The organism is Streptomyces sp. NPDC048612, assembly GCF_043199295.1.
Taxonomy (GTDB): Bacteria; Actinomycetota; Actinomycetes; order Streptomycetales; family Streptomycetaceae; genus Streptomyces.
On sequence record NZ_JBICVV010000023.1, the window covers coordinates 8570 to 65586 of the forward strand.

Below are 57017 nucleotides of genomic sequence, written 5' to 3' on the forward strand. Positions count from 1 at the left end.
ACACCCCGCCCGCGGTGGGGGGGGGGGGGGGGGCCCCGGCGCGCGGGGGGGGGGGGGGGCCGCCCGCCGGGGGGGGGGGGGGCGCGGCGGGGGCGCCCCCCCCCCCCCCGCCCCGGGCCCTTGTGCTGCGTCTGCGACACGGCGGAGATGCGCCGCGGGGAGGCTTGCGTCAGTTGACCTCGGTGACCGCCGGCGGGGACCAGGTGCCGTCGAGGACGCTGGACTTGGGCAGGTACATGCGCAGGATCATGGAGAACCGGCCGCTCGGTGCGGGCAGCCAGTTGGACTTCTTTCCTGCCGGGGCGTCGTGCTGGATGTAGAGGTCCGTGGAACCGTCGGGGTTGCGGGTCGGCTTGACGCCGTGGCCGATCTCGTAGCGGTTGATCGGGTTGCGCACCAGGAAGCCGTCCGGGTCGTACATCGTGAGGGACCAGAAGGCCTTAACCGGCGGGGTCTGCCCCGGGGGGAAGTGGAGGACGTAGCGCTTGGCTCCGGTCAGCGACTTGCCCCGGCTGTCCTTGCGGACGATCGGGTAGATGGCGTCCTGGGGGCGGTTGGCGCCGAGCCCCTGCCAGGCGGTGGTCGCGCGCAGCAGGTAATTGGTGCCGTAGTCGCCCAGGTTGCGCGAGACTCGCCAGCCGTTCACGTTCTTTCCGGAGGTGGCGAGCGCGGCCTTGATCTGCTTCTGGGCCGCGGGGACGGCCTCGCGCAGGGCCTTTGCCGTGGCAGGGCCCTTGGCGTTGATGTCGAACGGCCGCCCGGGGACGATGCCCAGGCGGGCCAGGGTGGCCACCATGCGGGCGTCCTTCTTCGCGGGCGGGTTGGTGGCCATGGACGAGGCGAGCTGGGAGAAGAAGGTCTGCGCGTCCATGCCGGCGACGCGGGCGGCCGGCGAGGTGGCGGGCACGTTCGGGTCGACGTGGCCCGGCGGCGGGGTGTGGTGGTGGCCGTAGTCGCGGAGCGGCTTGAGGGTGTAGTGCCGGGCCAGCTTCTTGACCGCGGGCAGGTCGGAGGGGCCGTCGAACTGGGTCCGGCCGAGAATCCACGCGGTCCGGGTGGGCGACTTGATCTGCTTGACTCCGGCGGGCAGCCGGCCGTGCCAGCCGGGGCCGGTGATGGCGAAATCGCCGGCCTTGCTGCCGGTGGTACGGGTGCCCGGAGTGGCGAAGACGTCGGTATAGGCGTTCAGCATGGGCATCATGAAGTACCGGCCCTTGGTGTCCGGCACATGGAGCACGATCGGCCCCTTCTTCAGGTCCAGCCACGCCGAGGTGTACAGGGTGTCGACGTTGGGGGCCACCACGTTGTGGAACTCCGGGCCGGGGGTCCGGTCCGCCTTGGCGAACTGGTTCACCGGTGCCCGCAGGGTCGCCGGGTCGGGCTTGCGGACGTTGGTGGACGCCTGCTCGGTGGCCCGTGCCAGGACCAGTGGGTAGCCGTAGACGTAGGCCTTGACCGCGTCGGCGGTGGTGGCCTCGGGAGCGGGTGCGGGCGCGGGGTGTGCCGTGTTCGCCGGGGCTGCTGTCGCCGGCACGGCGGACAGGGCGAGCATGGCCACCCCCACACCGGCGGCACCCCAGCGGCGGAGTTGTCGGGTCGAGTTCATGAAGGTCTTTCCTCACAGGACTGTTGTCGGAGTTGACGGCCGGATGCGGGTGAGGCCGGTCCGGCCCCGGGTGAGGCCGGCCGACACCGCGCAGCACGAAGGTCAGGTCGCTGTCGCCTCACTCTCGTCCCACCGATGGCCTGGGACAATCGGTTCTGAGGACACGTCAGGCGGCCTATCGTTGTGAGGTGTCACAACGCAGCGCGTCGCCCTCTGAGGCCCCGGAACCCGGCGAGGACATCCGTGAGCAGGTGGTCGGGATGGCCGCCCGTCTCGAACCCCGGATCAACCAGCTGGCCAGGCTGGTCGTCGAACGCCAGCGGGCCGAGGTGCCCGGCTTCGACCGCCTGCCCGGCGACATGCAGGATCTGGAGATCGCCTCGGCCGCCCGCCACACGTTCCGCGGCTTCCTCCGCGGCGTACAGGGCCGCGCGGACACCGACGCCGAGGTGCTCAGGGAACGCGCCATCCAGCGTGCCTCGGAAGGTGTCCACCTGACCGGGCTGCTCAGGGCGTACCACGTCGGCGCCGAGGTGGTGGCGGACGCGCTCGGCGCCGCCGCCCGCCCCGGGGAGGAGGCCGCCCTGCTGTGGCTCACCCGCCGGCTGTTCACGACGGTCAACTCCCTCGTCGAGCAGGCCACCGAGGCGTACCTGCTGGGGCTGGCCGACCAGCAGGAGGCGAAGCGGGAACTGGCCGCGGCGCTGCTCCGCGGTGACGCGCCGCAGGAGGTGGCGGCCCGGTGCGGACTGCCGCTCGAAGCCGGCTACCTCGTGCTCAGCGTCCGCGCCCCCGTGCCCCAGGAACCGGTGGCCGCGCGACGGCTGCTCCACCAGGTCCTGGTCCGGCTCGCGCCCGCCGCGGACGGCCGGGTGCTCAGCCTGCCGAACGAACAGGGCGGCCACATCCTGCTCCCCCTCGGCACACCCCACGCCGACCTCGTCCGGGATCTGTCCACCGGGGCTTCCCGCCCGGTGATCGCGGGGGCCGCCCTCGCGGCCACGCCGGGAGACGTTCCCGCTGCCGCCGGGCAGGCGCACCGGATCGCCGCCATCGCCCGCACCCCCGGCGTGCACCGGCTCCAGGACGTGCTGCTGGACTACCACCTGGCCGGGTCCGAGGACAGCGCCGCCGAACTGGCCGCGCTTCTCGGCCCGTTGGACGGCCACGCCGGTCTGGTCGAGGCCGTCGCCGCCTTCCTCGACTGCGACCTCGACCGGCGCCGCACCGCCCAGGCGCTCAGCGTCCACCCCAACACCGTCGACAACCGCCTCACCCGAGCCGCCCAGCTCACCGGCCTGGACCCGCACACCACACGCGGCGTACAGCTCTTCGGCGCCGCCCTCACCCTCCGCCGGCTCGCCGAGGACTCGGCCACCGGCCTCCTCCCCGGCTGAGGGCGGGTCAGGCCCCGTCCAGGTGGGCCGTGTCCCCGAGCCGCGCCAGCTGGCGGTTGTGGAAGAAGTCGTCCTCGCGGAGGTGGGTGATGCTGCCCGACGGCGCACGGAGGTTGACGTAGCCGAGCGAGTCGGGCGGCATCCGAATCCAGGCCGCCACGACGAAGGTCAGGGCGAAGCCGTGGGTGACGATGATCTGGTGCTCGCAGGGGCGCTTGAGGATGTCGTCCATGGCCGCGTAGACGCGCCGGGCGAAGACCTCCTTCGTCTCGGCCCCCGGGACGCCCTCGTCATGCCCCATCCGGTCGCCGTCGGCGGGCGGTGGGACGAAGCGCTTGTCGAGCCATTCCTGGGGGCGGCCCTCGGCCTCGCCGTAGGACTTCTCGCGCAGCCGCGGGTCGAGCACCGGCTCCACCCCGAAGAGGCCGCCGATCTCCTCGGCGGTGCGGCGGGTGCGTTGCAGGTCCGAGGAGATCACCTCGACTCCGGCGGTCCCGGGGATCTCGGCCCGCAGCGCGCGGGCGATCGCGGTGGCGTCACGCAGGCCGGCAGGGGTCAGCCGCGAGTCGTGCCAGCCACCGACGAGACCGTCGGTGTGATGGAGCGCCTCCGGGTGGGTGACGACGTGGATGCTGCGCACCGGTACGTGCCTTTCTGGTCAGGGCCCGTCGAGGGACGTGACGGACTTCGTGCCCCCGTCGGGTAGCTCCCCTCAGGGGAGGGACAGTTCCAGAATCATCAGACCCCACAGCAGCCGGGCGTGGTCCCGTTCGCCGTCCGCGTGTTCCCTGAGGACTGTTCGGACGGCGGCTCCGTCGAGGAAGCCGGAGGTGCAGAGCCGGGGTACGGACAGTACCTCGGTGACGAAGTCCCAGAGCTTGGTTCCCGGGGTCAGGAAGGCGCTGACCGGGAACGTGAACGGCTGCTTCCGGCGCTCCCGGACCGCCCGCGGGATCAGTTCCCTGCCCGCCTCCCACAGGATCTGCTTGCGCGTCTGTCCGGCGACCTTCAGTGCGTCGGGGGTGCGGCGCGCGAAGTCGGTGACGGAGGGCTGGCAGTAGGGCACGCGGCCCTCGACCGCGTGGGCCATGGAGAGATGGTCGAGCTTGCGCAGGTTGAGGCTCGGCAGCTTGTGGAGACGGTCGAAGTCCAGCAGCTGCTCCAGGCGCGAGGGGGCGGGCCGGTTCAGCAGCTCCAGGGCGCGCCGGCGGCTGCTTCCGCGGGCGTCGAGCTCGGCGCGGTAGTCCGCGGTGTAGAGCCGGCGGTACTGGGCGTACGGGAGCAGGGAGAGGCGATCGAGGTAGCGGCTCTGCCAGGTGTCGGCGCCGCTCGTGGCGGGGGTGGCGCCCAGGGCGGTGCTGTAGCGGCGGTAGCCGCCGAACTGCTCGTCCGCTCCGTCGCCGACGAAGCAGACCCGGAAGGAGCCGCGCGAGATCTCCCGGAAGAGGACGTATGCGCTCAGGGCGTGCGGCGTGGCGTTCGGCGTGCCGAGCGCCGCCACCATGGCCGGGATCAGCTCGGGCAGTTCCGCCTCCCGGATCTCCACCACGTCGAGCGGGATGCCCGCGTACGCCGCCGCCTCGCGCGCATACGTCTCCTCGTCCGAGTCGTGGCTGCCCTCATGGGTGACGTGGAAGCCGGTGACGTCGGAGCGGCGCCGGGCGAGCAGTGTGGCGAGGACGGCGGAGTCGAGTCCGCCCGAGACCTGGACGGCCACGGGCGCCTCCTGGAGGGACATCCGCGCCACTTCGCCGGCCAGCAGGGCGCCGAGCGCCGGCGCGGTGCACGGCTCGTCCGACGGCTGCGCACCGGCGTCCGTCGGCAGCGGCGCGGTGAGGCGCACGGTCCCGCGCTCGTAATCCAGCCGCTCACCCGGCTGCAGGGCCGCCACCCCGGCGTACCACGACGAACCGTTCGGCAGGCACTGCCAGTTCATGTAGTGGTCAACGGCGAGCGGGTCCACGTCGAACGGCTTCGCGGCCAGGGCCGTGAGCCCGCTCAGCTCGGACGAGAACGCGATGCCGTCGTCCGTGGCGGTGTAGTACAGGCTCTTGACGGCGAGCGGGTCGCACCACAGTTTCAGCCGGCGCCGCCCGGCGCGCAGATCCACCAGAGCGAGGGCGTACATGCCCTCGATCCGCTCCACGAAGCGGTCGCCGTGGAGTTCGTAGTACGGCAGCAGGACCGAGCCGTCGGAGTCGCCGTCGACCTGCACGCCGTGCGCGGCGAGTTCCGCCCTGAGGGCACGGAAGTTGTAGATCTCGCCGTTGAACACCGCGTACAGCGATCCCTCGGGGTTCGTGAACGGCTGGCAGCCGTGGGGTGGGTCCTGGATCGCGAGGCGGTTGCAGCCCAGGCCCCAGAACTCACCCCGGGCGAACCGCTGCCGGTCGGGGCCGCCCGGCAACTGGGCGTCCCGGGCGGCCTCCAGGGCGGTCACGTCGAGATCCGGTCCGAAGTAGCCGTAGATACGGCACAAGAGCATCTCCCCCTGGAAGACGAGAGCGCGGTGCAGGGCGGGTGGCGCGGCGGGCCCTTCAGGCGGACTTGTTGTCCTCGCCGGCGGGTGCCGCCCGCTCCGCGGCCCACTCACGGAGCGGCAGCCGGTGCTCGGCCGCGCTGCGCGCCGTCATGGCGGTCAGCAGCTCGCGCAGCGAGGGAAGGCCGGATTCGGCCTCGCGGGCGCGGAAGCTGTACTCGTTCGAGATCTCGGCGTTCCAGCTCATCGTCCGGTGGAGTTCACCCCTCAGCACACCGAGGAACTCCTGCCGGCCGACGAAGGCCTCGGCCTCGTCGCGCACCCGGCGGATCTCGGCGAAGGCCTCGTCGATGAGGTCCAGCCACTCCAGGACGGCATCGGCGGCGCCGGCCGGGTCCCCGGGGCCGTAGGCGTTGAGGTGGCGGAAGCGCCCGCTCAGGCCGGAGAGCCGGGCGGGGAGCCGGGTGAGGAAGCGGGCCAGGTACTTCGGGTTGCGGTTGGTGTTGCCGTAGGCGTGCGTCAGGCCCCGGAAGGTGTCGGTGCCGAGCTTGCGGGCGGCGATCAGCGCGGACTCGTGGTCGTGCTGGGCCCACATTCCGGCCAGGTCGCGAAAGTCCGGGTAGCTGCCGACGGCGGTGCGGAAGGCCGTGTACGCCACCTCGCCCGGCCGCACCTCGCTCGCGAGCTTCTCGAAGGCGGGGGCGTTCGTCAGCGGGACTCCGTAGGTGAGGCGGGAGAGGACCCGGAAGTCCACGGCTGAGGCGGCGAAGGCGGAGGACTTGCGGGCGCGGCTCCGCAGTTCCGTGTACAGGCGCGCGTGCGCGGCGAGCATGTCGGAGATCTCCTGGACCGTCCGGTACTCGACGTCCACCCCCAGCAGGCTGTCCGGAAGGTAGTCGAAGCTGGCCTTCACGCGGTCGCCGCTCGTGTAGTAGCGCATGTGGCTCGCGCGGGGGAAGGTGTCGCGGTGGAAACGCCCGTCCTTCTCCTGCGCGATGACGCAGAAGTCGAAGTCCGACGACGGGGTGCCCGATCCGTCCACGAGCGAACCGGACAGCATCAGGATGTCGCTGTCGACGAGATGGATCTTCGCGAGCACGGCGTCCTCGTCGAAGGGGTCCATGCCGGGGACCGCGGACAGGTGGGCACGGAAGGAGAGCACGGCGGGTCTTCCCCTCTCTGCCGGGCGGTGTCCGGTTCCGGACCGCCGGCGATGGTGTGCGGATAACGTGACCTGGTGACTTCGCTGAACCTCCGGCACTCCGTCCGTGCGCTCCTCCTGGACGGGGAAGACCGCATCCTGCTCTGCCGGTTCACCCTGCCGGAGCCGGACGGCGACGGGGCCTCCGCCTTCGTGGTGTGGGCCGCTCCGGGCGGAGGTGTCGCCCCGGGCGAGTCCCCGCTCGGCGCCCTGCGGCGCGAACTGCGCGAAGAGGTGGGGCTCGACCTCGCCGGGCGCGCGGAGCCGCCCCACGTGTGGCACCAGGAGGTCGCCGACCCCGGTATGAGCAAGGGGTACGACGGCGTCGTCAACGACTACTACCTCGTGCGCACCGCCTCCTTCGTCCCGCGCGGCGCCCTGAGCGATGAGCAGCTCGCCGCGGAGAACATCAGCGGGATGCGCTGGTGGCGGCCGCGGGACATCGTGGACCACCGCGGCCCCGACCTGTTCTCGCCGCGCGATCTGGCCACGCCGCTGACCGCGCTGCTCACGGGCGGGGTTCCGGACCGGCCGGTGCTGCTCGGCCGGTGACGTCCCCGAGCCGCTCGGCGAGCCCGTCCGCGAGCCGGCCGACCTGGCGGCGCACGTCACGGAACTCGTAGCGGAAGCGGAACGTCGGCAGCGCCGCCAGGGCCTCGCGGGTGCGCAGCAGGCTCCCGGGGCGGGGCTCGTGGCCGAAGATGTTGAGGTGTTTGTTCGGCAGGGCGAGGACGTGCTTGTCGAGCGGCCCGGTGCGCTCGGGCGGGAGTACGAGGGACAGTCCGGCCTCCGACGGGTGGTCGGCGAGGCTCAGATGGACGAGCGCGTCGACCCCGGCCGACCGCCCGATCTTCGTGTGCAGCAGATCCGCGTACTCCCAGGGGTAGATGAGGGCCGTCCCGTGCTTCTCGACCCCGGATTCCCGCAGGCCCGGCAGCGTCTCGTTGGCGGGGTGGGTCAGTGCGGCGAGGATGTCGGCCGCCCGGTCCGGTCCGAACAGCAGGTCCAGGGTGTCGAGTCGGACCGAGACGGACCGCGGCCACCCGTCGCCCACGACGGCGGTGCCGGCCCCACCCTGCTCGGGGCCACGGTCCGGAGCAGGGTGCTCCGTCGTCAGGCTCACGTCGTCGTTGCCCACCATGACGCCCGAACCGTCCAGCACGGCGGCCATGATGAACGAGGTCTTTCCCGCCCGGCTGCCGCCGACCAGGGCGACGCCGATGCCGTTCAGCTCGACGAGCCCGGCGTGCAGGAAGAGCACGCCCTGACGGCTCGCGGCCGAGCGGTGCACCGCCCTGGTGGCCCGCAGCAGGGACTGGACGACCCAGGCCTCGCCCTCCGGGGCGACGTGGTGGAGGGTTCTGCGGGTGTGGTCGACGGCGTACTCCAGGGGGAGTTCGCCGAGCGCGGTGACCGACTCCGGTACGGCGCCCTCCGGAGGCGGCCCGGATTCCGCGATCACCTGCCACGCACCCGGTGGGGACGGGCTCCGTTCGAGGGTCAGATAGGGACGCGCGAGCCGGTCGATCCGCTCCGCGACGGACGGCGTGCAGGTCAGTCCGGTACGCGCGAAGCGTGAGCCGACGGTGTACCGGTGCGTCGGGCTGCTCGGTGCCATGGGCCGATCGTGACAAGGTTTCCGTGGCCTGTCCGTGGTGATTCCGCTGGGCGGAACGGAGGCGGGTCAGTGGCTGCCGGTGTCCCCTCGGCCGGTCTCCGCGCCGGTGTCCCGCCCCTCCCCCACCAGGGGGCCCCGGGTGTCCCACCCCAGCTCGGCGAAGCCCCGGAAGAACCGGCCGTTGGACCGTGCGGCGGGGAGTCCCAGCAGCCGTACGAGGTCGTCGGCCGCGGGCCCCGGAGCGAGCGGGGCGTCGTCCGTGCCCATGTCGGTCCGAATCCAGCCCGGACAGTACGAGAAAGCGGCCAGGTCCCCGCCGCCGGCGGTGAACTGCCGGGCCACCGTGAGGACCAGGGAGTTCACCGCCAGCTTCGACGAGCGGTAGGCGAAGGAGGCCCCGTCGGCGTCCTGGAGCCTGCCCATCCCCGACGAGACGCAGACGATGCGGCCGGATGCGCGCGCGAGCATCCGCGGCGCGTACCTCAGGACCAGCTGCGCGGTGCCGAAGAGGTTGACCTCGAAGGTCTCGCGCAGGTCGGCCATGGAGAGTGCGAAGAGATCGCCGTACCCGCCGCGCGGATCGTCCACGTACACCCCGGCGTTGTTGACGAGCACGTCGATGTCCTCGGCGGCGTACAGGCCGTCCGCGAGCGGCTCGCGCAGATCGGCCACCCGGTAGGCGTCGACGGCGGCGCCGCGCGGCGAGGTGGCGAGGCCCAGGCCCAGTACGCGGTAGCCGGACGTCTTGAGCGCACGGCAGAGGTGCGCTCCCAGGCCGCGGGAGACACCCGTCACCAGTGCCGTCGGCATGCCGCGAGACTAGCCGCCGGGCCGTAGCCTGTCCTCGACCGTTCTGCCCAGCGAAACTCCGGCATGAGGCCGTTGCGACGGAGGCAGGACGCAGCAGGCCGGGGCAGGACCGGTCAGAGGGACACCGAACGAGGGGGAGACTGCTGATGCGCGGGTACCGGCTGCTCGTCACGGGGGCGAGCGGAACAGGCAGTACGACTCTGGGCCGTTCGCTCGCGACCCTGTGGGCCGTGCCGCACGCCGACGTGGACGACTACCTCTGGCTGCCGAGCTCCCCGCCCTACCTCCACAAGCGCCCCGTCGAGGAGCGCGTCGCCCTGATGAACGCGCTGTTCGTGCCGCGCGACGCCTGGGTGCTCTCCGGATCGCTGCGGGGCTGGGGCGACGGCGTCGTCGCCCAGGCGGACGCGGTCGTCTTCCTGACCGTCGACGCGGACACCCGCGTGGAGCGGCTGCTGCACCGTGAGGTGATCCGGTACGGCGACACGATCGGCAGCGGCGGGACCCACGAGACCGCCCACCGGGACTTCATCGAGTGGGCGCGCGGCTACGAGGACACCGACGTTCCGGGACGCCGGTCCAAGGACGAGCGCTGGCTGGCCGGGCTCGACCTCCCGGTCCTGCGGCTGGACAGCGACCAGCCGGTGGAGCGCCTGGTCACCGCGGTGACCGACTGGCTCGGCGGCGAAGTGGCCCCGCGCGGGCGCCGGCGGTGACCTCCGGCGGGTCCGCCCGGCTCACGGTCCCGCACGCCGTGGGGCTCGTCACCTCCGGTGCGGCGCGGGCCCTGGAAGGCCGCGGTCTCAACACGTCGTACCAGGTGGCGCACGGCGCCCGGACCTTCTCCGTGAAGGTGCACTGCGCGGAACGCTCCTCGGAAGCCGAGTACCGGCGCATCCTGCGCGTGGACGAGGTGCTGCGGGGCGCGGACTGGTACCCGCCGCTGCTCGGCATCGGGCACGACGGGACCGGCCCGCGCCGGCTGGTGGTGATACGGCCCTGGGCACCGGGAGTGCCCTCGGACGACGCGCGGGAGCGGATCGGCGAGGTCATGGGCGTACTCGCCGAGCTGGCGGCGCGCGGGGCCGGGACCGGGACGGAGACGGTGGCCGGGGAGGAGCTCGTCGGGGACTACGCCTCGCCGTGGGTCGCGGGGGCCGGGGAGGAGCGCGCGCTCGTGGGGCCGCTGCTGACCGGCGCATGGCAGGGCCTCGCCCGCGCGATGGACGAGCATCTCGGTGAACTGCGGGACGCCGCACGGCGGTTGACCCGGACCGATGCCCTGCTGGTCCACCACGGCGATCTGCACGGCAGGAACCTGATCTCCGGCGGCGGGCGCGGCGGCGGGCGGCCGCTCACCGTGATCGACTGGGACGAGGCGGGCTTCTCGCGCCGGCCGGCCGACGCGGGCAAGGCGCTGTGGCTCTCCTGCCGCGCCGGCCGCGGGGACTTCGAACTGGACCCGGCGGCCCTGCGCCGCTTCCTCACGCAGCTGCACACGCGTCTGCCCGTGCCGTACGCGAGCGCGGGCGACCTGGCGCGGCTCGGCGCCCTATGGTTCCTGCCGAGGCACGGCCATGTGACGCTGCTCGGACGGCGCGACGCGCGTCTCGGGCCGTGGTACCTCGGCTGGGTCGCGCGCTTCTGGGCGCGGTTCCGGCGGAACCTCGACCTGGTCACGAGGACGGCGGCGGCCCTCGACGCGGTCCCTCCCCCGGACGGGGAGACGGACCCGGGCCGCTGACGGTCACCTCCGTACGGCGTCCCGGAAGTCGTCCGCCAGCCTCGCCAGGTCCGCCGCACTGCCCACGGAGCAGCGCAGGACGCGGAGTTTGGTGAGGTGCTCCAGGAAGGCGTCGAGCGACGGCGGCGCGGTGCGGCGCCGCACGGGGACGTTCAGCCAGTCCTCGCCGTACAGGTTGTCGTCGAGGGAGAAGCAGTTCCGCTTGATCACATCGGCCGTGTGGTCCGGTGCGGCGGGCCCGAAGGAGTACCCGGCGTCGAGGTCGACCCGGGGAAGGAGCACGGCGGCGAGCGGGGCGTTGGGGACGACGCGGACGCCGAGGTACCGGCCGACCTCCTGGGAGCTCAGCTTCAGCTTGTCCTCGCCCTGGAAGCGGTCCCAGTCCGACCCGGGCGGCGGGAAGCCGGCGCGTACGGACCAGGACCGGAAGTCGGTGACGCCCATGGCGTCGAGCGAGCCCTTGTTGATCGCGAGGGGCAGCGGGCAGGCGGTGACCCGGTATCCGTCGCCGTCCGACGGCTGGTCCAGGTGCATACGGTCGTTGCCCATCCAGCCGGTCCGGGACCCGGCCCCGGCCTCGTCGCCGGACCCGGCGCCGGACAGCAGCCGGGCCAGTGCGATGGCCGTGGTCGACTTGCCCGCTCCCGAGTCACCGATGACCAGGCAGGCACCGTGGTCATGGACGAACGCCGAGGAGTGCAGGACGAGGGAGCCGCCGGCCTTGGCGACCCGGGTGGCCACATCGCGGATGACCCGGGTCAGCCACCGGTCGCCGAGCCCCGTCCGGGGCCGTACGACGGTGAGGGTCCGCTCCGTCCGTATCAGCGCCGCGGTCTCGTCGGAGTTCACGTCCCGGAGCGTGAACACCGTCCAGCCGTCGCCGTCGTACCGCGGCAGCCGGTAGTGCCGGGTGAGTTCGTACGTGCCGCGCACGGCGGTGTCCTCCGCCGCCCGGAGCAGCTCCTCGATCCCGGCGGGCGTGCGGGTCAGATCGATGACGGTGAGCGGGGGTTCGGACACGGCGGAGGTCTCGCTCACACCGAGCATCCCGGGCGGCCAGAAGGTCTCCGTGACCAGCCCGTCGGCCTCGGCGGAGGTGGTGACGACCCGTAACGGCTGGTCCCGGACGAGGAGGTACCGGGTGATCGCCCCGGCGGGCTCGGTCTCGGCGAGTGCGCTGACGTTCATGAAGGCTCCAGGGAGTCGAAACGGTCGGGACTGGCGTCCGTCAGGACAGCGGCACGGTCCGGGCGACCCCGCGGCGGAACACCGTCCACCCGCGGAACCCGATCTCTTCGAGCACCTTGGCCACCTCCGGGAACTGGTCGCAGACGCGCTCCGGCACATGCGCGTCGGAGGCGAAGGTGATCGGGACCCCGAAGTGGTGGGCGCGTTCGAGGACGTCGTAGTCGGGGTACCAGCCGCCGCACATCTTGGTGCCGCCGGAGGTGTTGATCTCCATCACGGCGCCGGCGTCCCGGATCGCGCGCAGCATCTCGTCGGCCGCCGCGGGCGCCGGTGCGCCGGCCAGCTTCGGGTAGTTGCCCTTCAGCGCGTCCACATGGCCCAGGACGTGGAACAGCCCGGAGCGGGCGCATTCGGCCACCGCCCGGAAGTACCGCGACTTGACGGCGCCGAGCTCGTCGTCCCTGACCGACTCCCAGCGGCCGGTGTCGAAGATGTCCCGGCCCTCGAACATGTGGACCGACCCGATGACGTAGTCCAGCGGATACCCGCTCAGCGCCCGGCTGTACGGGTCCATACGGCCGCTGAAGAAGTCGGCCTCGGTGGAGACGAGGATCTCGATGCTGTGCGCGAACTCCTCCTTCAGCGCCAGGGCTTCGGCGATGTAGGCGGGGAACTCCGACTTCGGCATCGCCACGCGGGGCTTCGCGTGGTCCTCGTCCTCCGCGAACCAGGGCGTGTGGTCGGACAGGCCCAGTACTTTGACGCCCTTGTCCAGGGCCGCCGTGACGTAGTCCCGCAGCGAGCCCGTGGCGTGCCCGCAGCGCTCGTGGTGCGTGTGCAGATCGATCATCGCGTCACACCGCCAGGTATCCGCCGTCGACGGGGAGGTCGGTCCCCGTGATGAAGCTTGCTTCGGCCGAGAGCAGGAAGGCGATGGGCGCCGCGACCTCCGCCGGGTCGGCGAACCGGCCGAGCAGGAACCTGCCGCCGTGTTCCGGGGCGGCCTCGGCCGCCGCCCGGTCCAGGCCGAGGGCCTCGCGGTGGTAGCGCTCGTTGTTGGCGTTCCACACCGTCCCGGGGCTCACCGAGTTGACCCGTACCCCCCGGGGCGCGAGTTCCTCCGCGGTGCACCGGGTGAAGCCGAGGACGGCCGCCTTGCTCGTGTTGTACGTCAGATAGCCGCGCTGCGCGATGTGCGCCGAGATGGAGGCCATATTGACGATCGCGGCGCCGACGGCCCGCTCCGGCAGCCCGGCGACGAACTCCCGGGTGACCAGGGAGAGTCCGATGATGGTGGGGTCGAGCGCCGCGTGCCACTCCTCCTCGGTCGCCTCCAGCCCCTTGAAGACGAAGCCCGCGGCGAGGTTCACCAGCAGCGTCGGCCGCGGCCAGTCGCCGGGAAGGCCCGCGAAGGCGGCCGCCACCGCCGCGCGGTCCGTCACGTCGCCCACGGCCAGCCGCACCTCATGGCCCTGCTGCCGCCACGCGGCCACCGCCGTCCGGCCGTGTTCGGCGCTCCTGTCGTAGACGAGGACGCGGCAGCCCTCGGCGCACAGCCGCTCGGCGACCGCGGCCCCGATGCCCTGGGCCCCGCCGGTCACGACCGCGGTGCGTCCGGAGAGCCCGCGCTGCGGGCCGGTGGTCCCGGTCATGTGCCTGACTCCTTTCCGCTGCCGCACCATCGCGCGACGAGGGCGAGGGCCGCGTCGCGGCCGAGGTTCTCGGTGGCGCCGTGCGAGGAGAGCGTCTCCCCTGAGTCCTCGGAGAGGTTGTGGTCGGCCGCCAGCTCCGCCACCCACGCCGGGGGCACCCCGAGCCCGGCCAGGGAGCGGCCGAACGCGGTGGTCTCGACACCGTTCCCGTCGATGGCCGTGAAGTACCGCCAGACCTGGAACATCCCCTCCAGATGGCCCGCCGACAGATGGACGGCGTTGCGTCCCTCGCCCAGGGCGATTCCCCGCTCCAGGGCCGCCGCGCCCAGCGCACCGCGCAGCGACACCGGGGCCGCCCCGGCGGGATCGAGGGCGCCCAGGAGAGCGCCGCGCAACGCTGCGATCTCGCGGTGGCTGTGGCATTCGAGCAGACCGACGAGAGAGCCGGGGGTGCCGTAGCCCGCGGCCAGGGCGGGCAGGAAACCGTTGAGCACCACGGTGACCGGGTGCCCGTCCGGCTCGGTCACCGAGGCGTACGAGCCGGAGCCCAGCTTGTGGATGCCCGCGTCCCGGCAGCGCGTCTCCAGGGCGGCCGGGGACAGGCCCGGCTCGCGCGTCATCGCCTCGTACGCCCCGAGGACGCACGGGGCCTCGGACCGGGCGGCAGCTGTCACGGCGAGGAGCGAGCCGAGTTCCCGGCGGGCGGCGGAGCACAGCGCCTCGGCGCCGTCGGCGGCGACCCGGTGGAGCCGCGGATAGTGCAGCAGCAGATAGCCGCGCCCGGCGAAGTCCCCGGCCGGCAGCACCACGCAGCGCCGCACGTCCACGCCGCCCTCGCCCAGCACCCGTACGGCCTGCGCCAGCGCCTCCGCCGCGAACCCGGGCGTCATGACCTCGGGCTTGACCACTACCGCGAAGTGGCTGCCGGTCCCGGGCGCGGCCGCCCGCGCAGGGCCGGTGTCCGCCCGCCTTCCCGTGGCGCGCGCCCCCGTGACGAGGGCCCGCGCCCGCTCCGCGCTCACCACAGGGTGACGCCCGTCTCCACCAGTTCCGCGGTCAGCTCGCCGGAGCCGGCGACGGAGGTCTCCACCAGCGACTCCAGGGCCTTCAGCGCCGGCTCGTCCATGTCGGGGCGGGTCGTCACGACGACCTCGTCCGGGCACTCCAGCGGCGCCTCCTTGGAGGTGAAGATGTGCACCTGGGCCGGCCCGCCGAACTCCTCGTGCACCCGCCCGGCGAGCCGCATGGCCAGCACGTTGTAGATCTTGCCGGTGTGGTCGAGCGGGTTCTTGCCCGCGGGTGCCTCGATGCTCATCGGGCGCATGGGGGTGATGAGCCCGTTGACCCGGTTGCCCCGGCCGACCACGCCCACGTCGCCGGTGTCCGCCACGGAGCCGAGCGCGGTGAGGTAGGGGCGGCCGTTGCGGTCGGTGGCGTTCATCAGCATCCGGAAGTCGGGTATGCCGAGGGTCCTGACGAACTCCTCCAGCTCCCGCTGGATCACCGCCTTGCGCGCCAGGTAATGGTCCATCGACTCGATGCCGGCCGCGAGGAACGGCATGTTGACGACCAGGCTGAAGGTGTCGTGCCGTCTGCTGCCGAAGACCTTCACGTCCCAGCCGCTGTCCGGGTGGCGCTGCTTGAAGCCGGGGCCGTTGACGAGGCGCTCCAGCCCCAGCACCGCGTTCTCCAGCCGGGACAGCGGGGCGTAGCCGTGCAGCAGGTTGGTGTCGTTGGAGACCAGCCCGGTGGAGCGCAGCGGAACCAGGTCCTCCGGCGACGCGGGCTGGTAGCGGGAGCGGCCGCGGCCCGCCCCGGTGTGGTCCACCACGCCCAGTTCGAGGACCAGATGGCGGGCGGGGTCGAAGCCCGTGGTGACCTCGGCCAGTACGTCCGCGGCGGCGCGGAACATGAGTTCTTGCACCGGGATCTCGGCGGAGCCCACCCGGAAGGCCGCCTTGCCGAACACCTTGACCCGGTACGGGGAGGTCAGCTCGCCCCGCCCGTAGCCGATGTCCGCTCCGCCGCCGTACAGCGTCACCTTGTCGAACCAGTGGTGGGCGATGCCCCCGAACTCCTTGAGGCAGTGCAGCGAGTAGCAGCGGGACATCCGCTCCGCCATCGCGTCGCACATGGTGTCCGGGTGCCCCACCCCCTTGCGCTCGACGAGCTCGTAGGGCAGGTCCTCGACCGACCGGGAGTCCCGTTGTATCGACAGCATCGACCGTCTCTCTTCTCGCTGTTCCGGATGGTTTCGGTGACCGGTGCCGGGTCAGGCGGCGAAGTCCAGGAACGCCGTCCGGGCCTCCGACTCGGGCAGCCCGCGCGGCGGGCTCTTGAAGAGCAGCGGCGACGGGGCGTCCACCCGGCCGGACAGGCCGCGGTCGACCGCGGTCTTCGCGGCGCGCACGGCGTTGGCGATGACACCGGCGGCGTTCGGGCTGTCCTCGACCGTGAGCTTGATGTCGATCTGCACCTCGGAGCCGAGCACGGAGGTGGCCCGCACGTTGGCGAAGCACACCTTGGTGTCGGCGAGATGCGCGATGTAGCCGGTGGGCCCGGCCACACCGTCGACGTCGGTCATGCCCGCCGCGCGCAGCGCGTTGGCCTTCGAGGTGAACTTGGAGGCCGAGCGGCCGGCGTCCGCCAGGTTCATGAAGTCCGTGTTGCCGCCGACGTTGAGCTGGTAGGTGCCGGCCAGCTGGAGTCCGCGGCTGAGCAGCAGCTCGATCAGGGCGGTGTGCAGACAGGTGGCGCCCAGGTGGCTGCGCAGGTCGTCACCGAGGAGGGGTATCCCCGCCTCGGCGAAGCGGCGGCTGACGCCCTCATCCCGGGCCAGCTCCTCGGGGGTGCAGTTCACGACGGCGACTCCGGCGGCGAGGGCGGCGTCCGCGAACATCCGGATGGCCCGGGACGCGCCGGTGGGCAGCGCGATCACGAGGACGTCCGCCTCGTGGTCGACGAGGGCCTTGGCGATGTCGTCCTGGGTGGCGTCGCGGGCGGCGTCGGCCGGGACCACGACGGAGCCGAGCGGCCCGGCGAGGCCGTCGAGGAGCGGTGCCGCGAGGACCGGGGCATGGCGGTCGCCGCCCAGCTCGGTGAAGGCCGTCGCGGAGATGACCGGAGCGGTGAACGCCTCGGCCAGGGGACGCCCGACCTTCGCCGCGTCCACGTCGAACGCCGCGACGACCCGTACGTCCGCGAGCCGGTAGCCGCCCACGGTGGGGCACATCAGGCCCGGCAGCGGGGTGTCGGGGTCGGCCTGGGCGAGGGCGACGAACTGGGCGAAGCTCCAGGCGCAGTTCCCGGCACCGGCGAGGGCGACTCGTATGGGTTTCATGGGAGGTTGTCCTTTCTGCGTCAGGCCTTCCACGGCCTGGGCACCCGACGGGCGGAGGTCTCGTGGGTCTCGGCCCAGCGCCGGATCGAGCGGAAGAGCACCGGCCGGGTGTCCGCCACCCGGCCGGTGATGTCGAACGGCTCCGTGACCGAGAGATAGCCCTGGTACGCGCGGAAGGCGGTGACCCGCAGCAGCTGCGCCCGGTCCAGGTACTGCTCGGCGAACGGCAGGTAGAAGCGGTTCCACTGCTGGGGCGTCACATAGGGCAGCCGCTCCAGCAGGGGCACTCCGTGCTCGGCGCGCCAGTCGTTGAGGGCGTCCAGGACGGTGTCGAACGCCTCGTCCACCCGCTGGGCCAGGTCACCGCGTCCCAGCACCGACAGGCGGTGACCCGCGGGCGGTCCGCCGGCGATCAGCCGGTCCACGTGCTCGGCCACATCGTCGGTGCTGACGATGTCCAGCAGCGCCTTCTCCTCCGCGACCAGCGCGGGAACGGCGCCACTGCACATCGACGACGGCAGCCAGAAGAAGCCGCTGTAGCGGTCGAGCGCGCCGTCGGCCCTGGCCCCCACGACGATCGGGAAGCGCACGATGTCGGCGCTCTCCCGCTCGGTGTGCAGCAGGCGTTCGGCCGCGGCCTTGGACCACTCGTAGGAGTTGCGGTACGCGTCCGGGGAGTGCGAGGCGATGTCGCCCGCCAGCCCCGTGACGTACGAAGAGGAGAGGTGCACGAGGTGCGTCCCGGGGCCGGCGAGGGCGAGCACCGCGCGCAGCGGGGCGACGTTGGCCTCCTCGGCCTGTTCGGCGGGCAGGTTCCAGCGGGTGTCGGCGGCGCAGTGGACGACCACGCTCCACGGGCCGCGCAGGGCGGGCGGCGGTTCCTCCTGCCCGGCGTGCCAGGCGAACTGCCGCGGCCGGGGCGCGCCGCGGCGGCTCACGCCGTACACCTCGTGGCCCGCCGCTTCCAGCCGGCCCACGACGGCGCTGCCGACGGCGCCAGTGGCCCCGGTGACCAGGACGCGGGCGGACTCCACGGATGCCGCGGGGCCCGCGGGGGCTGTCATGAGACCGCCGTGATGCGCCGCTCGATGGCGCGGAGCATGTGCTCGGAGTTCTCCCGCAGGGCCCGGCCGGCGACCGGGTTGAGCATGTCGGCGAGCAGCGGTATGCCGATCTCGAAGTCCACGGAGAAGGTGACCACCGACGTGCCGGAGCCGTCCCCGGCCTCGTCGACCCGCCAGTACCCGCGGAACTCGTCCAGGTCCCCGGAGACCTGGGTGAACGACATGACGCGCCGCTCCTCGTCGAGTTCGTCCTCCTCCACCCACTCCAGTACGGAGCCCTTCAGCAGCACCGACCACTCGCTGGTGCGGACGCCGGCGGCGGTTTCGCCGAGCACGTTCACCGACTCGACGTTCTCCATGTACGCGGCGTAGTCCTCAAGCCGGGTGACGGCGCGCCAGGCGGCGGCCACCGGGGCCTTGATCGGCAGATTGACCTCGACATGGGGCATGGCGGTGTCTCCTCACGGGCGTACGGGTTGGGGTGGGGCGGCGGCCCTCAGCCGGCCGCGGGGTCGAAGCTGATGGCGCGCCCCGTGCCGTACGAGCCGACCACCTCGTCGCAGACCAGCAGGGACGGCGGGTGGTGGTGGACGGCGAGCGAGTCGACCAGGAGACCGGCGGCCTGCTGCCCGCGTCCGTAGAGGCGGCCGCCGATGACCGGGGTGACCGCGGTCAGCACGCGGTCGCGGGTGTCGCTGAGCGAGGCGCGCAGCCCCACCGCCGCGGCGAGCGCCGGCTGCCCGCCGACCGCGCCCGATCCGACATCCGCGCCGAGCTGGCGGCAGGCGCCGCCGAGCGTCAGCAGCTCCCGGGTGGCGCGGCCGAGCAGGGCGGTCCTGGGCCCGTACGTGCCCGCGTCGGTGACCTGCCGGTACGCCGTGTCCAGCAGGGCGCTGAGGACGCCGTGGTAGGTGGCGGTCAGCAGCACCGCGAACCACACCATGCCGGAGACGACGTTGTCGTCGATGACGTCGGCCGGGCCGCGGTGGAAGACGAGCCGGTCGTCCACCTCGACGTCGCGCAGGACCAGCCGGGCCGTGTCGGAGGCGGTCATGCCGAGCGAGGGCCACTCCCCCTCGGCGGTGAGTCCCGGGGACGTTCGGGGGCAGAGGGCCAGCAGGGTTTCGTCGGTGCCGGTGACGCGGGCCGTCAGGCACACCAGGGTGGCCGTGGTGGCGAGCGAGCACGGGTACTTCACGCCGGTCACTCGGTAGCCCTTGGCAGTCGGCACGGCCTCGGAACGGCTGCTCATGAAGTTGGGACTGCCGCCCGGCTCGGCGAAGGCGGAGGCGACCAGGGCGCCGGAGTCCGCGATCGCCTCCAGCAGCATCCAGCTGGTGTCCCGGTGCCGCTGCCAGTAGTCGGCCATCAGCCCGACCGTGAAGGCGTGCATGTTCAGCGCGATGGCCGCGGAGGGATCGGCCATGCCCAACGCCCGCTGGGCGGCGGCCACTTCGGCCAGGCTCGCGCCCGCGCCGCCGAACTCCGCGGGAATCGGAAGGGCCGCGTAACCGCCGGCCGCGAGCGCGCGGATGCGCTCCGCTCCGGTGGCTCCCTCGCGGGCGGGGGCGGGCTTCCACACGGTGCTCCAGCCGGCATCGAGGAGGGCCTGATGCGGGGCAGACTGCACGTATCGACTCCTTCTCTACGACGCTGGCCGTAACAGGAAAACCCTAGGCAGAGCAGGCAGTTGAAAGCAGCGGGTGTTTCTCTGTGCGGAACGCTCATCGCGTGCGCGCCGCGCGCGTCACAGGTCCAGCAGCGCGAGGAGTTCCGTCAGATCGGGCGCGGCGGGATGGATGCGGACGGTCTCCCAGCCGAGCGCGGCGGCCGGTGCGAGGTCGGTCTCCTCCGAGTCGCCGACCATCACGCGCCGCTCGAAGTCGCCCTCACCGATGAAGCGGAAGGCACGGGGGTCGGGCTTCTTGGGCCCGCCGTCCGCGGTGAAATGCGCCCGTTCGTAGACGGCCGGCACCCGCACCCGGTGGAGCAGCCTGCGCATCAGGCTGCCCGGCAGATAGCAGTTGGACAGCAGCCGTACGGTGTTGCCGGCGGCGGCCGTGCGGCGCATCGCCTCCGCCGCCGGCGCGCACAGCGCGTACTGGCCGGGTTCCTCGCAGCCGAGCGCGTACCACAGGGCCTTCTCCAGCTCGGCCTTCTCCCGTGCCGCACCGCGCTCGCGCAGGGCGGCGTCCAACAGGTCCAGGGTCGGCGGCTGGAGCGCGGAGCGGTCCGACATCGCGGTGAACAGGGTGGTGTAGACGGCCTCGACGACCTCCTTCGCGCACCGCCGCTCCAGCGCCAGGACGTCGGTGAGGCAGGCGGTGAACTCCCGCGGTCCCGGCAGCGGCCGGGACGTCACGAGCGTGTCGAAGCAGTCGAAGACCACGACGGCGGGCATGGCTGTCCCCTCTTGCTGTCACGGTGAGCCGGGCACTGGGCACCTGGTCCTGTGGTCGGGCCACGTCAGGACCAGGAGAGCTTGCGGTGGCCGGTACGGAAGAAGGCCAGGACCACGGCGGTCAGCCCGGCCGCGAACGCGCACAGCACCCCGGCCGGCAGCAGGACCGCGCCCACGCCGCCGCCGTCGAGGATCACGGTGGAGAAACCGCGCATCGCCCAGTAGCTGGGCACACCGGGCGCGAGCGGGCGGGCCCAGTCCGGAAGCGCGGACAGCGGGGTCAGCGCGCCGCCGAGCCCGGCGAAGACCAGCGCGAGGAGGTTGGCGAACACGCTGAGCTGAGCGATGGTGCGGCAGAGCGCCACCAGCGCCATGCCGACCATGACCACGCACAGCGCGAGCGGCACACCCACCACGGCCAGCGCCAGGTACGAGCCGCGTACCCGCAGCCCGAACAGCAGACCACCCGCGCCGAACACCACGGCCAGCTGCACCACCGCGACCGCGAGCGGCACCACCAGCCGGCCGGCCACCAGCTCGAACGGCCGCGCCGGTCCGGCCCGCAGCCGGTCCCAGGTGTTCCAGCCGTGCTCCCGGAACATCGCGAAGCCCACGATGCTCACGAGGAAGAAGAGGAACATCACCGCCATGCCGGGGACGCCCTGTTCGGCGCCGTTGGCGTCGTGGATGTCGTCGGCGCGCAGCGCCGCGCGGAACAGCGGCTGCATGAACGCCATGATGAGCAGGGGCATCACCGTACGGATGACCAGCGGCGCGGGGTCGCGGAGCAGCAGCCTGCCGTCCTGCCGGACGAGTGCGGTGATCCGGCTCAGGGAGCCGTGGAGGACGTCAGCCATGGAGCCCCGCCTCTGTCGGCTCTTCGACGGCCCGGCCGGTGGTCGGGTCCGCGGCCCGGCCGTTGCCACCGGCGTCCTGGCCGGCGGCCGCGTACCGGCGCCCGGTCAGCTGCAGGAACACGCTCTCCAGGCTGGGCTGCACCACACGCAGATTCACCAGGTGACGCACCGACTCGCCCAGCGCGGCGAGCACTTCCGGTGCCGCCAGGTGCGGCTGGTTGACGCGGACGCGCAGCACGCCGCCCTCGCGGGTCACCGGCCAGGGCAGGCGGAGCGGGTGTGGCGCCTCGCCGGAGAAGGTCAGCTCCACGGCGCCGTCGCCGTGGCGGTGGACCAGTTCCCGGAGGGGACCACGGGCGATCATGCGGCCGTGGTCGAGTACGGCCACACTCGCATCGAGGGCCTCGACCTCGGCGAGGTAGTGCGTGGAGTAGCAGACGGCCGTACCGGCGGCGGCGAGTTCGCGGACGAACGCGATGAGCCCCGCCCTGGTCGCCACGTCCACACCGGCCGTGGGCTCGTCGAGCAGCAGCAGCTTCGGCCGGTGCAGCAGGGCCATCGCGGTGTGCACACGCCGCTGCTCGCCGCCGGAGAGCCGGGAGACGCGCCGGTCCAGCAGGGCGGCGAGGCCGAGGGGCCCGGCGACCTCCTCGGTCCGCAGCCGGACCTCGCGTCGGCGCAGTCCGGCCAGTTCGGCGAAGAACCGCAGGTTCTGGCGCACGGTCAGCGGCGGGTAGACCCCCAGTTCCTGGGGGGCCAGGCCGAGTTCGCGGCGGGCGCGGCGCGGGTCGCGTACGACGGACACACCGCGCACCTCGATCTCCCCGGCGTCCGGCCGCAGCAGGCCCGCCACCAGGGACATGAGGGTCGTCTTGCCCGCGCCGTTGTGCCCGAGCAGGCCCACGATCTCGCCCTCGGCGATGTCGAGGCCGACGTCCTGGAGCGCGGTCGTGCCGCCGTAGCGCTTGCCGACTCCGCGCGCGTGCAGGGCGGGTACGGCGCCGTGCCCCGGCGCGGGGCCGGGAGCCGGACCGGGGCGTGGTGGTTCCCCTTCAGTCGGCACGGCGCGTCCAGGCGTCCGGCAGCAGATCGGGCAGGCCCACGCGCCGCAGCAGCGGCTCCCAGGTGCGGGCCAGTTTGAAGCCCTTCATCAGGCCGCTGCCGGACCGCACGTCCGGGAGCGGCTCGGGGTACCCCAACAGCGCCTCGGTGTCCCGCAGATGGGCGCGGAGCCGTTCCAGCCACTCCTCGCCGGGCGCGTCGGTCCCGCCGGATTCCGTCACGACGCTCCAGCCCTCCGCGGCGAGGGCCAGCCCGGCCTCGGCCTCCTCGGCCGGGACCCCGGCAAAGGGGTCAAAGCCCGCCTCGTCCCGCCCGTAGGTCAGTTCGCCCTCGGTGCGCAACCCGCGCACGGAGAGGGAGAGCTGTACCAGTTCGTATGCCATGAGGACGGCGACCTCGGCCTGTCCCGCGCCGACGGCGCCCTCGATGTCCTCCAGCCGGGCCCGGCAGCCGAGCAGCAGCCGGGCGGCCCCGTGGGCGCGGAAGACGAGCAGCCGCCGCAGGTCGGCCGGGGGTGCGTCGGCAAGGCGGCCGGCGGCCGCGGTCGCAGGTGCGGGGAGTGTCACGCCGGTACCTCCGTGGCGGGGTGTCCGGCCTCGGCCGGGTCGGGGCGTGCGACACCGAGCCACGCCATGTTGTGCACGAAGAGGGACAGCAGGTCGTCCGGGGGCGCGGTCCCGGCCGGCCCCGACCAGATGACTCCGTCGCCCTCCACGGGCGGCAGGCCCAGCCGCGGCACCTCCAGGGCGCGCAGCTGCCAGCGGTCCACGACCGTGCGGTCGTCCAGCGGCGTCGTGCCGGTGCCGGTGGACCAGCGCAGCACCGCGTGCAGGGGCGCGGCCGCACCGATCAGGCGCTCGACGGCGGCGAGGCACTCCGGGACCCCCTCGTGGGGCGCGAGCGGCGGCCTCAGTGCGGCGCGGAGCAGAGTCAGGCCCTCGGCGTCCCCGAGCCGCTTCAGCTTCTCGCCCACCCACTTCGCCGCGAAGTACAGTTCCCCGCCCGCCGCGGCCCGGGCGTTGAGGGCAGCCACCAGCGCCTCCCGGGCGCGTACGGCCGCCGCCATGGGCCTGGCGCCGAGCAGCCAGCGGGCGGCCTGGGCGAGCCGGTGCGCCTCCACCGTCCACCACTGCTCCACCACGTCCGCGAGCCATGGCCGGCGCAGCCCGGCGTGCCAGTCGTCCCAGGGCCGCGAGGTCAGGAGCGGCAGTCCGAGCGCCAGTCGGCCGACGGTGTTCAGGGTGCGGCGCCGGTGGTTCCAGGCCTCCTCGGTGACCGTGGACATCCGGGGCCAGGGCTCGGCGGTCAGCTCGGCCGTGGCGTCCCGGACGGCGCTCGCCCGGCGGAAGTTGACGTCGATCAGTGTGCCGTGCTCGTGGGACTGGATGGGGAAGCGGTTGAGCCGGTCGTTCTCGACGAGGACGAGCAGGTCGAGATCGCTGCGGTGGTTGGCGAAGCCGGCGAGCACCGATCCGGCGGCGACCGCGAGCGCCGGTGCGCCCACGCCCTGGTCGGCTTCCTTGCGCACGGCGTCCCGGTCGAGCCCGCGCTCCGCGAGGAACGCGTCGAGACGCTTCTCCAGGGTGCCGGACTCCGGGAACGCGGTGGCGGCACCGGCTGACGTGGTCTCCATGCGGCGCAGCCTCCCAAGGGCCGCCACCGGGTTCAACGGACGTTCCGGCAGCCGGAACACGACTTCTCAGCACCGTGGACGGGCGGCTACAACCATGGGCAGACCCGCGACCGACGGCCGGCGACCGCGGGACGTACCGGACGGCGGAGAGGACGGCCCCATGACCGCGCAGGACGAGTCCGCCCGGAGCGCGCTCGGGGCGACCCGCCGCCATCTCTCGCCCCAACTGGCCCTCGTGCACGGCATGAACGGCTCCGGCGCCATCGAGGCGAGAGGCGAGGGGGCACGCGTACGGCTCTCCGACGGCCGCAGCGCGCTCGACTTCGGAAGCTACGCGGTGACCCTGCTCGGGCAGCGCCACCCCGCCGTGGTCGCCGCCGTCCGCCGCGAACTGGACACGCTGCCGGTGTCCACCCGGGTCCTGGCCAACCGTACGACCGCCGGCCTCGCGGAGGCTCTGACGGCCTGGGCGGACCCGGGACGGCTGACGAAGGTCTGGCTGGGACTCAACGGCTGCGACGCCGTCGAGGCGGCACTCAAGCTGGCGCGCCTCGCCACGGGCCGCACACGTGTCGTCGCCGTCGAGGGCGCCTACCACGGCAAGTCCCTAGGCGCCCTCGCCACGACCTGGAACGCCCGCTACCGCCGCTCGCTCGAACCGCTGCTCGGCGGCGTGACCCACATTCCCGCCCAGGTGTCCGCGCTACCCGGCGCCTTCGCGGGCGACGGCGAGGACGCGGACGACGGCGTGGCCGCCGTGCTCGTGGAGCCGGTCCAGGGCGAGGGCGGTGTCCGGCCGTTGGAGCCCGGGTTCCTGCGGGCCCTCGCGGACGCCGCGCACGCGCACGGCGCCTTCCTCATCGCCGACGAGATCCAGACCGGGCTGCGCCGCTGCGGGCCCCGGCTGGTCAGCACCGACCTCGGCGTACGGCCGGACGCCGTACTGCTCGGCAAGGCGCTCGGCGGCGGGGTGCAGCCGCTGTCCGCCGTGGTGGCGACGCCGGAGCTGTACGAGCCGCTGTCCGCTGACCCGTTCGTGCACACCACCACCTTCTCCGGGCATCCGCTCGGCGCGGCGGCCGGACTCGCGGCCCTCACGTCCGTGGAGGAACTGGCGCCGCGGGGAGCCGAGTTGAGCGAGCTGTTCGCCGCCGGGCTCACCGGGCTCGCCGGGCGCCACCCGTCGCTGATCAGAGAGGTGCGGGGGCAGGGGCTGCTGTGGGGCGTGGAGTTCGCCACTCCCGCCGCGGCCGGGGAGGTCCTGACGGAGCTGGGCCGGAACGGACTCGTGGTCTCCCCCTGCCTGGGCCGCCCGGAGGTGCTGCGGCTGCTGCCACCGCTGATCGCCACGGACGAGGAGGCGAAGGAGGCGCTGGCGATCCTGGACACCGTGTGCGCCGCGGTGCCCGACGAGTTCCGCCCACAGGACCGGAGCTGACCGAAGCCCTCTTCCCCCCTGCTCACCCGGCCTTGCCACCCGCATCCGCCTTCGTACGAACCGAGGAGCGTCACCGTGCCGAACACCGCGCCTGGGGTCCCGGACGGTCAGAGCGGCGTCCAGTACCGCTATCACCGGGAGCTGTTTCCCGCGCTGCACGACTGGGAGCGCACCGAGCGGTCCATCGTCGAGTTCACCGGCGAGGAGGGGCCCGCCGGGCTGCTCGGGCTGGACCAGATGGGCCACTTCGGTCCGCAGGGCTGCGACCTGGTGGCCGACTCCGTCGCAGCGCTCCTGGCGGAGGCCTCTCCCGGAGGGGCGGCCCTCCCCCCGGTGGACCTGTGCGAACTGGGCAGCGGCTTCGGCGGCGCGCTGCGGTACCTGGTGGACCGGCTCGCCGCGCGCCCGGTCACCGTACGCCGCGCCTACGGAGTGGACCTCGTCGCCGAGCACTGCGCGGTCAGCCGCCGTATCCGCCGCGCGCAAGGGCGTGCGGGCATGACCGAGATCTGCGCGTCGGCCGCCGCTGTTCCGCTCCCGGACGCCGCACTCGACGTCGTCGTGGTGACGGGATCGATGCCCCACTTCCCCGACCCCGGTGCCGTCCTGCGCGAGGCCGGCCGGCTGCTGCGCCCCGGCGGCCTGCTCGTCCTCACCGAGGAGGTGAGCCTGACACCCGGCACCCCGGGGCCGTCCGCGGCGTTCCGCGTGACGCATCCGCGCGAGGTCTTCTTCACCACCCCGCTCGCGGCCCGCCTGCGCCAGCTCGACGACGCGGGCTTCACGGCCCTGGTCCGGCGCGATCTGACGGACTGGGCCATGGCGCTGCTCGCCGAACGCCTCAAGGTCGTACGGATCTTCCGCGGCAGTGTCGCCGGGATCTACGGTGCCGCGTCCGCCGACCGCATCCGGGACACCCTCACCGCGGCCCGCGAGGAGTACCTGGCCGGGCGGCTGCTGCCCACCCTGTTCACCGCGCGGCGGGGCTGACGTGGCGCCCCGCGCCACGGCCCTGCCACGACGGCCGCCGGACGGCGGTCACTGCACCGGCACCAGCTCGGGCGTACGGTGCAGTCCCCGGGAGACGGCGTTGCACGCGGCCCGCAGATGCGAGGCGGCCCGGCCCACCTCCAGCCGGGTGTGCGGGCCGGCGACGGCCAACGCCCCCATGGCGGTCCCCGACGCCGTCAGCACGGGTGTCGCGACCCCGAGGGTGCCGGTCGTGCTGCGTACGGCCGCGAAACCCTGGTGCCGCACCCGGGTCTCCTCCCCGGTGGTCTTCCCTTCCGCCTCCCGCACCGCGAACGCGTGCAGAACCCGGTTCGCGGCCTCCGCCGAAGCCCAGGTCTCCCCCTCGACCCCGGGCCCGGCGTCCGGACCGAACCTGCGCCGCACGGCGTCCACCAGCGCCGCGTCCGGCCCGAACGCGTCGGAAATGAAAATGAAGGCACTTCCGCGGGTGAGTTGATGCAACCGCTCCGCATACGGAAAAGCGAGATCACGGAACTTGAGCTGCCGGGGAACCCGCGCCCCCAGCATGAATAAGGCGACGCCGAGCCGCAGCCCTTTCTCGCTGCGCTCCAGCATTCCCTCGTCGACCAGTTCCGCAATGATCCGGTGAGCGGTCGCTTTTGGCATGTCGGCTCTGCGCGCTATTTCGGACAGCGGGAGTTCGTGTTCGCCTGTCCGGAAACAGCGCAGCACACTGAAGCCACGGGCGAGCATCGAGCGGGAGTGCCTATCGACAGACAATGACCTGCCCCCCGTTCAGCCATTCAGTCCCGGGCGTGGTCAGCGCCACGACAGCAGCCAGAAACCGGCGGGTATTGAATCCGTGCAGCCGGCAACTGTACAGGAGGGAAACTGTAGCAGCGCGATGGTCGAATGGAATGGGATTCCTCGGAGAATTCCGGCCATTACGTTCACCGCGATACGACCGTTGAGAACGGGCCCGTCATCACCGTCAAGAACGGCCGGCTCGACTTCCCGTACAAGATCAGTGAGGCCGATGGAAAGAAACTTCTGCATCACCGTCCCCATTCCCCACCCCGCCACCACACACCCCGGCGCGCAAACCGCGCGAGGCGGAACACAGTGATGCCGGGGCACGCCCACGTGCCCCGGCATCAGACCGGCTCGACCCGGCTCACTCCGACCCGGCCCGGCTCAGTCCGTGTCGCCGGAGACGGCGCGCAGAGCGCGGTTCCAGTCGAGCTGGGCGATCAGCGCGTCGTCGCCGGGACGCTGCGGGGACGGCGCCCGGCCGGTGCGCGGCGGGGTGCGGGTGCCGCGGGAGATCTCGCCACTGGCGGTGATGTTGTGCTCCACGCGGGGGCGGCGGCATGCCTCGTAGAGGGCGAGCGCGCTGTCCGTATCGGGCGCGTCCCGCAGGGACTTGGCAAGGATGACGGCGTCCTCCAACGCCATCGAGGCACCTTGCCCCGTCGCGGGTGACGCCGCATGCGCGGCATCACCGACGATCAGCGTCCGCCCGGAGCGCCAGGGGGTTCCGAGCGGGATCTCGGTGGCGTTGGTGGCCATGATGCCGTCGGTGGAGGCCGCGACGATGCCCGCGGCGGGGGTGGCGTCCTTGCCCAGCAACTCCACGAGGTGCTCCCGCCAGCGGGTGGGCGTGGGGCGTGCGAGTTCCCCGGCGGGGACGGTCGGACCGGCGACGCGGGCGAACCAGTACGTCTCCCCGTCCGGTGACACCGCGTACCCGAAGGCCACGGCGCTGCCCCGCACCATGGTGATGTGCCCCGTCTCCTCCGCTTCCGGCGCGCTGCGCGTGTAGCCGTAGAAGACGCTCTGCCCCGCGTAGACGGGCTCAGCGCCGGGCGCGATCGACCGCCGGACGGCCGAACTCAGGCCGTCCGCGCCGATGAGCAGATCACCGGCCGCGACACTGCCGTCGGCGAAACGCGCCGTCACCTCCTCAGGGCCGCTCTCGACGGACACCAACTGCGCGCCGTGCGACAGCCCGATGCCCCGGCGGATGACCTCGGCCTGCAGGGCGGAGTTCAACTCGCCGCGCCGCAGGCACCGGTAGCGCAGACGCGCGTCCTCCGCCTCCCCCAGCGGCACACGCGCCACTTCACCACCCTGGTCGTCGAGCACCCGCATCGAGGGCAGCGGAAAGCCGAGCGCGGTGACCACATCCGAGGCGTCGAGCTGCGCGAGCGCGCGCATGCCGTTGCTCGCCAGGGTCAGGAACGCCCCGATGTCCTGGGCCGTGTCGGGATGCGCCTCGTGCACGGTGACGTCGAAACCTGCCTTGTGCAGGGCCAGTGCGGTCGCCGTACCCGCGATCCCGCCGCCGATGACCAGTATGCGTGTCACGTCCCACTCCACTCTTCTCCGCAGGCCCCCTCGGGCGTCCACGCCCATGATGTACCCCGTCGGCCGGTCTGCCGTGGCCTCCGAGCGCGTGAAGGCCCGTCCTTCCATGAGGACTTGGCGGACCGGCCCGGCCCGAAAGCGGGCCGGGCCGGGTGTTCCACGGGTCAGCGCTTCATCGGGGTGAGGTCGGCGGCGCCGAAGGAGACCGAGAACCGCTCGCACCAGATCACCACGCTGCGGAACTTCGACAGGTTCGTGCCGGCCGGGACGGCGTAGTTCTGGTTTCCGAGGTTGCCCTTGAGCTTCCCGAGTTCGACCGCCCCGTCACCGAGCCCGGACTCCGCGCCATCGGCAGACCGGGCCGAGAGATAGACCCGTACATCCGGCCCCTCGGAGGTCTTGAGGTGCTCCAGCCGCAGCACCTGGCCACCGTCCGCCAGCCGGACCGTACGGGCGTTGCCGGTGGTGTCGTGCTCGTGGGAGACGAAGCGGCCTTCGGCGAGGTCCTTGGGCTGCATGCCGGCCTCCGATGACGACTCCTCGCCCTTCATTTCCTCGCCCTTCATTCCGGCGTTGCCCTTCCCCTGTGGTCCGTCCTTCATCGGGGCGGATGCGCTGGGCAGGGATTCGTTCACCGTGGTGTCGCTGAACGCCTTCCAGGGCTGGAAGAGCGCGAGCCCTGCCCCGGCGACGACCACCAGCACGAGAACGAGGGGCAGATAGATACGGCGGGACATACGGGACACCAAGACCTCCTGAAGGGGACGAACAGGCCGACCGCGATCGGCCGGCCCCGTCATGCGTCCAGCAAACCCCGCACCCGACCCGCCGGGGTAGCGGAGAGAACGCCCCGTAAGACACCGGTAACCACGCAAACCGGCAGGCCCGGCCTGTGCGGCGAAGGGCCACGTGAAGAACGTCCCCTAACCGTTGAGGACGCACTCCTCGCAGTACCCGACGCCCGGGACCCGGTAGTAGAGGCAGCAGTTGTGGCGCCGGTAGGCGAGGGGGTGGACGGTGAGGGTGCCCGCGCTCGCGAGGGGCTCCCGTTCCAGGAGGGCGGTGACGAGCGGGAGCGGTGGGTGCGGGGCGTCCGGAACGCGCCTGTTCAGGGTGCGTACGGCACCCATGAGCGCCGAGGTGACGTTGCCCGACAGCACCTTGGGCGAGAGGCCGAAGTGCCGGCGTATCGCCTCGTCCAGTGGCAGCAGGTGGCGTACGACGACGTTCTCGTACAGGGCGTCGGGCAGATCGCCGCCACGGGACACGGCGGTTGCCTGAGGGAGCCAGAGGTCGACCGGCCCGGAGGTGGCCACGCGCATCCACAGCCGTTCGGGCGCGAGGTCGGGTACCTCACCGGTCAGTACGGTGCCGGCCAGGGCGACCGACCACAGGCGGGCCGCCGTTCCGATGTGCAGGGTCGAGGCGGCCACCCGCTGCTGGTCGGTGCCGATGCGCCGGCCCACGGCGGTGACGGATGCCTCCAGTGCGGCCCGTTTCCCGTACAGGTCGGCGAGTGGCGCGAACTCCGTGGCGTCGGGCCGTGGCCCGCTGTACACCGTGAAGTAGCGGCCGATGGCGGAGATCTGGGCGAGGGTGTCGGTGGTCATCATGGTTGCCTCGCCCGAGTCGGTCGTGGACGGCAGCGTGAGAACGAGGTCCGCGTACGCCGGGCCCATGCCTCCACGCGCCCTCTCCCCTCACGCTTCCTCTTCAGCGGCTTTATTGCATGACTATCGCAGTTACACATAACTTGCGAAACCATGGCCTCCCGCTTCGCGGCGTGCGTCGCCTCCTCACAGAGCCTGGAAGGAACACCCATGAAGAGCAGCCGCTCGCTGCCGTTGCTGCTGACCGCACTCGTGGCTTTCTCGGTGTCCGGCTGTGGCAGCCCCGCCAAGCAGACCGACGCCTCCCCTGCGGGCCCCGCCCCGAAGGGGTTCCCCGTCACCGTGTCCAACTGCGGTGTGCGGACCACCTATCAGCGCCCGCCGCAGCGGGCCGTCTCGCTGAACCAGCACGCGACCGAGGTCATGCTGGCACTCGGGCTGGAGAAGTCGATGGTGGGCACGGGCTACCTGGACGACAAGATCCTCCCGAAGTACCAGGACGCCTACAGCAGGGTGAAGACCCTGTCGAAGGAGTACCCCTCGTTCGAGACGCTGCTGGCGGCCGAACCCGACTTCGTCTACGGCGGGTTCGCCAGCACCTTCGACGAGAAGGAGGGGCGCGGCCGCGCCGCCCTCACCAAGGCCGGGATCAACACCCACCTGAACGTCGAGGAGTGCGCCAAGGGGCCCGTGACGATGGACCGGATGGATGAGGAGATCCGTACCGTCGCCAAGATCTTCGGCGTGCCCGAGCGGGCCGAACGGCAGGTGCGGAGTCTGCACACCGTGCTCGACGGCGTGCAGCGCAAGCTCTCCGGTGTCTCCCCGGTGAAGGCCGTCGTCTATGACAGCGGCGACAAGACCGCCTTCACCGCGGGCGGCAAGGGCATCGGCAACGAGGTGATCAAGCGCGCCGGCGGGACGAACCTCTTCGCCGACCTCGACAAAGCCTTCGGTGACGTCTCGTTCGAGCAGATCGCGCAGCGGGCGCCCGACGTCATCGTCATCTACGACTACGGCGACCAGTCCGCCGAGGCCAAGAAGAAGTTCCTGCTGTCCAACCCGGCGCTGAAGGACGTCCCGGCGATCAAGAACAAGCGCTTCGCCGTGCTGCCGCTGTCGTCCACCGTGCTCGGCGTGCGGGTTCCGTCGGCCGTGGAGTCGCTGGCCCGCCAGCTCCACCCCGGGCGCTTCAAGTGACCGAGGTGAAGGAGATGGCCGGGGCGGCCGGAGGGACCGGTGAGCGGGAGACGCCCGGGGCGCTCGCCGGTCGACGGCCCGGAGTTCCCTGCTCCGTGGTACTCGTTGTTCTCGGTGTCGTGCTGGTGGGTGTCGCGACGGCCGGCATCGCGGTCGGCTCGATCAGCATCCCGGCCGATGAGGTCTGGAGCATCCTGCTGCACCGGGTGCATCCGGCGCTGGCCGAGCCGACGTGGAGCCCGGTGCGCGAGACGATCGTCGTCGATGTCCGGCTGCCCCGGGTGCTGCTGGCCGCAGCCGTGGGCGCGGGACTGGCCGTGTCCGGGGCGGCGCTGCAGGCCCTGGTCCGCAACCCGCTGGCCGACCCGATGCTGCTCGGGGTCTCGTCCGGCGCGTCGGTCGGCGCGGTGCTCGTGCTGGTGCTGAACGTGACGCTGTTCGGGATGTTCTCGCTGCCTGTCGCGGCGTTCTGCGGTGCGCTGGCCGCGCTGGTCGCCGTCTATCTGCTGGCCCGTTCCGGCGGGCGGATGACCACGGTGCGGCTGGTGCTGGCGGGTGTGGCCATGGCCGAGGTGCTCTCCGCCCTGGCCAGCTTCCTCATCGTCACTTCCCATGACCCGCACAAGACACAGGCCGCGCTGCGGTGGATGCTCGGCGGGCTGGCCGGCACCACCTGGACGACGGTGTGGATACCCGTGGGTGCGGTCCTGCTGGGGACGGCAGTGCTGCTCGGCGTCTGCCGGCCCCTCAACCTGCTGCTGGCCGGGGAGGAGGCCGCAGCGGCCCTCGGCCTGGACGTCCACCGCTTCCGGGCCGCGCTCTTCACCCTCGTCGCGCTGATGATCGGCACCATCGTCGCGGTCAGCGGGCAGATCGGCTTCGTCGGGCTGATCATGCCGCATGTGGTGCGGCTGCTGGTGGGCGCCGACCACCGCCGTGCACTGCCGGCCGCCGCGCTCCTGGGGGCGGCCTTCCTGATCGCCGCCGACCTGGCCGCGCGTACGCTCATGAGTCCGGAGGAGATACCCGTCGGCATTCTCACCGCCCTGGTCGGCGGCCCGTTCTTCCTGTGGCTGATGCGGCGGAAGGCGGCCCGATGACGCACCGTGCGATCGCCACGGCCGGGGCGCTCGACGCTCAGGGCGTCACCGTTGCGGTGAACGGCAAAACCCTGGTTCACGAGGTGTCCCTGCAGGTGGCGCCCGGCGAGATGGTGGCGCTCGTGGGGCCCAACGGGGCCGGCAAGTCGACACTGCTGCGCACGTTCTACCGGGCGCAACGCCCCACGTCCGGCCGGGTGTTGCTGGACGGCACGGACGTCTGGCGGATGCCCGGCAAACGGCTCGCGCAGCGGCTGGCGGCCGTCCTGCAGGAGCACGCCGGGGACTTCGAACTCACCGTGTACGACGTGGTCGCCATGGGCCGCACGCCGCACAAGCGGGCGTTCGCGGGCGACGACGCGGACGACCGCGACATCATCCTGCGCGCGCTGGAGGAGTTGCACGTCGGCGCCCTGGCGCACGCGCCGTTCGACCAGCTCTCGGGCGGGGAGAAGCAGCGGGTTCTGATCGCCCGCGCGCTCGCCCAGCGCACGGGCACGATGGTGCTGGACGAGCCGACCAACCATCTGGACCTGCGCCATCAGCTCGATGCGCTGCGGCTCGTCCGACGGCTGGGCGTCACCGCCGTCATCGCGCTGCACGACCTCAACCTGGCCGCTTCCTTCTGCGACCGGATCTGTGTGATGGACGGCGGCCGGGTGGTCGCGACCGGAAGCCCTGTGGAGGTGTTCACGCCCGCGCTGCTGGCCGAGGTCTACCGCGTCGAGGCGGAGGTGACCGAGCATCCGCGCACCGGCGTGCCGTACGTCACCGTGCTTCCCGGTGTGCATGCGGCGGTCAGCACCGGCCGGAACGGGGGGAAACAGGCCGAACAAAGAGGGTGACCACAGGAGAGACACGAGCCGGGGCCGGCCGGGCGGCCGCCGGCCGGTTTCGTGTGCTGCGGCCTCCGACCGCATCGCCCCGTCTGTGCTCTCCCGCATCACCCGCACCCTGACGCCGTACGCGGTCGCGTGGCCGGAATCCGGGGCCCGCGCCGCGTGGGCACATTGAGCAACCCGGCACCCGCCCCTAGCCTTCTGCCCGTCACTTGTAACTGCACAGGATGTGCAACAAGCCGCGTCCTGTGCCGATCTCAAGGAGGACGCACATGGCACACGCAGGCTGGCAGGAGCCGGAAGAGCCGCAGCCGGGCTGTCTGAAGTCGCATACGCCGGCGGTCGACGCACCGTTCGAGTGGCGTGAGGACGGCGAGGAAGAGCAGACCGCGAGCTGAACCACCGTGCGGTGGGAGGCCATGCTCCGCCGCCTCCCACCGCACGTCGGGTACCGGCGACGCCGGTGAGCAACCAGCCGATTCCACGGACCGAGGAGCACGGGTTGCCTGTTTCCCCTTCCGGCACGACATCGACGGACCACGCGGACCCGGGCCCCGGCACCCTCGCCCTGCGCCTCGCCGACGCCGGGCTCCCCCTGATCGAGCGGGTCGTCCTGGACCGCCCCCGCGCGGCGGCGGTGCCGAGCTGTGTCTCCTACAGTGCCCGCCTGTCGGCGGATTCCGCGCTCGTCCCGGCCGTGGTCGACACCGCCACCGGCGGCGCCGCGCTGGGCGACCACGACCGGGCACGCCGCGCCGCAGTGGGCGAGGCCGTCGAACGCTACTGCGCCAATCTGGTCCCCGACACGCTGCCCGTCGCCTCCTACGCGGAGTTGTCCCGCGTCGGCCGTGCGGCGGTGGACCCCCGTGAGTTCGCCCTGTACTCCCCCGCCCAATACGCCCGGCGCGGCTTCCCGTTCGTCGCCATGGCACCCGGCCTGCCGGTCGCCTGGGCCTCCGGCCACGATCTCCACGACGGTTCGCCGGTCCTGGTCCCCGCTTCCCTGACCTACGTCAACTACTACCGGGGCGCGCGCCGCGCCGAACCGCCCGCCCACTACCCGGTCCTGGCCGGTACGGCCGCGGGCGACACCCCCGAAGAGGCACAACTCGCCGCGCTGCTGGAGGTGCTGGAACGGGACGCCGTCACCCTGTGGTGGCTCAGCGGCGCACCCGCGGCCGCCCTGTTCCCGGGCGGGGACGACGCCCTCGCCACCGCGCTGGGCGAAGCCGCCTCCGCCGGCTTACGGGTGACGTTCCTGCGCATCCCCTCCACCTTCGACATCACCGTGGCCGGCGCGTTCATCGAGGACGGGGCCCGGCGGCTCGTCGCGTTCGGCAGTGCCTGCCGTCCCACCACCACGGCCGCCGCCGCCAAGGCGCTGACCGAGGCCATCGGGATGCACGAGACCGGCCTGGAACTCCTGGAACGCGGCAGCGGGTTCTGGACCGCCGTCCGCGCCGGGCGTCTCGGCCGCCGACCCTACCGGCCCCATCGGCACGACCGCGCCTACCTCGACGACTTCCGTCCCGACTGGCACGACGTCAACGACGTACGCCTGCACCTCCAGGTGTACCTCGACCCGCGGATGCAGGACGCCAGGCTGGACCGGCTCCGCGCGCCCCGGACCGGAGGACGGCCGACGGCACCGCAGCACGGGCCCGGTCCGGCGGCGGCCCGGCTGGACGACTACGTCCGGCTGCTCGCCGCCCAAGGGCTGCGTGCCGTGACCGTCGACCTCACACCGCCTCAGGTGAGGGCCGCCGGACTGTATGTCGCCCGCGTCATGGTGCCCGGACTCACCGGCAACGCCCCGGCCGCGTTCCCCTTCCTCGGCGGCCGCCGTCTGCACCACGAGCCCCTCGCCCGCGGCTGGGTCCCGCGGCCGCCCCGCGAGGGCGACCTCGTCCTCGATCCGCTGCCGTTCTCCTGACCGTGAGCACCCCGCACCGTCCGGCACACGACACAAGGAGTCATCGCTTATGCGTCTCGGGCTCGCCCTGGGCTACGGCGGAGAACCCGTCGCGGAGTTCCTCCCCGTCGTCCAACGCGCCGAACAGATCGGTGTCGACTCCGTCTGGAGCGTGGAGGAGTACGGCCCCGACGCCGTGAGCGTCCTCGGCTATCTGGCCGCCACCACCCGCCGCATCAAACTGGGCACCGCGGTCATGCAGATCCCGGCGCGCACCCCCGCCGCCACCGCGATGACCGCCATGACGCTCGACGTACTCTCCGGAGGACGGTTCCAGCTCGGGCTGGGCCTGTCCGTCCCGTGGATCACCGAAGGCTGGCACGGGCAGCCCTACGCCAAGCCCCTGCGGCGCACCCGCGAGTACGTCGAGATCGTCCGCAGCGCCGTCGCTCACACGGAACGCGTCGCACACGACGGGGAGATCTACCCACTCCCCTACCGCGGCCCCGGTTCCAGCGGCGGCGCCCGGCCCGTGAAGGCCGACATGAAGCCTCTGCGGCCCGACCTGCCCGTCTACCTCGGGGCGATCGGCCCCCGCAACGTCGCACTGACCGGAGAGATCGCGGACGGCTGGCTGGCCGGCCTGTACGCCCCGGAGCACGAGGCCGCGCTGACCGCTCCGCTGGACGAGGGGCTGGCCCGGGCCGGCCGCTCCCGCGCCGACCTCCGCATCAGCCCGATCGTGTACGTCGCCCGCGCCGAGACCGTCGAGCAGGGCCGCGACAAACTGCGGCCCCTGTTCGCGCACTTGATCGGCGCGGCAGGGCCCGGTGGACGCAACACCTACTTCGGCGTGGCCTGCCGGATGGGACATGACGCCGCGGCCCACACCGTCCGCAAGCACTTCGCCGAGGGCCACCGGCCCGACGCCATCGCCGCGGTCCCGGACTCCCTGCTCGATCAGGTCGCGCTGCCCGGCCCGCTCCCGGCCATCGTCGACCGGATCGCGGCCTGGAAGGACTCCCGCGTGGACACCCTGATCCTCCTCGACCGCGACACCGAACTCCTGGAAGCCGCCCAGGCCGCCCTGTGAACGACCCCCGGCACCCGACCGTCCGCCGCGCCTGGAGCCTGGCCTGTCCCCTGCTCGTCGCGGGACTGACACAGATCACGCTCAACCTCGTGGACACGGTCCTGCTCGCCCGGGTATCCGCCCGTGCGCTCGCCTCGTTCGCGCTCGCGGCACCGGTCCTGCTCATCGCGCTGATCGTCGTACGCGGCTGGGCCACCGCCGTCCAGGTGCAGATCGCCCGCTGTCACGGCGCCGGCCGCCCCCAGGACGTCGCCCAGGTGGCGCGAACCGGGCTGGTCACCTCCCTCGTCGCCGGGACGGTCATCGGTGCGGTGCTGTACGCCGTCGCGCCCCTCGCCCTGACCGCACTGGGAGCGGCCGACGACGTCCACGGGCCGGGAACCGCCTACCTCCGAGTGGCGGCGTTCTCCGTTCCGTTCGCCGCCGTGTCCTTCACCCTCCAGGCCGCCTGCGCCGGCATCGGCGCCACACGCGCCACGATGTACACCGCCCTGCTCCTCAACGTGGTGAACCTGCCGCTCGGCCTGCTCCTGATCTTCCACGCCGGACTCGGTGTCACCGGAGCCGCCCTGTCCACCCTCGCGGCCACCGCGGCCGGAACCGGATACCTGCTCCTCTACTGCCGTACGCGTCTCCCCCGGCGCTCCGAGGGAACGGACGTGGGGCCTGGCGTCACCAGGGAGCTGTGGCGCATCGGCTGGCCCGAGATGAGCACCCTCGGCATCGGCTATGTGAACGAAGCCCTCCTGGCCGGCTTCGCCGCCCGGATGAGCACCCAGGACCTCGCCGCCTACCGCATCGTGGACAACCTGACCCTGATCGTCTTCACCTGTCTCGGCTCGGCCGCCAGTGCCCTCACCATCCTGGCCGGGCAGGAACTCGGCAGCGGCAACCGCGCGGGCGCCGCCGCATGGCACCGGACGGGCATCAAGCTGCTCCTCCTCCTGCTGGCCGTGCCGTCCCTCGGGGCGGTCGCCCTGGGCCACCCGCTTCTCTCCCAACTCGCCACCGACCCCGAGGTGGTGCAGCGCGCGTGGGCCGCGGTCCCGCCCGCCCTCCTCAGCATGGTTCCCCTGGCGGTCGGCATGTCGTACGCCGCGCTCCTCCGCGCCGCCGGGGACACCCGCACCCTCATGACGGCCTCGGTCCTCAGCGACTACACGCTGCTCATCCCCCTCAGCTGGCTCCTCGGCCTCCACACCGGACTCGGCCTGCCCGGCCTCTACCTCGCATGGACTGCCTTCGCCGTCCTGTATGCCCTGCTGCTCGTCCCCCACTACCGACGCCACTTCGTGAGAGGCGGGCCCTGGTCCCGGCCGGCAGCGCGCACGGACGCCGAGGGGAGTGCTCGCCCAGGGCTCGGCGGGCCCCCGGCCCGGTGACCGGCGGCACTTATTGCACATCACTTGCAACTACAATCAAGGGGCAAGGAAGAGCGTCGTAAGGGAGTGGCCATGCCCCGTGGGCGGATCGTGCTCGGTATCGAGTCGTCGTGCGATGAGACCGGCGCCGGGATCGTCTCGGACGGGCGGCTGCTCGCCCACGTGGTGGCGTCGAGCATGGACGAGCACGCCCGGTTCGGCGGGGTGGTCCCGGAGATCGCGGCCCGCGCGCATCTGCACGCCTTCAACCCGGTGGTGAAGGAGGCCTTGGAGCAGGCGGGTCTGCGACTGTCGGACATCGACGCGGTCGCGGTCACCACGGGCCCTGGACTGTCGGGCGCCCTGCAGGTGGGGCTGGCGGGCGCGAAGGCCCTGGCCTATGGGGCGGGGGTGCCGCTGTACGGGGTGCACCACCTGGCCGGGCACGTCGCGGCCGACACCCTGGAGCACGGCCCGTTGCCCGACCCGTGCATGGTGCTGATCGTCTCCGGCGGTCACACCTCGCTGCTGCTGGTGCGCGACCTCGTACGCGACCCGATCCTGCATCTGGGCGACACCATCGACGATGCGGCCGGCGAGTGCTTCGACAAGGCGGCCCGGGTGTTCGGCCTGCCCTACCCCGGCGGCCCGGCCATCGACCGGGCGGCCCGGGGCGGGAACCCGTGCGCGGTCGCCTTCCCGCGCCCGCTGATCGGTGCCAAGGACGATCCGTACGCCTTCTCCTTCTCCGGCCTGAAGACGGCGGCGGCGCGGTGGGCCGAGCAGCACCGACAGCGCGGCGAGGAACTGCCGCTGGCCGACGGGGCCGCCTCCCTCCAGGAGGCGATCGCCGACGTCCTGACCCGCAAGGCGCTGGCCGCCTGCCGGAAGTACGACGTGCGGACGCTGGTCGTGGTCGGCGGTGTGGCGGCCAACTCCCGCGTCCGGGCCCTGGCCGAGGAACGGTGCGCGAGTGCCGGGGTGGCGTTGCGGGTGCCTCCGTTGACGCTGTGCACCGACAACGGCGCGATGATCGCCGCGGTCGGCGACCTCCTGGTCCGTGCCGATGCCGCTCCGGCCCAGCTGGATGTGTCGATCGACCCGTCGGCACCCCTGCACTACGCCGCGCTGCACCCCGTCGACACCCGGTCGGCCGCGTCGACAGCCGCGTGAACGCCGTGCGTCCGCGTGCGCGCGGCTGACCGGGCGCCGGCCGGGACCGTGCGCCGAGGGCTCAGGCCGCCGTCGAACGGCCTCCTGACCGACCGGCATCGGAACCGGGACGGACTCCAGGTCAGTTCGAGGGGAGGGACAGCCCCCGGGCGTGCTGTCCGCTGACGTACCAGGCGGCGATTTGCGCACGGGAGCTGAATCCGAGCTTGGTGAGGATGCGCTGGACGTGTCCCTCGGCCGTGCGGGGGGCGATGACCAGGCGCGTCGCGATCTCCTTGTTGGTCAGGCCCTCGGAGACCAGCTTGGCGATCTGCCGTTCTCTTGGCGTCAAGTCCGGCTCTTCACCGCTGACTTGACGTTGTTCGCCGGCCGGGGCCGTCGTCCCGAGCGCGTAGTCCACCGCTGCCTGTTCGGACAGGTCGCGGCCGCGCTGGAAGGCGGCGTCGTAGCGGTCGTCGCCCAGGGCCGCGCGGACCGTGCCGATGTGCTGATGGTGCACCACGCCCACCGGCTGAAAAGTGTCCGGTGCGGTGCCGACCGCTTGCCACATGGCGGCGGCGGCACCGCTCAGGGTCGCCGCCCGGACATGGCGCGCCTGACGTTCACTCACCCAGGCGAGGACTTCGAAGGCGAAGGCCATCAGGAACTTGGCGCTCACCCGGCGGCGCAGATTCAGGGCCTCGCGCGCCGCCGCTTCCGCGCGCGCCAGATCGTGGTCCAGCTCGACGAAGGAGAGGGCCAGCAGTGCCCAGGAACGCCAGATCACCTCTCCGCGCCGCACGGTGAGGGCAACGGCTTCCTCAAGGAGGGCCAGGCCCCGCTCCCGCTGCCCGTTGAGCCCGAGGATGAATCCGTGGATGGACATCGCGAGGAGCTTGCCGCTGACTTCGTCCCCCGAGCTGAAGCCGGACAGGGCATCACCGGTGAGCCGCTCCGCCTTCTCGGTGTCTCCTGAGGATGCGGCTTTCACCCCCTCCACGAGCGTCACATACGCGCTTTCCTTGGTGAGGCCGAGTTCCCCGGCCAGGTCAGCGGCCTCGGCGAGCTGCGCCCGCGCGGCGTCGACGTCGCCCTGCAGCAGCGCGACCCAGCCGTTTCGACGCAACGCCGAGGTCCGCTCCGGCGACGGCTCAGAACTTGCCGCCAGCGCTTGGTCGAGCCAGTGGCGCGTCACGCTGTTGAATCCCTGGACACCCAAGTAGGTCCCCAGTTTGTCCGCCATGCGCAGCGCGACGACGGCGTCACCGGGCTGGGTGAGGCAAAAGCCAAGGGCCGCACGCAAGTTGGCGTGCTCGCGCCGCAGCCGCAGAATCCAGGAATCCTGGTCCGGTCCCATCCATTCGGCCTGGAATTGCTCCACCATGCGGACGTACCAGTCGCGATGGCGACCGTGGACGGCAACATACTCGTCGGCCGCCACAAGCCGGGCCTCGCCGTACTCCCGTATGGTCTCCAGCATCCGATAACGCACGCAGCCCTCACGCTCGTCGCGGATCAGGATGGATTTGTCGACGAGCGAGAAGACGATATTGCGTATCTCCTCCGGCGCCATTCCGTCACCGGCACCGACATATTCGATGCCGTCCAGGTCGAAGCTGCCGGAGAATGCCGAGGCCCGGGCCCAGAGTTGTTGCTCGGGCGGCGAGCACAGGTCGTAGCTCCAGTCGATCAGCGCCTGCAGCGTGCGTTGCCGGGTGGGTGCGTTCCGGGGGCTGACGGTGAGCAGGCGATAGCGTTCGGACAGGCGCTCCTCGATCTGACCGAGCGACAGGGCGCGCAGCCACACTGTGGCCAGCTCGATCGCCAGCGGAATCCCGTCGAGCGCGCGACACAGCCGGGCGATCGCCGCGCAGTCCTGGCCGGGGAGACTGAACCCGGGCAGAACGGCCCCGGCACGGTCGACGAACAGCTTCACCGAGTCGTACTGCGTCAGCGCATCCGGCGACGGCACCGCTTCTGCACTGGGTACCGGCAGCGGAGGAACCACCAGTGTCGTCTCGCCGTACACGCCGAGCGACTGCCGGCTCGTCGCCAGGATCTGCACCTGCGGACACGCGCGCACGACGACATCGATGAACAGCGCGCAGTCGTCGATCAGGTGCTCACAGTTATCAAGCGTGAGAAGTACCTCGCGGGATCTGAGGTACTCGATAATCATGTCGAGCGTGGTGCGCGAGGGTTGGTCGTGCAGACCGAGCTGTGCCGCCACCGTGTGCGCGAACAGCGAGGAGTCCCGCAATTCCGCCAGCTCGACGAACCGCACGCCGTCCCGGAAACTCCGCCGCATGGCGGCGGCCACGTGCAGGGCAAGGCGCGTCTTGCCCACCCCTCCGGGGCCGGTGAGTGTCAAAAGCCTTGAGGATGCGAGCAGTCGTTTCGCATCGGTCACCTGCTGCCGCCGGCCGACAAAACTGGTGACATCAACCGGAAGGGTCTCGACACTCTCCAGGACATTGGGCCGAGCCACGGAAGTCATACTTCCGGAGATTAATCGACCCCCGAACGGGATAAAAATCTACTGGAAAGTAGTTTGTGACAGGGAGTTCGAGCGTCGCCGCGTGGCCGGTCGCTCGCGGTCAGCGGCTTGCCCTGGCCCGGCAGAACGCCTCCAGAGAGCTGTCACTTCACGGACCGACACCTCCTTTCGGACCTGCCTGCCACCGCTGGTGGGGGTCACCTCGACTACGGCCCGACCCCCACCAGCGGTGAGCCTCAGGCGCGGTGCCGGTCGAGGAAGTCGGTGATGAGCTTCTGCCACTCCTCGGGGCGCTCCACCATGGGCAGGTGGCCGGTGCGCATCTCCACGAGCTGGGCGCCGGGGATGGTGTCGGCGAGCTGGCGGTGCATGCGGGTGGAGGTGAACTCGTCCTGGGTGGTGGAGACGACCAGGGTGGGCACCTTGATGTGCGGCAGGTCGTCGCGGACGTCGACCCGGGGGGCCAGCTCGGCGTGCTCGGGGGTGCCCTCCTCGATGCTGGCGGCGGTGAACCCGATCGCCTGCTGGATCTGCTCGTCCGGCATCGCCTGCAGCGCGTCGGCGCCCAGAGCCATCATCGTCAGGTACTCGGCCAGCAGTTCGCGGTCGCCCGACTCGGCCAGCTTGCGCCAGACGGACGCGGCGAGCGCGAGATGGCTGTCCCGGTACGGGAAGGTGGCGGTCAGCACGAGGGCGGTGACGCGCTCGGGGTGACGGGCGGCGGCGCGGATGGCGACGGGGCCGCCGAGGGAGTAACCGGACAGCGCGAAGGTGTCCAGGCCCTCGGCGACGGCGGCCGCGACGAGCTGGTCGGCCAGTTCGTCCAGCTGCAGCGGTGTGGTGGAGCGGGGGGTGGCGCCGCTGCCGGGGTAGTCGATGCCGACGACGGTGTGGCCGGCTGCCAGGCCATCCAGTATCGGGCCGTACGTGCCGACCACGCTGCTGCCGGCCCCGTGGGCCAGCGCGAGGCCGGGGCCGGAGCCCAGGACGGTGCGGGAGAAGGTCGCTTCGGGCAGGGTGTGCGCTGACATGGTGCGTTCCGTTCTTCGAGGGGTATCGGGGTCAGGTGGTTCTTGGGCGCTGCGATCTGGGGCGGATGCACTCCGGGGAAGGCAGCGGTGCCCGGCCGTCGGTGGTCGGTGCGGAGTGGCGGTCCCGGGCGGGAGCCGGCCGCGACGCCGCGGCCGGCCGGGGGAATCAGGGCAGCAGGACGGCCTTGCCGCGGTTGCGGCGGGCTTCCAGGTCGGTGTGGGCCTGCGCGGCCTCCGCCAGGGGGTAGGTGCGCCAGACCGGCACCGTGAGCGTGCCGTCGGCGGCGCTCCGCACCAGCTCCGGAAGGGTTTCGGACTGGTCGGCGGCGCCCGCGCTGAAGCGGACGCCGTGCTGCGCGGCGGACAGGTCGGCGATGGTGATGACGTGTGCGCTGTCACCGGTCAGGGCGACGGACTCGGCGAGCACGCCGGCGCCGGAGGCGTCGATGACGTGGTCGACTCCCTGGGGAGCTGCGGCCTGCACGCGCTCCACCCAGCCGTCGCCGTAGCGGACAGCGGTGGCTCCGAGCGCGGTGAGACGGTCGTCGTCGTGTGCGCCGACCGTTCCGATGACGGTGATGCCGCGGGCCACGGCCAGCTGTACCGCGATGACGCCCACGCTCCCGGCGGCGCCGTGGATCAGCAGGGTCTGCCCCGCTTGCACACCCGACTGAGCGAGGACACGGAACGCGGTCTGGCCGACGGTGACCAGTGAGGCGGCGACCTCCCAGGACAGGGCCGCGGGCTTGGCGACTGCCCGGTCGAGCAGGGCGTACTCGCCGTAGCTGCCGCCGGCCGTGGCACCGAGGACCTCGTCCCCGACGGCCGCCTCGGCTCCCTCGCCGACGGCGTCGACGACACCGGCCGCGTCCAGGCCGGGGGTCACGGGGAAGTGCGCGGGGACTTTGCCGGCCATCAGGCCGGACCGGATCTTCATGTCGAGGGGGTTCACGGAGGCCGCCCGCACCCGGATACGGACCTGGCCCGGGCCCGGCTCCGGCGTGTCGACCGCTGACAGCTGCAGCACGTCGGGGGCGCCGTATGCGGAGAAGGTGATCGCTTGGGACATCAGAAACTCCCGTAGGGGGTGTGGAACCTGGTCAGGGGTTCCGGTCAGGCGGTGAGGGTGGGGTAGTCGGTGTAGCCGCGGTGGTCGCCGCCGTAGAAGGTGGCCTTGTCCGGGGTGTTGAACGGACCACCGGCGGCCAGGCGGGCCGGGAGGTCGGGGTTGGCCAGGAACAGCGCTCCGTAGGCGACCATGTCCGCGCTGCCGTCCTCGACCAGCGCCAGCGCGTCCGGGCCGGTGGCGTCCGGGTAGGTGAACGGGTTGAGGACGAACGTGCCGGGCCAGGCCTTGCGCAGCCGCGCGGTCAGGGAGCGGTCCGGGCCCTCCATCAGGTGCAGATAGGCCAGGTCCAGGGCGGCGAGCCGGTCCAGCAGCGCCGCGTAGACCTCGGTCGGATCGTCCTCGGCGATGTCGTTGTAGACGTTCCCGGGCGAGATCCGCAGGCCCACCCGGTGGCTGCCGATCGCCTCGGCCACGGCGGCGACGACCTCCACCGCGAACCGGATACGGCCCTCGGTGTCGCCGCCCCAGGCGTCGGTGCGCAGGTTGGTGTTGGGCGCGAGGAACTGGTGGATCAGGTAGCCGTTGGCGCCGTGGAGTTCCACGCCGTCGAAGCCGGCCTGGATCGCGTTACGGGCCGCGTCGGCGAAGTCGGCGACGGTCTGCCGGATCTCCGCCTCGGTCAGCTCCTTCGGCGTCACGTACTCCTTCGGGCCCTGGTGGGTGTACACCTGGCCCTTGGCGGCCACCGGCGACGGCGCGACCGGCACCAGGCCCTCGGGCAGCAGGCTGGGGTGGCCGATCCGGCCGGTGTGCATCAGCTGGGCGAAGATCGCGCCGCCGTCGCGGTGCACGGCGTCGGTCACCGTCCGCCATGCCTGGATCTGCCCGGCCGTGTGCAGACCGGGGGTGTCGGGGTAGCCCTGGCCGACCGGCGAGGGCTGGATGCCCTCCGTCACGAGCAGCCCCGCACTGGCGCGCTGTGCGTAGTACGTCGCCATCAGCTCGGTCGGCTCGGCACCGGGCCCGTACGCACGGCTGCGGGTCATCGGAGCCATGACGACGCGACTGGTCAGGCGCTTGCCGCCCAGGTCGATCGGATCGAAAGCAGTGGTCATGGTCTCTTCCTCTGGATAGGTGTCGCTCTACGGCTCAGGCGTTCCGCCGCCCCCGGCGACGCTGCCTGTCCGAACAAGTAAATCACCTATCCGAACAAGTGGATCACCAGCAGCCATTCCCGAGGCTCACTGTGAAGCACGCCATACCCGGCGTTTTCCCATGCCAGACAAGGGGCCACCGAGCCCCACGACAAGACATCGCCAGCAAGTACACTCAAGTTGTCCGAGCAAGTAATCGAGGGAAAATGCCACAGTTCACCCCGGAGGCCGGATGGGGTTCCGCGGGGCCGGGGCAAGAGGCCACCGTCCCGGTCCCGGCCGCGGCCGGCAGCGGCCCGATCAGCCACGCGATCTTCCGCCTGGCGCGACTGCACCGCATGTGCGCGGGGCGGCACCTGCGCCGCATCGGTCTCCACCCAGGCCAGGAGCTGGTCATGATGCATCTGTGGGAACTCGGCGCACAGCGGCAGACGGACCTGGTGCGGCTGATGGACTCCGACGCCACCACCATGACCCGTACCGTGCGGCGCCTGGAGCAGGCCGGTTTCGTCCGCCGCCGCTCACTCACCGACAGGCGCGCGTCACTCATCGAACCCACCGCCGCCGGCCATGCCCTGCGCCGGGAGGTCGAGCAGAGCTGGAGCCTCCTTGAGGACCTGGTGGCAGCCGACCTCTCCGTCGACGAGCGCACCGCGGCCCTGCACACGCTGGAACGCCTGGAACGCAACCTCGTGCGGGCCGCCGCCGATCCCCTCTGCACGCACGAGGAGTGTCCGCACCTCGACCGCGACCAGAGACCAGCCGGTGGACGGACCTGACGGTCACGCTCAATGCATGACCCGGCACTGCGGGATACGGACGCTTGCACCGCTCCGGCATGACAAACCAATTCCCCGTACATCGATAGGCGCTTACGCGGTCTGCCACCTCACCGGAGCCGTCCAGTCGACGGCCCCTCCGTCCCACTCCGTAAGTCGCCTACGCAGGGACCGGAAGCAGCAGCCCCTTCACTCTCCCGGCACCCTGTGGTCTTGGGCAGGGGAGAAATACGTGTAGCACTACCTGCTCCGGGCGCTACCTGATCCGCACGCCACCCGGCAGCGATGGCGGCACGCCCCGTTCACGGCACCGCGATGCCGTCGGCCGTGGCAACCCATACATCGGTGTCCCGCACGAGCCGTGCCGACGCCACGCACTCGCGCCGCTCCGGTGCCGGAAGACGGCCGAGGCCCGCAGTGGGTGCGGTAGGTTCCCGCTCAAGTCTGGTGCGCGACCGTGGGGAAGGCCGGGGGTGGCGATGAGCCAGGGCGTCGAAGAATGCAGTTTCCAGGGGTGCGGGCGGCGCTTCCGGGCCCGGTCGGGGGGCGTGCCGTTGTGCAAGTCGCACTATGAGCAAGCGCGTCAAGGAGTTCCGCTCCGGCCCATCAGGTCGAAGTTGCCGGCCGGCCTGTACAGCACGTGCCGGTTCGATGCCCCGCCGTGCGACCGTCCGCACTCGTCCGGCGGCTACTGCTCCACCCACTACCAGCAGTGGTCCGACGGCAAGCCGCTCACGCCCATACGGGGATGGAAGTCACAGGCGGACTGGGGGCCGACGTGCCGGTACGCGGACTGTACGGCCGCACCCCACTCGCGTGGCCTGTGCTTCGTGCACTACGGCCGGGGCATCTCGCAGTTCGCCCGCGACGCGATCCTCGCTCTGCAGGGCGGCCGCTGCCTGTGCGGGACAGCGGACCCGGGGCAGCGGGGCTGGCAGCTCGACCACGCCCACAACTGCACCAGCGGGCACGAGCCGCAGAACTACTGCAAGGACTGCGTGCGAGGGCTGCTGTGCATTTCCTGCAACCGACACGGACTGGGGTGGTACGAGGGCACCTTCCGGCCACAGCCCGGGAACGCGCCCCTCCCCTCTTCGAGGACTGGATCAGCCGGCGTGTGCGGTTCCGCGGGGACGTCGACTCCCCAGATGTCACGGTGAGTTACGTGGCTGCCGCTGGATGATGACGGTGCCGAACAGCCGGCCGCGCTCCGGAGCGCGGCCCGTCGAAACGCTCCCCCGCCGCGGCTCGACGCCCACGGCGATGCGGCACGCGCCTCTCCCGTCTTTAACAGCGTGGTTGGCAGAGGCGCAAGGGTGGGCTGCGGCCTATGTCAGAAGGTGCCAAAGAGCGTCGCCGAGGCGCGTGTTCATGAGGTGATGAGGTCGTCTGCGTCCGGCTCCCGCATGTGGCGCGGCAGGCCGGTGCGGAGGCGGGCCCTGAGCCGCCGGGCAACACCCGTTCAGCACCGCCGCGACGCGGACATGGGCGGGTGTGGTGCGGGCCGGCCAGTGGATGACGACCGAGTGTATGGAGAGCTCTCATGCCTACTGGCACGCCGCGGCGCAGTCGCTCATGCCGCGGGATACTGGCCGTGCTGCTTCTTGTGGCCTCCACGTGGGGGCTGGTGCTGGGCGGCGCCGGTACGGCGTCCGCGCACGCCAAGGTGTCCAGTACCGCTCCGGCTGAGGGTTCGGTCCTCAAGACCCCACCGAAGACGGTCGCGATCACCTTCAGCGAGACGATGTCCCTGCCCGATCAGCCGCTCCGCGTCTTCGCGCCGGACGGCAAGCGGGTGAACCTCGGTGAGGCGGGCTGGGCCCCGGACGACCGTGCCACGATTCGTGCGGCACTGCCCGGGGGCTTGGGCAAGGGCACCTACACGGTGTCGTGGCGAGCGGTGTCGGCGGACAGCCACCCGATCTCCGGGGCGTTCGCCTTCTCCATAGGAAAGGCGTCATCCTCCCGGGTCGCACTGCCGACGGATTCTCCGGCGAGCGAGGTGACGGGTGCGCTGTACGGCGTGGCCCGCGGCACGACCTACGCGGGGTACACGCTGATGGTGGGGGTCGCCGCCTTCGCCGTCCGGTGTCTCCCACGGGGCATGCGCCTGCGGCCGCTGCGCCGGCTCATGGGTGCGGGCTGGTGGCTGCTGTTGGCGTCCACGGTCACCCAACTCCTCTTGCGGGCACCGTACGAGGCCGGAAGCGGACCGAGCGGTGCGTTCGATGTGACGGCCCTCCGCAACACCCTGGTCAGCGACCCCGGGCAGTTCCTGATGGCACGGGTGGCACTGCTGCTCGGTATCTGGCTGTTGTGGAACTTCCTCGGGCAGCGGCTGAGCGGCGATCTCGTCGGCGGACCGCGGCGAGCCTGCCTCGCCCTGGGCACCGTCATCGCCGCCGCGGTGGCCGGCACCTGGTCGCTGGCGGAGCACGCCTCGGTGGGACCACAGGTGGCTTTGGCCGTGCCGATGTCCGTGGTGCACTCCGGGGCCATGGCCGTGTGGCTGGGTGGGCTGGCCGCGCTGCTCGTCGCGCTGAAGCGGTCCGGTGCCGAAGACGACGGCATGGACGCCGTCGCCGCGCGCTTCTCGCGTATGGCCTTCCTGGCGGTCGTCGCCATCGTCCTCACGGGGCTCTACCAGTCCTGGCGGCAGGTGGGTTCGTGGCAGGCCCTCGGCTCCACCTTGTACGGGACGCTGTTGCTCGCCAAACTGGGCGCCGTCCTGCTCATGCTGCTCGCGGCCGGACTCTCCCGCCGGTGGACGCGGAGGCTGCGTCCCCTCACCGCACGAGCCGATATCGAGCGGGACCGGGCACCGGAAGTCCACCTGGTCGCGGTCCCCTCGGCGGGCGCTCCGGCAAGGGGCGTCTCGGCCGAGGCCGCAGAGGCCGCCTCGGCCGGAGAGAACGCCGGCACATCGGGAGGCGGGGCGCCCGTACTCCTCTCCCTCGCCGCAGACCCCGCGCCACACACAGACACCGCGCCGCACGACGCCGGTTCGCCCGCCCTCCGCGCCCTGCGCCGTTCCGTTGTGGCGGAGGCAGCCGTCGCCGGGATCGTCCTGGCCCTCACCACGCTGCTCACCGGCACCGAGCCCGCACGCAACGACAGCCGGCCGGCCGCCGCACCGGTAACCCCGTCGGTCGCGAATCAGCAGGCAGCGACGTACGTCAACGTCCCCTTCGACACCGGCGCCCCGAAAGGCCGGGGCAGGGGAAAGGCCGCCGTCACGGTGGAACCCGGCACCACCGGCACGAACGCGCTGAACGCCCTGGTGCGCACGCCCGACGGCGGTGTGGCCGTCGTACCGGAACTCAAGGTGACCCTCACACTCCCCGGCAAGGGCATCGGCCCCCTCCGCGTGAAGATGAAGAAGACCGGCGGCTACTGGGCGGCGGAGGACTTCGAGATCCCCATGCCCGGAAAGTGGAAACTGGCCGTCACGGTGCGCACCAACGACATCGAGCAGGACACCGAGACGGCGGTGCTGGACATCAGGTGAGGCATCGGAGGCGGCACGGGCACCAATGGCGCCCCACCGGACGCCAGTGCGCCGCAGGCACATGGCCTGCGGCGCACTGTGGTGGCCGGTGAGCGGCACCCGCTCACCGGCCGCTCAGGGGCCGGTCGGTGACCGCGACGCCCCGAGCTTTCGGCATCGACGACCCGGAGGTGGGGCCGACGCAGACGGTTCGCTCCGCCCAGCCCTCACGATCCGGTCGGCTGGTCCACGGCGCTGTCGGGGGCCTGGGCGTCAGCGGCAGTGTCATCGGTGGCGATACGGCGCGGAAGGTTCGCGGCGACGACGATGGTCACCACGGTGAGCGCGGCGGCGATGCCGAAGGCCAGCTTCATCCCGCTCAGCTCCGCGGGCGCGGGGGCGACGCCTTCGGCGACCAGGTGTCCGCTGCGCGCGGTCATCACGGTCACCACAAGCGCGGTCCCGAACGCCGCGGCGACCTGCTGCAGCGTCCCGAGCATCGAGCTGCCGTGCGAGTACAGGTGCGGGGGAAGCGCGCCCATGCCGAGGGTGAAGACAGGGGTGAAGGTCGCCGCCAGGCTCACCATCAGCAGCGCGTGCAGTCCCAGCACCTGCCAGAACGGCATCGTCATCGAGACCTGGGTGAAACCGCCGAGGGAGAGCACCATGCCGATCGAACCGGGCAGCACCAGCGGCCGGCTGCCGAACCGGTCGAACACCTTTCCCACGGTCGGTCCGAGCAGGCCCATGGCCAGACCACCCGGCATCACCAGCAGGCCGGTCTCCAGCGGGCTGAGCCCGCGGATGTTCTGCAGGTACAGCGGCAGCAGGATCATCGCCCCGAGCATCGCAAGGAAGCCGATGGAGATGAGGGCCAGGGAGAGGCTGTACGTACGGTGCCCGAGGATGCGCAGGTCCATCAGAGGCGTACCGGTGCGCTGCAGTTTGAGCTGGCGGATCACGAAGACCGCGATGGCCGCGACCCCGGCGACGACGACGCCGATACCGGGCCCGACGCCGCCGCCGGCCTCGCCGAAGAGGCTCAGCCCGTAGACCAGGCCGCCGAAGCCGAGCGTCGCCACGGACACGCTGAACCAGTCGATGGAGCTCACCTGCGGTTCGCCGATGTTCTCCATCTTGCGCAGCCCGAAGAAGGTCACCAGAGCCGCGATCGGCAGGACGACCACGAACAGCAGCCGCCAGGAGCCGGCCTGCAGGATCAGCCCGGCCACGGCGGGTCCGAGTGCGGGCGCCACCGAGATCGCCAGGGTGACGTTGCCCATCACCCGCCCGCGGTCCTGCTCGGGCACCACGATCATCAGCGTGGTCATCAGCAAGGGCATCATCACGGCGGTACCCGCGGCCTGCACGATCCGGCCGAGCAGCAGCACCTCGAAGGAGGGCGCGATGGCGGACAGGGCGGTCCCCGCGAGGAACACGCCCATCGCGATGGCGTAGGCCTGCCGGGTGGTGACCCGCTGCAGGAACCAGCCGGTGACCGGAATCACGGCGGCCATGGTCAGCATGAACGCGGTGGACACCCACTGCGCCGACTGCTGGGTGATGTGCAACGACTCCATCAGCCGCGGGATGGCGTTGATCAGGATCGTCTCGTTCAGGATCACCACGAAGGTGGCCAGCACCAGCAGCCGCACCACGGTCGGTATTCGGCCCGCCTGCACGGCCGGTCGTTCTTGCATAGCAGCTGACATGGCAGCACCTCGCTGGGGTTCCTGGTCGCAGTCGCCTCGCAGCCAGGGGCTGTCGGCACGAACATGGGCGGTGATCGTAAGGAGAGACCGGCACGCCTGGAAAAACTCATCGGTCGGGCCCGAGTCTTTCGCATCATCCCACCGATCTCACCCCAATTTTCACCTGCTCACGAAGACACCCGCCGGCAATCTCGCGGTCGGCTTACCGTGCCTCGCCGCCGCCTGCCACCACGCCGGAGACCCGTTCCGGACAGCCGGGAGAGTCCGGCGAGCCAGTCACCGGAACGGCCCCCGTCCGGGCCACAGGCGGCCGACTCCAACCGGCTGGAGCACTATGTCCCGCTCTGCCTAGATATCCTACGAAGCGTGATCAGACCTGGACGGCTGCGCCTCCGTCGTCGCCAAGGCCGGGGGCCTCTCACTCTGCTGTCTCCGGTGATCCTGACCGTGGTCATCGCCGGCCTGGCATACGCGACTCCCCCGGAACTGGCTTTCAGCCGGCTCCTGCCCGCGGCGCCGGCCCTCGCCGCCGCCATGTGGCCCGTACTCCCCACCGTCCTGCTGGGGACGGTCTGCCTTCTGCTCATGATCGGGCTCGGCATCGTCTTCCCCGACCTGGGGACGTGGTGGACGGCGGCGGGGGTCGTCGCGGTCACCGTGGCCGCCGCGTACGGAAGCCATGTCCGGCTCCGGCGGGAGCAGACGCTGTTCCACGTCCGGCTGGTCGCCGACACGGCGCAGCAGGTGGTCCTGAGTCCGATGCCGCGCCGCTTCGGGGGCATCGAGATCGAGGGGCTGTATCTCGCGGCCGCTGCGGAGGCCAGTATCGGCGGCGACTTCTACGAGGCGGTCGACACGGAGTACGGGGTGCGGCTGCTCATCGGCGATGTGCGGGGCAAGGGCCTGCCGGCGGTGGGCTCGGCGGCGGCGATGGTCAACTGCTTCCGGGAGGCCGCCTACGACGAGGCCGACCTGGTCAGTATCGCCCGCCGTCTGGAGGCCAGCAGCACCCGTTACAACGCCGCCTTTCCCCCCGAGGGCACGATGGAGCGCTTCACGACCGCCCTTCTCGCCGAGATCCCCCACGGGGGCGGCACGATCGGCATCCTCAACTGCGGGCATCCCCCGCCGCTGCTCCTGAACCACGGCAAAGTCCGCGCCCTGGAGCCCACCGCCCCCTCACCACTCCTCAACCTCGCGGCGCTGATCGGCGATGACTACAGCATCGATGTCTTCGACTTCGCCTCCGGCGACCTGCTGCTCCTCTATACCGACGGTGTCGCCGAGGCCCGCGACCGCGACGGCGACTTCTTCCCGCTGGCGACCTGGCTGCACCGGCAGCCCCCGGGACGGCCCGGCGAACTGATCAACGCTCTTCACCACGGCCTCCTCCACCACAGCAAAGGACGCCTCGACGACGACATCGCCGCCCTCGCGGTGCGCCTGTGCGCCGCTCCGGAGCCGCCTGTTGGTCGACGGGACCAGCCGCCCGCTGAGCCTGGATGAGCACGCGGGCGGGAATCGTGGTATTGCCTTCCCGCCGATATTCCGGGTGCAGGTGGCGGCGCAAGCGGCAGAATTCCGACCGACGCGGGATATGACCAGCAGAAGGACGCCTCGGCGGAGAGGCGGCTGAGGCGCGGCAGTCCACGGCTGTTCACCGGCGAACCGTCCCGGCCGGGCAGTCAGGGCAGTCAGGGCAGAGCGAGGAGGTCGTCGATCGCGGCCCGGATCGTTTCGTCCTGGAGGATCGCCCGGTAGTCACGGTACGTCGCCAGCGGCCGGTCGAATTGCCGCACCCGGAGCAGGTCCGCCCGGGCCTCGGAGGAGAGGGTGCCGATGCGGGCGAGGGCGCGCAGCGCGTAGAGGAAGCTGCCGTAGGTGTCGGCGCCGTGGGCGATCGAGGCGAGGCCTTCCTCCAGGACGGGCGCGCTCGGCCGCGGATCGCCCGTGATCGACCAGAGGGCGACCGCGGCCCGTGGCCGCAGCCAGGCGTCACCGTGCTCGACGAGCTGCCGTACCCGGTTCGCGTAGGGCACGGCCGCCGGGCCGAAGTCGCCCAGGAGCGTGATGGCGTAGGACGCGTTCTCCTCCGTCAGCACCGCCTCACCGATGTGCCGCAGCGCCGCTTCCCGTCCGCCCCCGCCGAGCCGCCAGGCGGCCCATGCCACCTGCCGCGAGTCGACCGGGAAGTCGAGGTCCGTGCACCGGCGCACGGCGGGTACCGCGGAGGCCGCTGCCGGACCCATCGCCACCAGGGTGTCGAGTGCGTACGACGCGTACCGGGCGTCGTCGAGCAGGGCCACCACCTCCGGCAGCGCGGGCGCAGCGGCTGGCCCCCACGCCTGGAGTACACGCAGGAAGGGACAGGTCAGCGCGCCGCCCTTGCCGTCGTCGCGGAGCACCTGCCGCACCTCGGGCAGGAGCACCTCCGCGTGCGCGCCCAGTGGGGTCAGCACGTCTTCGACCTCCGGCAGGTGCGGGTCACCCAGGCCGTATCCGCGGCCGCACTGGTCCCGGTAGGGCGCGTACAGCCGCTCGACCAGTCCCGGCAGGGCGCGCCGGTCGTCCATGCGGGTCAGCGCCCAGCGGGCGTGGTCGCCGACGGTGCCCTCGAAGTAGTCGTCCTCGCCCATGTCGTCGAGGAGCGCCGCGAGTTCGTCGGCGTACCCGGCCGCCCGCGCGCCCAGTGCCGCGAGCAGGTGGGCCGCCCGGTACCGTACGCCGTCGTCCGGGTCGGCCAGCAGTGCGCAGGCACGCGGCAGCAGCTCGGATGCCGCGGAGGGCATCACCACCAGCAGCCGCCACCCCTCGTCCAGCGCGGCCCGGCACAGCAGGGTGTCGCCGGTTTCGCCTGCCGCGCCGACGAGCCGGACGACGAGGGAGAGCGCTGTCTGCGGCGCGTCCTTGAGGAGGCTCGCCGTCCAGGAGAGGACGTCCTCCCGGGTGAGGGGACCGTCGACGTCCGGCACGTGCCAGAGTGCCTCGAACCGCGGGCGCACGGCCGGGTCGGACAGCGCCGCGACCAACAAATCCTGCTCACGGGACGCTGCATGGGGGGCGAACGCGGCCCAGGCGTGCACGGCCGCGACCCGCATGACGGGATCGCCGTGCCGCAGCACCTCGGTCACGACGCCTCGTACCCGTTCCACCGCCCCGGCTTCGTCCGACTCCGCCGCGGCGGTTCCCAGCGCGAGCAGCACAGGCAGCCGCACCGCCGGGTCCGTCTCGGCCTGCCACCGCTCCAGCAGCATGCCGACGCCCTCCGCGAGGGGCAGGGCCTCTCTTCGCACCTCGGGCAGGGGGTCCGCGAGCAGTACCAGGAGCCTGGTCCGCTGGCGCCGCCATGCCTCGTGCCACCCCGGGTCCACACGCTCCTCGCCGACTGCGGCCGCTTCCTCGGCGAGGCCCGTCAGTAGTTGAACGAGGCTGGCTCGGGCGCCCATGTCCGGATCGGCGGCGAGAGCGACGACGAGCGGCAGCGCGGCGGTCGCCGCGGGAGTCACCCGTCCGGTACCCAACGCCACGCATGCGAACAACGGGTCGCAGTCCCTCTCGGTCGCCGCCGCGCCTCTGCTCACCAACCCCCGCAACGCGCCTTGCAGTTCGGCCGCCGGGCCGTGCCCGAGTGTCGACGCCAGCCGCTCCCACGCCACCTCGTCCAGCGCCTCACGTACCGTGCGTGCCACGCATGCCCCCATGCCTCGGCCGAGCCATTCCCCGACGGACATCTTGTCATCGAATGTCGGTTGTCAGCCACGGAGTTGAGCTGCCGAGCCGCCTGAGGTCATACAGCTGAAGGGCACCTGACCAGGAAAGCTTCCCGGTCAGGTGCCCTCGTTTCGGCCCACCTACCCCCTCGGGGGTCAGGCCACTGCCGGGGTGTAGTGGTCGGTGTCGCCGCCTTCCAGGGCGCGGCTGGAGGTGCCGGCGATGCCCACGGGGGCGTCGCCGGCGACGGTGACGCGGTGCAGCAGGCGCGGGAGGTCGCCGTAGTCGTCGGGGGCGTAGTGCTGGGTGATGCGGTTGTCGAACAGGACGAGGTCACCAGGCGTCCAGCTCACCCGGACGATGTTCTCCGGCCGTGTCACATACGACTGGAAGATGCGCAGCAGGTCTCGGGATTCAGACGGGCCGAGACCCTCGATGGTCTGCGCGAAGCCGCCGATGTACAGGCCGCGCTCCCCCGTCTCGGGGTGCACGCGTACCACCGGGTGGGCGGTGCGGTACGTGCGCGAGACGAACTGCTTGCGGTGTTCGGCCGCTTTGGTGGTCTTGGGGGCGGCGTAGTCGTAGGCGTTGGTGTGCACCGCCCACAGCTTGTCCGCCAGCTCGCGCAGCGGCTGGGGCAGATCCTGGTAGGCCGCGGCCGAGTTGGCGATCAGTGTGTTGCCGCCGTAGGGCGGGACGACGATGCTGCGCAGAGTCGACGCCTTCGGGGGCGTGCGGACGAAGGTCACGTCGGTGTGCCAGTGGTTGGCGCGGATGCCCTCGTCCCCGTCGACGGGCAGGACGTTGGGCTGCCCGTCCACGGACGGGACGGTGGGGTGGGCGGTGGTGAGTTCACCGAAGAGGGAGGCGAAGCGCAGCTGTCCCGCGTCGTCCAGCCGCTGGCCGCGGAAGACCAGCGCCTTGTGTTCCAGCAGCGCCGCGTTGATCTCGGCGACGAGCGCCGGGTCGAGGTCGGTGGAGAGGTCGACACCGACGATCTCGGCGCCGATGCGTCCGCCGATCCGACGGATATCGAAGCCTGTGCTGGTGCTCATGTGTGTATTCCTTTCAGGGTTTCCGGCATCTCAGGAGGTGAGGGGCAGGGAGGTTCCTTGGGAACCGGGTGCGGACGTCAGCCCGTCGCGGGGACGCGCCACGAGCTGAGCCGCTTCTCCACGGCGACCAGCAGCTGGTTGAAGGCCACGCCGATGACGGAGATCGTGACGATGCCCGCGTACATCTGCGGAATGGCGAAGTTGTACTGGGACGCGTTGATGAGATAGCCGAGACCGGCCTTCGCGCCCACCATCTCGGCGGCGACCAGGACGACGATGGACACTGCCCCGGCCAGCCGGATACCGGTGAAGATCGTCGGGACCGAGGCCGGCAGGATCACCTTCTGGAACAGCCGCGGGGCGGACAGGTCCATGGACTTCGCCAGCCGCAGCAGGGTGGGGTCGACGGTGCGCACCGCGCTGATGGTGTTGAACAGGATCGGCCAGGCGCAGGCGTACACCACGATGGAGATCTTCGACGCCTCGCCGATGCCGAGGAGCAGCACGAACACCGGCAGCAGGGCCAGCGCGGCGGTGTTGAGGAAGACCTGCAGCAGCGGGTTGAGGAGATCGGCGAGGGGCCGGTACCAACCGATGAGCAGGCCCAGCGGGACGGATACGGCGACGGCTATGCCGAAGCCGCTGAACGAACGCGCCAGGCTCGCCCGGGCGTTGTCGGCGAGCTGGCCGTTGGCCACCAGTTCCCAACCTGCCTCGGCGACCTCGCTGAACGGCGGCAGGAAGGTCCGGTCCACCAGGCCGAAGCGGGGCGCCAGCTCCCACACCAGCAGCAGGGCGACGATCGCCGCCGACTTGGTGGCGCCGGTCAGTGCCGCGCGCAGGATGCGCGGCAGCAGGGGAGGTTGGTGGAGCCGCGGCCTGCTCAGCGCGAGGGGCAGGGCGCCCGCGGGCTGCTCGGGGGACACCGACGGCGTACCGGTGGGCTCCGACGGTGTGCCGGCGGCCGGCGCGGAGCGTTCCTCCGGGGCCTTGCGCCGCGTGGTCGAACCGCTGACGAGGCTCATACGGAGACCTCCTCCTTCTCCAGCAGTTGGGCTCTGGTCACCTCGTCGTGCAGAAGCGTCCAGATCTCGTGTCGGTACCGTGCGAACTCGGGGCTGGACCGCAGGTCGTCCGTGGCCGTGCGGGAGCCGAACCCGATCGGCACGACCTGCTTGATGCGACCGGGCCTGGAGGTCATGACGGCCACCCGTTGCCCCAGGTAGACGGCCTCCTCGATGCCGTGGGTGATGAAGACAACGGTCTTTCCGGTGCGCTGCCAGATGCGCAGCAACTCGTCCTGGAGCGACTCCCTGGTCTGGGCGTCCAGTGCGGCGAACGGTTCGTCCATCAGCAGGACGTCGGGGTCGTACGCGAGCGAGCGGGCGATGGCCACGCGCTGGCGCATACCGCCGGACAGCTCGTG

52 protein-coding genes (1 of these 52 cut by a window edge) are annotated in these 57017 nt (G+C 72.0%); 18 read left to right on the plus strand and 34 right to left on the minus strand.

Annotated features, from left to right (window positions below):
- Positions 1-169 precede the first annotated feature (169 nt).
- A complete protein-coding gene (locus tag ACGFN2_RS28295; RefSeq protein WP_393365257.1) occupies positions 170-1606 on the minus strand; it encodes a DUF1254 domain-containing protein in 1437 nt (478 codons plus the stop codon).
- A 188-nt stretch (positions 1607-1794) separates the two neighbouring features.
- On the opposite strand from ACGFN2_RS28295, the gene ACGFN2_RS28300 reads away from it, so the two are divergent.
- Positions 1795-3003, plus strand: coding sequence for a PucR family transcriptional regulator (locus ACGFN2_RS28300; RefSeq protein ID WP_393365259.1), 1209 nt, complete (start codon positions 1795-1797; stop codon positions 3001-3003).
- A gap of 7 nt (positions 3004-3010) precedes the next feature.
- Here the strand turns inward: ACGFN2_RS28300 and ACGFN2_RS28305 are convergent, their stop codons facing one another.
- The 3 genes from ACGFN2_RS28305 to ACGFN2_RS28315 all read right to left on the minus strand — a co-directional run bounded on the left by ACGFN2_RS28305 (position 3011) and on the right by ACGFN2_RS28315 (position 6644).
- The gene (locus ACGFN2_RS28305; RefSeq protein WP_393365261.1) at positions 3011-3643 is read right to left on the minus strand and encodes a histidine phosphatase family protein; all 633 of its coding nucleotides are present in this window, start codon (positions 3641-3643) and stop codon (positions 3011-3013) included.
- Positions 3644-3715: 72 nt separating this feature from the next.
- Positions 3716-5482, minus strand: coding sequence for an asparagine synthase (glutamine-hydrolyzing) (gene asnB / locus ACGFN2_RS28310; RefSeq protein WP_393365263.1), 1767 nt, complete (start codon positions 5480-5482; stop codon positions 3716-3718).
- A 58-nt stretch (positions 5483-5540) separates the two neighbouring features.
- Positions 5541-6644 (minus strand): hypothetical protein, encoded by a 1104-nt coding sequence (locus ACGFN2_RS28315; RefSeq protein ID WP_393365265.1) that lies wholly within the window; start codon positions 6642-6644, stop codon positions 5541-5543.
- Positions 6645-6719: 75 nt separating this feature from the next.
- Here ACGFN2_RS28315 and ACGFN2_RS28320 point away from each other — a divergent pair, with 75 nt between their 5' ends.
- Positions 6720-7235, plus strand: a complete 516-nt coding sequence (locus ACGFN2_RS28320; protein WP_393365267.1) for an NUDIX domain-containing protein — start codon at positions 6720-6722, stop codon at positions 7233-7235.
- On the opposite strand, the gene ACGFN2_RS28325 is transcribed toward ACGFN2_RS28320, so the two are convergent.
- Entirely contained in the window at positions 7192-8301 is a 1110-nt protein-coding gene (locus ACGFN2_RS28325) for a hypothetical protein (RefSeq protein WP_393365269.1), read from the minus strand. The genes ACGFN2_RS28320 and ACGFN2_RS28325 overlap by 44 nt on opposite strands.
- Positions 8302-8367: 66 nt before the next feature.
- Complete coding sequence (locus tag ACGFN2_RS28330; protein WP_393365271.1) at positions 8368-9111, minus strand: SDR family NAD(P)-dependent oxidoreductase; 744 nt, start codon at positions 9109-9111, stop codon at positions 8368-8370.
- Between the two features lie 146 nt (positions 9112-9257).
- Between ACGFN2_RS28330 and ACGFN2_RS28335 the strand changes: the two genes are divergently transcribed.
- Together ACGFN2_RS28335 and ACGFN2_RS28340 are read left to right on the plus strand one after the other, a co-directional pair.
- Positions 9258-9827 carry a hypothetical protein gene (locus ACGFN2_RS28335; RefSeq protein WP_393365273.1) on the plus strand — a complete coding sequence of 190 codons (570 nt, stop codon included), beginning with the start codon at positions 9258-9260 and terminating at the stop codon, positions 9825-9827.
- Positions 9824-10855, plus strand: a complete 1032-nt coding sequence (locus ACGFN2_RS28340) for a phosphotransferase (protein ID WP_393365275.1) — start codon at positions 9824-9826, stop codon at positions 10853-10855. The genes ACGFN2_RS28335 and ACGFN2_RS28340 overlap by 4 nt, the downstream gene beginning before the upstream one ends.
- Before the next feature lie 3 nt (positions 10856-10858).
- On the opposite strand, the gene ACGFN2_RS28345 is transcribed toward ACGFN2_RS28340, so the two are convergent.
- The 14 genes from ACGFN2_RS28345 to ACGFN2_RS28410 form a co-directional block, all read right to left on the minus strand.
- On the minus strand, positions 10859-12043 hold the full coding sequence (locus ACGFN2_RS28345; RefSeq protein ID WP_393365277.1) for a hypothetical protein: 1185 nt from the start codon (positions 12041-12043) through the stop codon (positions 10859-10861).
- Positions 12044-12083: 40 nt separating this feature from the next.
- The gene (locus ACGFN2_RS28350; RefSeq protein WP_393365279.1) at positions 12084-12893 is read right to left on the minus strand and encodes a histidinol-phosphatase; all 810 of its coding nucleotides are present in this window, start codon (positions 12891-12893) and stop codon (positions 12084-12086) included.
- A gap of 4 nt (positions 12894-12897) precedes the next feature.
- Positions 12898-13695 (minus strand): SDR family oxidoreductase, encoded by a 798-nt coding sequence (locus ACGFN2_RS28355; RefSeq protein ID WP_362612655.1) that lies wholly within the window; start codon positions 13693-13695, stop codon positions 12898-12900.
- Positions 13692-14717 (minus strand): hypothetical protein, encoded by a 1026-nt coding sequence (locus ACGFN2_RS28360; protein ID WP_393365282.1) that lies wholly within the window; start codon positions 14715-14717, stop codon positions 13692-13694. Before ACGFN2_RS28360 ends, ACGFN2_RS28355 begins: the two co-directional genes overlap by 4 nt.
- A complete protein-coding gene (locus ACGFN2_RS28365; protein WP_393365284.1) occupies positions 14714-15916 on the minus strand; it encodes a methionine adenosyltransferase in 1203 nt (400 codons plus the stop codon). The genes ACGFN2_RS28360 and ACGFN2_RS28365 overlap by 4 nt, the downstream gene beginning before the upstream one ends.
- Positions 15917-15967: 51 nt before the next feature.
- Positions 15968-17035 carry an inositol-3-phosphate synthase gene (locus ACGFN2_RS28370; RefSeq protein ID WP_362612662.1) on the minus strand — a complete coding sequence of 356 codons (1068 nt, stop codon included), beginning with the start codon at positions 17033-17035 and terminating at the stop codon, positions 15968-15970.
- Positions 17036-17055: 20 nt separating this feature from the next.
- Positions 17056-18099 carry an NAD-dependent epimerase/dehydratase family protein gene (locus ACGFN2_RS28375; RefSeq protein WP_393365286.1) on the minus strand — a complete coding sequence of 348 codons (1044 nt, stop codon included), beginning with the start codon at positions 18097-18099 and terminating at the stop codon, positions 17056-17058.
- Positions 18096-18548, minus strand: coding sequence for an SRPBCC family protein (locus ACGFN2_RS28380; protein ID WP_362612666.1), 453 nt, complete (start codon positions 18546-18548; stop codon positions 18096-18098). Before ACGFN2_RS28380 ends, ACGFN2_RS28375 begins: the two co-directional genes overlap by 4 nt.
- 47 nt (positions 18549-18595) lie before the next feature.
- Entirely contained in the window at positions 18596-19729 is a 1134-nt protein-coding gene (locus tag ACGFN2_RS28385) for an acyl-CoA dehydrogenase family protein (protein ID WP_393365289.1), read from the minus strand.
- Positions 19730-19846: 117 nt separating this feature from the next.
- Positions 19847-20500, minus strand: a complete 654-nt coding sequence (locus tag ACGFN2_RS28390) for an HAD family hydrolase (protein WP_393365291.1) — start codon at positions 20498-20500, stop codon at positions 19847-19849.
- A gap of 65 nt (positions 20501-20565) precedes the next feature.
- Complete coding sequence (locus ACGFN2_RS28395) at positions 20566-21357, minus strand: ABC transporter permease (RefSeq protein WP_362612670.1); 792 nt, start codon at positions 21355-21357, stop codon at positions 20566-20568.
- Positions 21350-22420, minus strand: a complete 1071-nt coding sequence (locus ACGFN2_RS28400; protein WP_393365293.1) for an ATP-binding cassette domain-containing protein — start codon at positions 22418-22420, stop codon at positions 21350-21352. Before ACGFN2_RS28400 ends, ACGFN2_RS28395 begins: the two co-directional genes overlap by 8 nt.
- Positions 22410-22985, minus strand: a complete 576-nt coding sequence (locus tag ACGFN2_RS28405) for a hypothetical protein (protein ID WP_393365295.1) — start codon at positions 22983-22985, stop codon at positions 22410-22412. The genes ACGFN2_RS28400 and ACGFN2_RS28405 overlap by 11 nt, the downstream gene beginning before the upstream one ends.
- Entirely contained in the window at positions 22982-24052 is a 1071-nt protein-coding gene (locus tag ACGFN2_RS28410) for a DUF6001 family protein (RefSeq protein ID WP_393365297.1), read from the minus strand. Before ACGFN2_RS28410 ends, ACGFN2_RS28405 begins: the two co-directional genes overlap by 4 nt.
- A gap of 160 nt (positions 24053-24212) precedes the next feature.
- On the opposite strand from ACGFN2_RS28410, the gene ACGFN2_RS28415 reads away from it, so the two are divergent.
- A complete protein-coding gene (locus ACGFN2_RS28415) occupies positions 24213-25490 on the plus strand; it encodes an aspartate aminotransferase family protein (RefSeq protein ID WP_393365299.1) in 1278 nt (425 codons plus the stop codon).
- Positions 25491-25565: 75 nt separating this feature from the next.
- Positions 25566-26480, plus strand: coding sequence for a class I SAM-dependent methyltransferase (locus ACGFN2_RS28420; RefSeq protein ID WP_393365301.1), 915 nt, complete (start codon positions 25566-25568; stop codon positions 26478-26480).
- A gap of 48 nt (positions 26481-26528) precedes the next feature.
- Here the strand turns inward: ACGFN2_RS28420 and ACGFN2_RS28425 are convergent, their stop codons facing one another.
- The 5 genes from ACGFN2_RS28425 to ACGFN2_RS28445 all read right to left on the minus strand — a co-directional run bounded on the left by ACGFN2_RS28425 (position 26529) and on the right by ACGFN2_RS28445 (position 30508).
- A complete protein-coding gene (locus ACGFN2_RS28425; RefSeq protein WP_393365456.1) occupies positions 26529-27215 on the minus strand; it encodes an IclR family transcriptional regulator in 687 nt (228 codons plus the stop codon).
- A gap of 66 nt (positions 27216-27281) precedes the next feature.
- Positions 27282-27518: a hypothetical protein gene (locus ACGFN2_RS28430; protein ID WP_393365303.1), complete on the minus strand. Its 237-nt coding sequence runs from the start codon at positions 27516-27518 to the stop codon at positions 27282-27284.
- Positions 27519-27656: 138 nt separating this feature from the next.
- On the minus strand, positions 27657-28829 hold the full coding sequence (locus ACGFN2_RS28435; RefSeq protein ID WP_393365305.1) for an FAD-dependent oxidoreductase: 1173 nt from the start codon (positions 28827-28829) through the stop codon (positions 27657-27659).
- A 164-nt stretch (positions 28830-28993) separates the two neighbouring features.
- Entirely contained in the window at positions 28994-29566 is a 573-nt protein-coding gene (locus ACGFN2_RS28440; RefSeq protein ID WP_393365458.1) for a DM13 domain-containing protein, read from the minus strand.
- Positions 29567-29752: 186 nt separating this feature from the next.
- On the minus strand, positions 29753-30508 hold the full coding sequence (locus tag ACGFN2_RS28445; protein WP_393365307.1) for a (2Fe-2S)-binding protein: 756 nt from the start codon (positions 30506-30508) through the stop codon (positions 29753-29755).
- A gap of 141 nt (positions 30509-30649) precedes the next feature.
- On the opposite strand from ACGFN2_RS28445, the gene ACGFN2_RS28450 reads away from it, so the two are divergent.
- The 8 genes from ACGFN2_RS28450 (at position 30650) to tsaD (ending at position 39117) form a co-directional block, all read left to right on the plus strand.
- Positions 30650-31639, plus strand: a complete 990-nt coding sequence (locus ACGFN2_RS28450; protein ID WP_393365309.1) for an ABC transporter substrate-binding protein — start codon at positions 30650-30652, stop codon at positions 31637-31639.
- A gap of 14 nt (positions 31640-31653) precedes the next feature.
- A complete protein-coding gene (locus tag ACGFN2_RS28455) occupies positions 31654-32739 on the plus strand; it encodes a FecCD family ABC transporter permease (protein ID WP_393365460.1) in 1086 nt (361 codons plus the stop codon).
- The gene (locus ACGFN2_RS28460; RefSeq protein WP_393365311.1) at positions 32736-33584 is read left to right on the plus strand and encodes an ABC transporter ATP-binding protein; all 849 of its coding nucleotides are present in this window, start codon (positions 32736-32738) and stop codon (positions 33582-33584) included. Before ACGFN2_RS28455 ends, ACGFN2_RS28460 begins: the two co-directional genes overlap by 4 nt.
- Before the next feature lie 266 nt (positions 33585-33850).
- Positions 33851-33976, plus strand: coding sequence for a hypothetical protein (locus tag ACGFN2_RS28465; RefSeq protein ID WP_393365314.1), 126 nt, complete (start codon positions 33851-33853; stop codon positions 33974-33976).
- Positions 33977-34080: 104 nt separating this feature from the next.
- The gene (locus tag ACGFN2_RS28470) at positions 34081-35511 is read left to right on the plus strand and encodes a YcaO-like family protein (RefSeq protein WP_393365316.1); all 1431 of its coding nucleotides are present in this window, start codon (positions 34081-34083) and stop codon (positions 35509-35511) included.
- 49 nt (positions 35512-35560) lie between these two features.
- Entirely contained in the window at positions 35561-36583 is a 1023-nt protein-coding gene (locus tag ACGFN2_RS28475; protein ID WP_393365318.1) for an LLM class F420-dependent oxidoreductase, read from the plus strand.
- The gene (locus tag ACGFN2_RS28480) at positions 36580-37965 is read left to right on the plus strand and encodes an MATE family efflux transporter (protein WP_393365320.1); all 1386 of its coding nucleotides are present in this window, start codon (positions 36580-36582) and stop codon (positions 37963-37965) included. The genes ACGFN2_RS28475 and ACGFN2_RS28480 overlap by 4 nt, the downstream gene beginning before the upstream one ends.
- Before the next feature lie 72 nt (positions 37966-38037).
- On the plus strand, positions 38038-39117 hold the full coding sequence (tsaD, locus tag ACGFN2_RS28485) for a tRNA (adenosine(37)-N6)-threonylcarbamoyltransferase complex transferase subunit TsaD (RefSeq protein WP_393365322.1): 1080 nt from the start codon (positions 38038-38040) through the stop codon (positions 39115-39117).
- A gap of 121 nt (positions 39118-39238) precedes the next feature.
- Here the strand turns inward: tsaD and ACGFN2_RS28490 are convergent, their stop codons facing one another.
- The 4 genes from ACGFN2_RS28490 to ACGFN2_RS28505 form a co-directional block, all read right to left on the minus strand.
- Positions 39239-41584: an ATP-binding protein gene (locus ACGFN2_RS28490; RefSeq protein ID WP_393365325.1), complete on the minus strand. Its 2346-nt coding sequence runs from the start codon at positions 41582-41584 to the stop codon at positions 39239-39241.
- Positions 41585-41829: 245 nt separating this feature from the next.
- A complete protein-coding gene (locus ACGFN2_RS28495; protein WP_393365327.1) occupies positions 41830-42624 on the minus strand; it encodes an alpha/beta fold hydrolase in 795 nt (264 codons plus the stop codon).
- A gap of 166 nt (positions 42625-42790) precedes the next feature.
- Positions 42791-43693, minus strand: a complete 903-nt coding sequence (locus ACGFN2_RS28500) for a zinc-binding alcohol dehydrogenase family protein (RefSeq protein ID WP_393365329.1) — start codon at positions 43691-43693, stop codon at positions 42791-42793.
- Positions 43694-43737: 44 nt separating this feature from the next.
- On the minus strand, positions 43738-44808 hold the full coding sequence (locus ACGFN2_RS28505; protein ID WP_393365331.1) for an alkene reductase: 1071 nt from the start codon (positions 44806-44808) through the stop codon (positions 43738-43740).
- A 245-nt stretch (positions 44809-45053) separates the two neighbouring features.
- Between ACGFN2_RS28505 and ACGFN2_RS28510 the strand changes: the two genes are divergently transcribed.
- The 3 genes from ACGFN2_RS28510 (at position 45054) to ACGFN2_RS28520 (ending at position 49134) form a co-directional block, all read left to right on the plus strand.
- Complete coding sequence (locus ACGFN2_RS28510; RefSeq protein WP_362614007.1) at positions 45054-45626, plus strand: MarR family transcriptional regulator; 573 nt, start codon at positions 45054-45056, stop codon at positions 45624-45626.
- A gap of 479 nt (positions 45627-46105) precedes the next feature.
- Positions 46106-46786 carry an endonuclease domain-containing protein gene (locus ACGFN2_RS28515; RefSeq protein ID WP_393365462.1) on the plus strand — a complete coding sequence of 227 codons (681 nt, stop codon included), beginning with the start codon at positions 46106-46108 and terminating at the stop codon, positions 46784-46786.
- A gap of 434 nt (positions 46787-47220) precedes the next feature.
- Positions 47221-49134: a copper resistance CopC/CopD family protein gene (locus ACGFN2_RS28520; RefSeq protein ID WP_393365333.1), complete on the plus strand. Its 1914-nt coding sequence runs from the start codon at positions 47221-47223 to the stop codon at positions 49132-49134.
- A 206-nt stretch (positions 49135-49340) separates the two neighbouring features.
- Here the strand turns inward: ACGFN2_RS28520 and ACGFN2_RS28525 are convergent, their stop codons facing one another.
- Entirely contained in the window at positions 49341-50825 is a 1485-nt protein-coding gene (locus tag ACGFN2_RS28525; protein WP_393365335.1) for an MDR family MFS transporter, read from the minus strand.
- Positions 50826-51260: 435 nt separating this feature from the next.
- Here ACGFN2_RS28525 and ACGFN2_RS28530 point away from each other — a divergent pair, with 435 nt between their 5' ends.
- On the plus strand, positions 51261-52331 hold the full coding sequence (locus ACGFN2_RS28530) for a PP2C family protein-serine/threonine phosphatase (protein WP_362614631.1): 1071 nt from the start codon (positions 51261-51263) through the stop codon (positions 52329-52331).
- A 188-nt stretch (positions 52332-52519) separates the two neighbouring features.
- On the opposite strand, the gene ACGFN2_RS28535 is transcribed toward ACGFN2_RS28530, so the two are convergent.
- From ACGFN2_RS28535 to ACGFN2_RS28550, 4 genes are all read right to left on the minus strand, one after another.
- A complete protein-coding gene (locus ACGFN2_RS28535; RefSeq protein WP_393365338.1) occupies positions 52520-54514 on the minus strand; it encodes a hypothetical protein in 1995 nt (664 codons plus the stop codon).
- A gap of 177 nt (positions 54515-54691) precedes the next feature.
- On the minus strand, positions 54692-55591 hold the full coding sequence (locus ACGFN2_RS28540) for a TauD/TfdA family dioxygenase (RefSeq protein WP_362614626.1): 900 nt from the start codon (positions 55589-55591) through the stop codon (positions 54692-54694).
- 77 nt (positions 55592-55668) lie between these two features.
- The gene (locus ACGFN2_RS28545; protein ID WP_393365340.1) at positions 55669-56616 is read right to left on the minus strand and encodes an ABC transporter permease; all 948 of its coding nucleotides are present in this window, start codon (positions 56614-56616) and stop codon (positions 55669-55671) included.
- Positions 56613-57017 carry the 3' portion of an ABC transporter ATP-binding protein gene (locus tag ACGFN2_RS28550; RefSeq protein ID WP_393365342.1) on the minus strand. 447 nt of this gene lie beyond the right edge of the window, so only the last 405 of its 852 coding nucleotides appear in the window; its start codon lies beyond the right edge, outside the window; its stop codon occupies positions 56613-56615. The genes ACGFN2_RS28545 and ACGFN2_RS28550 overlap by 4 nt, the downstream gene beginning before the upstream one ends.

Bases quoted from the DNA above. Each gene is read 5' to 3' on its own strand.
- ACGFN2_RS28475 (WP_393365318.1), top strand. From the start codon at position 35,561: ATGCGTCTCGGGCTCGCCCTGGGCTACGGCGGAGAACCCGTCGCGGAG.
- ACGFN2_RS28295 (WP_393365257.1), bottom strand. From the start codon at position 1,606: ATGAACTCGACCCGACAACTCCGCCGCTGGGGTGCCGCCGGTGTGGGG.
- ACGFN2_RS28330 (WP_393365271.1), bottom strand. From the start codon at position 9,111: ATGCCGACGGCACTGGTGACGGGTGTCTCCCGCGGCCTGGGAGCGCAC.
- ACGFN2_RS28325 (WP_393365269.1), bottom strand. From the start codon at position 8,301: ATGGCACCGAGCAGCCCGACGCACCGGTACACCGTCGGCTCACGCTTC.
- ACGFN2_RS28415 (WP_393365299.1), top strand. From the start codon at position 24,213: ATGACCGCGCAGGACGAGTCCGCCCGGAGCGCGCTCGGGGCGACCCGC.
- ACGFN2_RS28345 (WP_393365277.1), bottom strand. From the start codon at position 12,043: ATGAACGTCAGCGCACTCGCCGAGACCGAGCCCGCCGGGGCGATCACC.
- ACGFN2_RS28495 (WP_393365327.1), bottom strand. From the start codon at position 42,624: ATGTCAGCGCACACCCTGCCCGAAGCGACCTTCTCCCGCACCGTCCTG.
- ACGFN2_RS28440 (WP_393365458.1), bottom strand. From the start codon at position 29,566: ATGTCCCGCCGTATCTATCTGCCCCTCGTTCTCGTGCTGGTGGTCGTC.
- ACGFN2_RS28525 (WP_393365335.1), bottom strand. From the start codon at position 50,825: ATGTCAGCTGCTATGCAAGAACGACCGGCCGTGCAGGCGGGCCGAATA.
- ACGFN2_RS28355 (WP_362612655.1), bottom strand. From the start codon at position 13,695: ATGACCGGGACCACCGGCCCGCAGCGCGGGCTCTCCGGACGCACCGCG.
- ACGFN2_RS28505 (WP_393365331.1), bottom strand. From the start codon at position 44,808: ATGACCACTGCTTTCGATCCGATCGACCTGGGCGGCAAGCGCCTGACC.
- ACGFN2_RS28365 (WP_393365284.1), bottom strand. From the start codon at position 15,916: ATGCTGTCGATACAACGGGACTCCCGGTCGGTCGAGGACCTGCCCTAC.
- tsaD (WP_393365322.1), top strand. From the start codon at position 38,038: ATGCCCCGTGGGCGGATCGTGCTCGGTATCGAGTCGTCGTGCGATGAG.
- ACGFN2_RS28510 (WP_362614007.1), top strand. From the start codon at position 45,054: ATGCCACAGTTCACCCCGGAGGCCGGATGGGGTTCCGCGGGGCCGGGG.
- ACGFN2_RS28500 (WP_393365329.1), bottom strand. From the start codon at position 43,693: ATGTCCCAAGCGATCACCTTCTCCGCATACGGCGCCCCCGACGTGCTG.
- ACGFN2_RS28430 (WP_393365303.1), bottom strand. From the start codon at position 27,518: ATGCAGAAGTTTCTTTCCATCGGCCTCACTGATCTTGTACGGGAAGTC.
- ACGFN2_RS28380 (WP_362612666.1), bottom strand. From the start codon at position 18,548: ATGCCCCATGTCGAGGTCAATCTGCCGATCAAGGCCCCGGTGGCCGCC.
- ACGFN2_RS28410 (WP_393365297.1), bottom strand. From the start codon at position 24,052: ATGGAGACCACGTCAGCCGGTGCCGCCACCGCGTTCCCGGAGTCCGGC.
- ACGFN2_RS28450 (WP_393365309.1), top strand. From the start codon at position 30,650: ATGAAGAGCAGCCGCTCGCTGCCGTTGCTGCTGACCGCACTCGTGGCT.
- ACGFN2_RS28460 (WP_393365311.1), top strand. From the start codon at position 32,736: ATGACGCACCGTGCGATCGCCACGGCCGGGGCGCTCGACGCTCAGGGC.
- ACGFN2_RS28335 (WP_393365273.1), top strand. From the start codon at position 9,258: ATGCGCGGGTACCGGCTGCTCGTCACGGGGGCGAGCGGAACAGGCAGT.
- ACGFN2_RS28465 (WP_393365314.1), top strand. From the start codon at position 33,851: ATGGCACACGCAGGCTGGCAGGAGCCGGAAGAGCCGCAGCCGGGCTGT.
- ACGFN2_RS28425 (WP_393365456.1), bottom strand. From the start codon at position 27,215: ATGCTCGCCCGTGGCTTCAGTGTGCTGCGCTGTTTCCGGACAGGCGAA.
- ACGFN2_RS28445 (WP_393365307.1), bottom strand. From the start codon at position 30,508: ATGGGCCCGGCGTACGCGGACCTCGTTCTCACGCTGCCGTCCACGACC.
- ACGFN2_RS28545 (WP_393365340.1), bottom strand. From the start codon at position 56,616: ATGAGCCTCGTCAGCGGTTCGACCACGCGGCGCAAGGCCCCGGAGGAA.
- ACGFN2_RS28390 (WP_393365291.1), bottom strand. From the start codon at position 20,500: ATGCCCGCCGTCGTGGTCTTCGACTGCTTCGACACGCTCGTGACGTCC.
- ACGFN2_RS28375 (WP_393365286.1), bottom strand. From the start codon at position 18,099: ATGACAGCCCCCGCGGGCCCCGCGGCATCCGTGGAGTCCGCCCGCGTC.
- ACGFN2_RS28540 (WP_362614626.1), bottom strand. From the start codon at position 55,591: ATGAGCACCAGCACAGGCTTCGATATCCGTCGGATCGGCGGACGCATC.
- ACGFN2_RS28455 (WP_393365460.1), top strand. From the start codon at position 31,654: ATGGCCGGGGCGGCCGGAGGGACCGGTGAGCGGGAGACGCCCGGGGCG.
- ACGFN2_RS28350 (WP_393365279.1), bottom strand. From the start codon at position 12,893: ATGATCGATCTGCACACGCACCACGAGCGCTGCGGGCACGCCACGGGC.
- ACGFN2_RS28515 (WP_393365462.1), top strand. From the start codon at position 46,106: ATGAGCCAGGGCGTCGAAGAATGCAGTTTCCAGGGGTGCGGGCGGCGC.
- ACGFN2_RS28395 (WP_362612670.1), bottom strand. From the start codon at position 21,357: ATGGCTGACGTCCTCCACGGCTCCCTGAGCCGGATCACCGCACTCGTC.
- ACGFN2_RS28370 (WP_362612662.1), bottom strand. From the start codon at position 17,035: ATGAAACCCATACGAGTCGCCCTCGCCGGTGCCGGGAACTGCGCCTGG.